Below are 46028 nucleotides of genomic sequence, written 5' to 3'. Positions count from 1 at the left end.
CTCACTTGTGCCGAAGATAGTTGGCTGGAAACGGCCTGTGAAAATAGGTAGATGCCGGCTTCTCGTAAAAAGGCCCTGTTCATCCTAGTGATGAGCAGGGCCTTTTTGTTTGTTATATCGCTGCAGGGGCCGAGTCTGCCCGGCCCGGTTGTGGAAGGCGGGCGGCTGCCTGCGGGAAAGTGGCGGGCCGCACATATGCGGCCCCTATACGAGAGGTGAAAGGCAAAAGAGCGGCATATGCCCGACCTTGCCAATGATAACCTACAGTTGACAGATGTGCCACGGTTATGGTACACTAACTCCTGTGCTCCGAAAGGACGCAGCCCGCTGCGCTTTTTCTGTGTAAGCATACCCATGAGTTAGCCGATGCTAACATTAAAGAAAGGACTACATCACAATGCCGCAAACTACCAACTCCATCACCCCCAACAAACTCACCGTGCCCGACCTTATCTCAGTCGGCGTTTTCACGGCTCTCTACTTCGTGCTCGTCACGGTCGTCACCTTCACCTGCGCACTGCTGCCGGGTGTGGGCAACATCGTACTGCCCGCGCTGGCGGCGCTCATCTCCGGCAGCGTGTATATGCTGCTGGCCGCCAAACTGCAAAAATTCGGCGGTATCACGATCATGGGCCTTGTCATGGGTCTGTTCTTCTTTGTGTCCGGCCACTTTGTGCTGTCCTTCGCCGCCAACATCGTCTGCGGCCTGCTGGCAGATCTCATCGCCGCCCGGGGCAAGTTCCGCAGTGAAAAGCTGTTGCTGGTCAGCTATGTCGTCTTCTCCTACGGTCTGACCGGGCCTATTTTGCCGCTCTGGTTCATGAAGGACGCCTACATTGCCAACCTGACCGCCCGCGGCAAGGATGCCGCCTACATCGATACACTGTTTGCGCCCATCAACAACGGCAGCTTCGTCGCGGCTATGGCGGCGATTTTGGTCTGCGCCGTGCTGGGCGGGCTGTTCGGCCAGCGCATGATGAAAAAGCACTTTGAGAAAGCGGGGATCGTCGCATGACGTTCCGTATGGATCCCCGCGCCAAGTTGTATCTGCTGCTGCTGGCAAACCTGTTGTTGCTCTTCCATGTAGGCACGGCGGCCGAGGCTGCGACCACCGCGCTGTGTCTGCTGCTATTTTTCCTCTCGGGCAAGATCGGGATGGGTTTGCGGCTGTCCGCGCTGTATTTTGGCCTGCTGGCCGTGGATATCTTCGTCGTGCCCCGGGCAGGGGAGGGCGTGCTTCTGAACCTGCTGTCGCTGGTTTCGGTCGGCGTGCGGATGATGCTGCCCTGCATTATCACCGGTGCGTATGCGTTCTCGACCACGACCATCGGCGAGCTGACCGCCGCCCTGCGCCGGATGCACGTGCCGGAGAGCGTCATCATCCCCTGTGCGGTGGTAGTGCGGTTTTTCCCCACCGTGGGCGAGGATTACCGTCAAATCCGTGCGGCTATGGCGCTGCGCGGCATCGCCGAGGGGCGCGGCGCCCTGCTGCTTCACCCGATGCAGTCGCTGGAATACATTCTGATGCCGCTATTGATGAACAGCAACAACGTGGCGCAGGATCTGTCCGCCGCTGCGCTGACCAAGGGGATCGGCCTGCCGGGGCGGCATACCTGCATGACTGAACTGCGGCTGACCGTGTGGGATTTCCTTTACCCGGCGCTCTGCACGCTGCCGCTGGTCTGGAAGGCGGTGACACTGCTGTGAAACCCATACTTTCATGTTCTAACGTTGATTTTACCTACCAGAGCAGCCCTGCACCCGCCCTGCGGGATGTGGCGCTGACCGTACAGCCCGGCGAATGCGTGCTGCTCTGCGGCCGCAGCGGCTGCGGCAAAACGACCTTCTCACGGCTGCTCAATGGCTTGGCCCCGGTGTTCTACCCCGGTGCGCTGGCCGGGCGGTGTACGGCGGCTGGTCTGGCCGCGGGCGAGGCCGCCATCGAGGACTACGTGCCCCAAGTGGGCAGCGTGTTCCAGAACCCTAAGACACAATATTTCAACGTGGACACCACCGCCGAGTTGGCCTTCCCCTGCGAAAACAGCGGCCTGCCGCCGGAAGCCATCCGTACCCGGGTGACCGAGACGGCCCGGAAGTTCCACATTGAGCCGCTGATGGGCCGCAGTGTGTTCAAGCTCTCGGGCGGAGAGAAGCAGCAGGTCGCGTTTGCAACGGCCTGTATGCTCAGCCCCAAACTGCTGGTTTTAGACGAGCCTACGAGCAATCTAGATGCCGCTGCCATCACACGTATGCACGACATGGTTGCCACGATGAAACAGTGCGGCGTCACCGTCGTGCTGGCCGAGCGCCGCCTGGCCTGGATCACCGACCTAGTGGATCGCTATTTTTACTTTGCGGACGGTGCGCTGACGGCCCAGTGGACTGCGGCGGAGTTTGCCGCCCTGCCCCCTGAACGCCTGACCGAATACGGCCTGCGCGGGCGGGCGCTGGACGACTGCCGGGCGGAAATCACCGCGAAACATCGCAGAGAATGCCTGGGCGCGCCGGTGCTGACGCTGAAAAATGTCACGCTGGGCTACGACAAGAAGAACCCACTGCGCACGCTGCCGAACCTCGCGTTCGGGGCGGGGGAAATCGTCGGCCTGATGGGCCGCAACGGCATCGGTAAAACGACGCTGGCCCGCACACTCTGCGGTTTGATGAAGCCGCTGGGTGGGCAAATCTGCTGGCATGGCCGCCCGGCCAACGAAAAACAACGCCTACACAACAGTTTTCTCGTCATGCAGGACGTGAACTATCAGCTGTTCAGCGACAGTGTGCGAGAGGAAATTCTCTTGGGTGCAGCCCACCCCGAGTGCTGCGACGAGGTCATGCAGGCGCTGGGGCTGGCGAGCCTGGCCGACCGCCACCCTATGAGCCTTTCCGGAGGGCAGAAACAGCGGGTCGTGGTGGCCGTCGCCATGTTGAGCGATAAACCGTTGATTTTGTTAGACGAGCCAACGAGCGGCCTGGACTGGGGCAGCATGCAGCAGGTAGGCCGCCTGATGCAGGTGTTAAAGGCCCAGGGCAAGACACTCCTCGTCATCACCCACGACGAGGAACTGGCTGCCGCGTGGTGCGATAGGGTTATCACGCTGTCGTAATATGGAAACGGGCAAAGCCCCTCAGGCCTAGCGGACTGGGTCAGCTCCCCAGGATGGGGAACCTTTTTGCGCGGGCTTCGCCCGCGAGTAAGCCTCCTCACATAGTAGGGAGGTGGCCGAGTATCTCACAGAAAGGAACTATCTATTATGGAATTTCATCAAACTGACTGGCTAGGCCGGTGGAATAATTTTGAAAGCTACCTGACCAGCACGGACCCCCATATGCAGGCCGCCTGGCGCGACGCCGAGGGCGTGGCCGCTGCGCTGCCGATGTTCAAAAACGGCGCAAAGGCGTTCTGGCAGATGGCCTGCGTGACCACCAGCATCGGCAACCCGCGCACCCTGGGTGGGTGGGAGATCACCCCCGCGGGCAGCGATAAGCTCTGCATCGAGTGGCTGGCCGACGACGGTGCCCCGCTGGGCCGCGCCATTTACCACCTGGACCGCGTGCTGGAACGAGGTCTGGAAGGCAAGGAAAACGCGCTTTTCATGGCCGAGAACGTCGCCGCAGATTGGCCGTTCCGTTGCCTGCTGGCTATGGAGCCGATGCCGCACCGCACCGCACGGCAGTCTGGTGGGCTGTTGAGCCACCTGCATTTCCAGTACGCCAGCGGCCCCGAGCACCTGTTCGACCCCGAAACAAACACCCTGCGCAGTCCCATATGGTACGCCACCATGTGTGACGCCGCTGGAACGCTGCTGGAGCAGTGCAACATCGTCCGCGCCCTGCACCGCCTGCCCCTGTGGGCAGAGCTGCCGGAGAAATAAAAAAATGCTATCCGATGGGAAAATCGGATAGCATTTTTTTATAAGTTAATGGTGCGGGAATTAGGCAAGCCCCTCAGGCCCCGCAAGCTTGGCCAGCTCCTCACTGCGTGAGGAGCCTTTTTGCGTGGGCTTTGCCCGTTACCCTTACTCCTCACTTTCCCCTTCGCTTGGGGTATCGTTCTGCACGGCATCCTTTACCCCGTCCAGTCCCTTCACGGTGATGTTCCGGTCAGTCTTGGCCTGGATGCTGTTAGCGCGGACAATCTCCTTCATGTCAATGCCGGTGGCTTCCTTCATCGTCTCCAATGTCTGGGCCATCAGCACTGGCACGTTGCCGGACACGCCCGACACACCTGACGCGTCGCCGCCAATGATGGATACCTTGTCGATGGCGGATAGGGGCTGGGCCACGTTCTTAGCGATTTCAGGCAGCACTTTGATCATCATCTCAGCCACGGCCGCGTCGTTGTACTGCTTGTAGGCTTCGGCTTTTTGCTTCATTGCTTCGGCTTCGGCAAGGCCCTTCTGGCGGATGGCCTCGGCCTCCGCGCGGCCTACCAGCGCAATGCCTTCAGCCTCCTGCTGTTTGGCAAACTTTGCGGCCTCGGCGGCACGCTCGGCCTCGTACTTCTGGGCTTCGGCCTGCTTCTGGCGGCGGTACAGCTCGGCATCGGCCTGCTTGCGGATCTCCGCATCCAGCTTGCGCTGCTGCACCTCGGCCTCCTGGGCGGCCAGGTCGACCATCTTTTTCTGCTTTGCAATTTCGGCGTCCGCCTCGGACTCCTTGACCTCCTTTGCACGCAAGTTTGTCTGGATCATACCGGCGGCGTCCGCGTCGGCAGCGGCCTTGTCGGCCTCGGCTTTCAGTTTGGACTTCGCCAGGTTCAGCTCGTTGTTGCGCTTGGCAATGGCGGTCTGGGCTTCGATTTCCTTTTCGTTGGCTGCCATGGCGGCGGCAGCCTTCGCGCAAGAGACGTCGCGCTCAGCTTCGGCCTTGGCGATGGACGCGCGCTTCTTGACCAGCTCCTCCTGCTCAACGCCGATGGCCTCGATGACGCCGTGGTTGTGGCCCTGGGCGTCGATGGCGTCCTTGACGTCCTGCACGTTGAAGGTCACGACTTCCAGGCCCATCTTGGCCAGGTCGGGCCGGGCGTTCTCGACGACGCTGATGGCCATCTGTTTGCGGTTGGTCAAAATCTGGTCAACGGTCATCTCGGAGACGATTTCGCGCAGGTTGCCTTGCAGCACGTCGTTAATCTTCTCGTTGATGTGGGCCTCATCCATGCCTAAGAAGTTGGAAATCGCCGCCTGCTGACGGGAGTTGATGTACTTTTTCACGTCGTCGTACCCGGCGTTGCGGACTTCCTCATCCGCGACAGTGGAGTTCTCGCTGTACACCTGCACGGTCACGACGCTGTCCAGCCAGAGGGAGACGCCCTCCTTGGTTTTGACACCGGTTTCCGGCGTTTTTACATCGATTTTGAGTAAGCGCATATTCAGCCGGTCCGCCCGCTGCACGATGGGCAGCACAAACACGCCGCGCCCGCAGACGACCTTGGGCCGCGACAGTCCGAGGCCTGTCACGACAATGGCCTGTGTCGGCGGGGCCTTTTTGTAGCAGAGAAAAAAGAACACAATGAGCGCCGCCACGGCAGCGGCAATAATGATTGCGGTCAACATATACCATATCCTCCTTTGTGGTTGGTGGCTTTATTATAGCCGCCGCTCGCGCCACAAAACAGGACGAAAACGGCAGAATAAGCACAGTATTTTGCTGCTGGAGGAGGATTTTGTTGAGTGAAGAAAGTACGGACGGGCATTGCTCGCCCGTGGTGAGGCGGGCAACTAGGGAAAACCTCCATTTTATCACGGAAACCCTAATAATTTCTTGTAATTGCTGTTTCTACAACATCCCCGCCGTCTCAAATGTGGTATACTATTAAAAAAGGAGTGACTTCCCATGAACAACACCCCCTTCACCATCGCGCAGATGCGCCCCATCCGCGACGGCATGACCGTCTCGCGCCCTGCCCATTTGGGCGCGGTGCCGGTGACTTGGTTCTCGCTGGGCGCGGGCACGACTATTACGCCAGAAAGCTACGACTGCACCACGCTCTATATCGCGGCCGAGGGCGCAGGCTGCTTTGTGCTGGGCGACGATGCACGCCCCACGCCGATATGCCCCGGTGAATTGCTCGTTCTGCCGCCAAAAACATTGTGCGGTGCAGCGGCGGACACCGGCATGATCTACACCGAAATCATTTTGAAAAAGGAGAATTTTACTATGAACAGCCTCATCAAAGCGGGCCATCCCACGGCCCTGAAAGACCTGATTTCCTACGAGGAAGGCAGCATTGCCAATCTGGACGTCGTCCACGCCGACAACATGAAGTTTGTGCTGATGGCCTTCGACGAAGGTACCGGCCTGACCCCGCACCGTGCCCCCGGCAACGCTATCTTGACCGCGCTGGAAGGCAAGGCCATCATCGGCTACGAGGGCCGGGACTACGAGCTGAACGCCGGCGAGAGTTTCCGCTTTGACAAGAACGGTCTGCACAGCGTCACGCCGCAGGGCAAGTTCAAGATGAGTCTGCTGCTGGTGCTGGAATAATATTTAACGATAAAGTCCGCTGCCCCGCAAAAACAAAACCCCTGCCGCCCATTGCATTTGTGGCGGACTGCTGGTATACTGGGAACATACAAGATATAAAATATGTATCCTGTATATAGACGCCATGTAAAAAATACATGGGAAGAGAGGGGCCGCATCCATGTACGTGGATTGGGAATACTACAAAATTTTTTATTATGTCGCCAAATATCAGAACTTTACCAGGGCGGCGCGGGTGCTGGGCAATAACCAGCCTAACATCACCCACACCATGAACAAACTCGAGGACCAGCTGCATTGCGTGCTGTTCATCCGTTCCAACCGGGGCGTGACGCTGACGCCGGAAGGGGAGACCCTTTACGCCCGCATCGCGTCGGCCGCCGTGCAGATCCAGGACGCTGAGGCCGAACTGAGCGCCAGCGCTACGCTGGAACACGGCGCTATCAGCATCAGCGCCACCGAGACCGCGCTGAACATCTGCTTGTCCGAGCGGCTGCAGGCGTTCCACGCGCAGTACCCCGGTATCCGGCTGCGACTGTCGAACCACTCGACGCCGCAGGCCATCCAGGCCGTGAAAAACGGCGAGGTAGATTTCGCCGTCGTGACCACCCCCGCCGAGCCGGGCGGCGAACTGAAAATGGTCGAGCTGATGCCCTTCAACGAAATCCTCGTCGGCGGGCAGACCTTTGCGCCGCTGGCGGGGCGGACACTCTCTTTGCGAGAGCTGACCGCCTACCCACTTATCATGCTGGGCAGCGAGAGTATGAGCCGCACGTTCTACCGCCAGTTTTTCTTGGAAAACCGCGCTGAACTCAAGCCGGATATCGAGGCCGCCACCACCGACCAGATGTTGACGCTGGTGCGCAGTGAGTTGGGCCTGGCCTTTGTGCCGGAGCCGATGGCCAGGGGCAACCTGGCCCGCGGGCGCATTGTGCAGCTTGACCTGCGGGAGCACATCCCCCCGCGGTCGGTCTGCCTGGTTTACGACCACCACCGCCCACTGAACACTGCCGCCCGTGAGTTCCGGCTGCGGCTGCTGAATACTGCCAAAAAATAGAATGCGCCCGCCCCAGTTCCACAGGGAACCGGGGCGGGCATATTTTGTATCACGTATCACAAAATCTTATGCACGGAGCATGCCTTGCAGGCTTTCCAGTGCGGCTATGCGGGCGCTAATGGCAAACACGCTGGCTGCGTGGGCCAGCTGTTCCGAACCAGCATCCACCGGGATGATGCGGGCCAGGATCGTGCTGTGATCCACCGCGTCGAACCGGACGCCAGCCTGGCGGCACAACTCGGCGGTGCGGTGGGCACAGCCGGGCATCGTGGACAAGGCTGCCACGGCGTCCTGGGCGTCGGTGGGGCGCGCTGCGCCGCTGTCACTCAACTCCTTGTTTAGCACGGTGCCAAAATGCCGCGCCGCACGCAGGCTCTCGCTTTTGCCCAGCAGGGGGTCCTCCTCAGCCATGTCCAGCTGCAAAGGTTCCCGCACAAAGCCGGTGTAGCGCCGGGCCATGCGGTTGTATTCTCGCTGCAATTCCTTTTTCGTCAAGTCCGTGTATTGCATATTCTCCACTCCTCTTGCATGGTATAGTATACGCAAGGAGCGGCAGTATGTAAAAAGTATTTTTTATATGCTTGTTATATAAAAATGATATGGCAGAGCCATTTTGTAGGGAGGGGTCTTGACCCCTCCGCGGGGCGTCGAGGACGCCGCCTCCTACAACAAAAATCTAAAACAAATCCAACTCCGCGTCCAGGTACACCGCTTCACGCACGGCAAGGTGGTACGCGGGCTTCGTCAGGTAGTGCAGCAAAAATTCCAGCACAACCGCGCTGCCCAAGCCCCGGCCCTCAATTTTAAAGTTCGTGAACCCCATCGGCAGGTAAGTGTCGCGGATATCCCCCACGCCGATAAACGCGGGGCTTGCCATCGCGCGGGAGAAGCGGTATCCCTCGCTCGCGTCGGGCGCGGTGCAGCGGTGTTCCGGGCCGGGCAGGCCGAGATTTTTGCGGCTGACGGCCTCGTAACAGGCTTTGCGGTCGGGGCAGGCGGGGCGGCAGCACTCGTTGCACAAAAATTCCACCTTGTCTCGCAGCGGCGCGGGCAGGACGGCCAGTTGTGCAAACGCCTTGTTCAGGCGAAAATCCGGCACAACATAGCGAAATTCCGGCCGTTCCAGCTCCCGGCGCAGCGCGGGAAAATCCGTCAGCACCTTGGTGGTGGACGACACAAGATACAGCTGCGGCCAGGTCTGCCGCAGGTAGTCCGCCAGTAGGTCCGAATGCACAATGACGCCGTTCGCCACGTTGCCGTCCTCGACCAACAGGCGGCAGAGCCGGTTGCACCGTGCGTCGGCCAGGTGCTCCGGCCCCAACAGAGAGTTGCTGAAAGTCAGCCGGGCCGAAATACCGTACGCCCGCAGTAGGGCCAGCACGCGGCGGGGCGGCACATCCCCGGCACCCACGCGTCCGCCGCCCCACAGACAGTTGGCCGGGGCACCGTAAATCGACGCTATATCGCACCAATCGTAAAAATATTCCGGGTGGGCGCGGGTTAGCGGCAAAAACCGGGCGTAGAGTTCGTAAAATTCAAACAAGCCCGGCAGGTGATAATGTACAATTTTTTTTGCTATGGTGTGCCCCTCCCCGCAAAGTTTCTACCCGCATTATACCACCCCGCACGGGAGCAGGGCAACGGCAAATTTACACCGCCCAAGACGGAAGGCGGCAAGATGAACGAAAACATTACTCTTTCCGGCGTGCCGCCCCCTGCAACAGCGCGATAACACAAAAACACCCCCAGTCGGGTACATGCATCACGCGTTCCCGACCGGGGGCTATTTCATTCTCTTATCTTACCGATTCCAAATATTATTTTCCAAATCTTTCAATCGGCTCTGGTACTCAGCCATCCGCTTGTCGGCCTTGCCGTCGCCGTCTGGAAAACTGATGAGGTAACCGTTCGGCGTGTCGTGAAAGCCAATTTCCCCGGTCAGGCCACAGATATCGGAAACCTTGAGCAGCGTGTGGAAATCATACTGCATGGCGCTGATGGAAAGTGTCTTGTTCATAGCCGACTCCTACCTTGTAAAATCATTTCTCTGATTATACCGCAGCCGGCGCAAAAATGCAAATGGACTTTTTACCAAATCAGCAGCCCGATGTGGTAGAATACGCAGCTGATGGCCAGCGAGAACGCCACATAATACCCGATGGACAGCACGATCCACTTGGCAGAGTGGTTCTCGCGGTAGATCGCGGCTACGGTCATGGTGCAGGGCACATTAAAGACGATGGCCATGATAAAGCCCAGCGCCCGCGCTTTGCTGATGACCTGCGGCAGCAGGATAGCCAGACTCTCGCTGACGCCGACGGACTTGGCGTTGAAGGCGGCGGCCGCCACATCGCTGTTGCTGTACAGCGCGTTGATGACACCCAGCAGTGATTCCTTCGTCAACATGGACGACAGGTATGCCATGAACATCTGCCATGTCATTCCAAAGAACTCCGTCACCGGCGAAATGACCGCGCCGATTTGCGTCAGCAGGCTGTCCCCGCCGCCCCAGGGGTAAGATAGCAGGTAGAACACGATGGACACGGCGTAGATGACCGTGAACGCGCGCCAGTGCGGGTACGTGAACCAGGGCCGTTTTGCCGGGGTGTTCTACGAGAAATATCACGTAAAACCGTTGGATTACCGTCGCCAGACACGATTGCAGACAAACGAAACATAAACGCAAAAATTCCCCGGCGCAATGCGTCGGGGGATGCATTATTTTATGCGGCAGGGGGGGGGTTACACGCGCACCAGCTCGTACTCTTTGCTGCCAATGCCCAGCTCGGCGGCGGTATCGATGGTGTGGGTACCGTGGCGGCTGTTGACGCGCTCCATAAAGTGGTCGCGGCCGGGGTCGTTGCTGTTCATGACTAGGTCCACGCAGGCACGGTCCAGCGCAACGGGATCCAGGCTGGACAAAATGCCCACGTCGTCCATGCAGGGGTCCTCGGCCACGGCGCAGCAGTCGCAGTCAACGGACAGGTTCTTCATCACGGCCACATAGGCAATCTTGCCCGCAAAGTGCTTGGCTACGGTGGAAGCGGCGTCGGCCATAGCCTCCAGGAAGGTATCCTGCGGGGCGCAGTTCTCCCACAGCACGTTCTGGTCGGTGACCTTGCCGCCGGAGTGGATGTAGGTCTTACCCGCGCTGGATGCGCAGCCGATGGACAGCTGCTTCAGCGCACCGCCGTAGCCGCCCATGGGGTGACCCTTAAAGTGGATAAGAACCAACATACTGTCGTAGTTTTCAATATTCTTGCCCAGGTAGTTGACCTTCAGCACCTTGCCGTTCTCGACCGGCCACTCCACGTCGGGGCCTTCGGCGTCCATGATGTCCACGTCAAAAAGGTCGCTCCAGTGGTGTTTTTTCATCAGCTCGATGTGCTTGGGGGTTTCGTTGCGAGCACCGCCGTAAGCGGTGTTGCACTCGACCACGGTGCCATGCACGGCGTCGATGACCGGCTTCATGAACTCAGGGTGCAGGTAGTTTTGGTTGCCGTCCTCGCCGCTGTGAACCTTGACGGCGACTTTGCCGGGTAGTTCCACGCCCAGCTGCTTATACATTTTCACGACCGCCTCCGGCGTGAGCTCGTTGGTAAAGTAAACGGTGGATTTAGACATGATAAGGTCCTCCTTTTAAAAATAGGAACGTGATTAAAAATCCCGCTGCCACCTCAACGGCAACTCCAATTCGCACCTTTCTAACAACGCTTTATCGCGCAAAATCTCCCGCGCGGGGCCGTCGGCGGCGAGCTGGCCGTGGTGCAGAAGCAGCACCCGGTCGCAGGTGTCGTAGATGAAATCCAGGTCGTGGGACGCAATCAGCTTCGCGCAGGGCAGCGCGTTCAAAATGCCGATGAGCGCCCGCCGGTTGCGGGGGTCCAGCGCCGCGGACGGCTCGTCCATCAGGATCAGCGCGGGGTCCAACGTCAGGATGCCCGCGATGGACGCGAGCTTCTTTTGACCGCCGGAAAGCCGGTACACCGGCCGATCGGCGCAGTGCTCCATGTGGACGGCGGCCAGCGCACGCCGGGTGCGGGCGGCGACTTCCTCGGGCGGATAGCCGTAATTCTCGGCGGCAAAGGCTACATCGGCCCGCACGGTGGGCATAAAAAGCTGGCTGTCGGAATCCTGGAAGATGTACCCGACTTTTCGGCGTATTTCCGCCAGATTTTTGCGTTCCATCGGCAGACCGCCAACGGTCAGTGCCCCCGCCTGTATCGGCAGGATGCCCACAAGGATTTTCAGCAGCGTGGATTTGCCCACACCGTTGCAGCCCACCAGCCCAACGCGCTCGCCCGGCGCGACGGCAAAGGTCAGCGCGTCCAGCACTTTCTCCCCGGGCAGCCCGCCCTCATACCGGAAGGAGAGGTCTTGCAATTCTAAAATTGGTGTCATGATGCTCTCCTTTCAAAAAAGTTGGCCGAGAAGTTCAAAAATGGGGATGACGCGGAAGAGGATGCAATACATAAGCGTTGCAACAAAGAAAACCGTGCCTGCGGCGCTGCCCTTCTGCGGTTGCCGGGTAGGGGCGGGGTCGTCGCGCCACCCATACCCCCTTAACATCATACTCTCATACACCAGCTGCGCCCGATCCACACTCCGCAATAGCAGCTGCCCCAGCAGTGAACCCCAGGCGCGGAAATGGATGCCCTTCTCCCCCGGTGCACGCAGGGCGTAGGCCGTCGAGATTCGGTTCCCCTCCTGCAGAAGCAGCACAATATAACGATAGGTCAACAAAATTGTCGTCACCAGCACCCGGGGGATATGCAGCTGGCGCAGCGCGGCGCAGACCCGCTCCATGCCGGTGGTGGCAATCAGCAGGTAGACCGCCAGAAAGCAGAGCACCCCCTTGACCACCAGCACCAGCAGCGTGACCGCCCCGCCGGACAGCACGACCGGCCCCAGGGTCAGCACCGGTGCACGGTCAAAAAACAGGTTGGCGATGCCCACCAGCACCAGCAGCGCCACGACAGCCCAACACTGCTGCAGCGTTTTAACAATCGATAGATCGTCGATTTCATACAGTAGTATCGGCCACAGCGCCATGCCCAGCAGCCCAGTCAAGGCGTATTTTTGGAACGATAGGGTCACACACAGATAGACTAAAACCGCCAGCAGTTTGGGCAGCGGCGGCAGCCGGGTCAGAGCCGTGCCGCGGGCGGCCAAATCGTCCAGCCGGTGGACATTTTTAATCGCGCGATGCAGACGATCCATGTCGCTGTGCCGCCTTTTTCAGGATTTTGCCCAGCACGACCACCGCCGCCAGCACGACGGCAGCGCCAATCAAACCGGCGGCCGAGGCCCCTGCGGCGCTTTCCGACCCGGTTAAATTGTAGTCAGGCAGCAGCGCGGTCAGGCTTTGGATGTGGGCAAAAAACGCCTGCACCGGGCCACCGGCGTCCAGTTCAGTGCTGCCGGTTATGCGCTGCAGCGACCATTCCAGCCCATCGGGGAAGGCCGACGCGAACAGCGACAGCACCCCCGCCGTCATCGCCGCCGCCACGGCCACAATGCCCAGCGTGCGGCGCAGCGTCAGCGGCTGCTTTGCCTCGTCGATAGTCTGGGTCTGCCACAGAAGTGCGGGCCGGGCCTGCTGCAAAAACACCAGCACCGCCGCTGTGATGGCCCCTTCCACCAGGCCAATCGCCAGGTGAATGGGCTGCATTGCCAGCAAAAACGCGGTGAAGGGCAGCTCGGTGATGCCACTTGCCAGCGTCTCCACCGAGACGGACAGCGCGCCCATTTGCAGGGTCAGCACGCAGCCTAAGAGCGACGCAACGACGATTTTGCGCTTGGAAATTCCGCGCTGCATCATCGCTTTCCAGAGCAGACCGCCCACAAAGCAGCCGTAGAACGCCATGTTCCAGACGTTCGCGCCCAGCGCCATCAGGCCGCCGTCGGCGAACAGCAGGCATTGGATGAGTAGCACGCCGATCATCGTCAAAAACGCCGCATACGGCCCCACAATGGCCGTCAGCAGCATACCGCCGCAGAGGTGGCCCGACGACCCGGTGCCGGGAATCGTGAAGTTTATCATCTGCGCCGCAAAAACGAACGCGCCCATGACGCCCATGGTGGGGATGATTTTATCCGTTGTGTCGCGGTTTTGCTCCAGCTTGTGTACGCTGTGCACGGTTGCGACCGCCGAGGCCGCATACATCACCCCGGCCACACCGGGGGAAAGCAACGCATCTGCCATGTGCATAATTCAATTCTCCATTTCTTTTGTATCAAGTTCCTTTAAAATCGTTCGGCAGGCATCCTGGTAGTTACAGCCCTGCTCGCGGCAGAGCTGGCGCACGCTCTCGTACTCGGGGTAGCAGCGGATGTGCACGGCGTCGCCCTTGGCGGGAACCTCGCACTCCTTGACCTGCACGCTGCCCAGGCTCGTCTGCACGGTGCGCAGGCGGCGTTTCAGCACGCAACGCTCCATTTTTACACGGCGGATGCCGATGGTGGTCGTCTCGGAAAAAATAATTTGCTCCATGGCGGCGGCGTCCTCCGGTAGGCAGAGCACCGCCAAAAGATACGCGGGGCGGTTCTTTTTCATGTAGACCGGCGTGTAGTACACGTCCCGAGCCCCTGCGGCCATCAGCCGCTCCATCACGTAACCCAGGGCCTCGCCGGTGCAGTCGTCGATGTTGGTTTCCAGTTTGCAGATGGTGTCCTGCGCGTCGCCGTCCGCAGCGCTGTGGGGGTGGATGAGCATGGCCCGCACAAAGCCGGGCAGCTCCTGCTCGCGCTTGCCTGCGCCCAGGCCGATCTTTTCCACGGTGAACGCGATGGGCAGCGTCTCGCTGGTGCGGATGGCCGCCGCAATGGCCGCGCCGGTGGGAGTCACGTACTCGCCCCGGGCGGTGGTGATGTGCAGGTTCAGGTGCTCGGCTGCCGCAATGTTGACGACGGCCGGCACCGGGATGGGCAGCACGCCGTGGGCGCAGCGGATGGTGCCGGTGCCCTCATAGAGGATCGGCAGGATGACTTCCTCAATGCCCAGGTTGTCCAGGCAGACGGCGGCAGCGGTGATATCCACGATGGAATCCACCGCGCCGACCTCGTGGAAATGCACGGTTTCTAGCGTTGCACCGTGGGCTTTTGCTTCGGCCCTGCCCAAAATCGTGAAGATGTGCTCGGCCAGCTCCCGCGCCCGGGGCGTCAAATCTGCACAGGAGAGGATATCGAGGATTTCCGCCAACCCGCGGTGCTCGTGATGATGATGGTGGTCGCCGCGGGCATGGTCATGGTCATGGTGATGTTCATGCATATGGCAATGTGCGTGGTCGTCGCCGTAGAGGTACGCCATGTCGTGGTCGTGGTTCTCGTGGGCGGCGTCCAACACCACGTCAAAATCGCAGGCGTCCAGCCCGGATTTTTTGACACGAGATATTTTGATGTCAAATCCGTCCAGCGGCAGGCTGGCCAGCGCCTTGCGCAGCACAGCCTCGTCCGCGCCCAAGTCCAGCAGGGCGGCGGTGAACATATCACCGCTCAGGCCAGAGTTGCACTCTAAATATAACGTTCGTTTGTTCATTTTTTACTCCTTCGCGCCCAGTGCCAGGCGGTTGATCTGGGTTGCCAAGTAGCCCGCGCCGTAGCCGTTATCAATGTTGACGGTGGCAATGCCGTTGGCGCAGGAGTTGATCATCGTCAGCAGGGCCGACACGCCGCCGAAGGACGCGCCGTACCCCACCGAGGTGGGCACCGCAATGACCGGGTTTTGCACCAGCCCGCCAATGACGCTGGCAAGTGCGCCCTCCATGCCCGCCACGGCCACAACGCAGTTGGCGGCCTGGATTGGCTCCAGGTTCGCCAGCAGGCGGTGCAGCCCGCTGACGCCGACGTCGTAGACGCGGGTGACTTTGCTGCCGAAGAACTCGGCGGTCTGGGCGGCTTCCTCGGCCACGGCAATGTCCGCCGTGCCTGCGGTGCAGACGGCAATATTGCCGTGTAACGGTTTATTGTGCTTTTCCAGTTTCAACAGGCGGCTGATGGGGTCATAGGTCGCGCCGGGGCAGGCGGCCTGCACCAGCGCGGCCTGGGCGGGTGTGGCGCGGGTGCCCAGCACTTCGCCTTCCTCAGCAGCCAGCCGTTGGAAGATACCGACGAGGTAGTCGTCAGCCTTGCCGCTGCAAAAAACGACCTCGGCAAAGCCGGACCGCAGCCGCCGGTGGGTGTCGAGCTTGGCGTAGCCCAGTTCCTCAAACGGCGCGCGGCGGAAGTATTGTTCCGCCTCCTCCACGCTCACCGCGCCGTCGCGAACCTGTTCCAGAATGTGTTTGGTGTCCATGGTTTGTCCTTTCGTGAGATTGGAGAGCAGGGTAGGGGATTGGCTTTTCGGACGCTCTCTTACTTTTTAACCCCCAACGTCTCGTTCATGCTCCCCATCCTATATCCCTGCAGATCCATCGTCACATAGGTAAAACCAAACTTTTTAAACGCTGTAACGATTTCTTCCCGGTGTTCCAGCAGCTTCTCAAACTCTGCGGGCAGCACCTCGATACGCGCCATTTTGCCGTGGATGCGCACCCGCAGCTGGTGGAACCCTAAATCCAAAAGCAGCTGCTCAGCCTTGTCCACCATGTCCAATTTTTCCTCGGTAATTTCCTCGCCGTAGACGAACCGCGACGACAGGCAGGCAAAGGACTGTTTGTCCCAGGTGGGCAGCCCCAGCTGGCGGGAGTAGTTGCGAATCTCTTGCTTCGTCAGGCCGACATGGCGCAAGGGACTGGTCACGTGCAGCTCGGCTACGGCCTGCAAGCCAGGGCGGTAGTCGCCATTGTCGTCCATGTTGGAACCCTCTGCCACATACAGAACACCGTTTTCCTTCGCTAACGCGATGATTTTTTCAAACAATTCATGCTTGCACAGGTAGCAGCGGTTCTTGGGATTGTGGGAGAAACCCTCGATTTGCAGTTCCTCAGACTCCACAATAAAGTGACGGATTCCTTCCTTTTTGCAGAACGCCGTTGCCTCGTCCAACTCCCGCTTGGGAAAAGAACAGCTCCGCGCGGTCACGGCAATAGCATTGTCGCCCAGCGTGTCGTGCGCTACCTTTAATAAGAATGTGGAATCCACACCGCTGGAAAAGGCCACCGCCACGCTGCCCAGCTCCCGCAGATACTGCCGGAGTGCTTCCAATTTGTCCATCTATGTTCAGCCTCGCTTTTCGACGATTTTCTATACACAAAGCATACCATTGAAGTGGGGTCTAATGTCAAGAGGAAACCGCAATTTTGTTTGGATTTTTCGCCCGGCTGTGGTATAATTTTGGAAAAAGGGGGCAGCGAAATGTACTTTGCCTACGGCACCAAAGAGACGGACTATTTAAGCCGCAAGGACAAGCGGCTAGCGGCGGCCATCGCGCAGATCGGGCCGATTGAGCGCGAGGTGGATACCGACCTGTTTGCGGCGGTCGTGCATCACATCATCGGGCAGCAGATTTCGATGAAAGCGCAGGCCACCATCTGGCAGCGGATGCGGGACGCCCTGGGCACCGTGGACGCCGAGCACCTGCTGGCGGCGGGGGTGCCGCAGCTGCAACAGCTGGGCATGACCTTCCGCAAGGCGGAATACATCACGGATTTTTCACAGAAAATCCACGACGGCACGTTTGATTTGCAGGCCGTTTGGCAGATGCCAGACGACGAGGCCATCCGGGCGCTGAGCAGCTTAAAGGGCATCGGCGTCTGGACGGCGGAGATGATTTTGCTGTTTTGTATGCAGCGGCCCGATGTGTTCAGCTACGACGATTTAGCGATACAGCGCGGTTTGCGGATGCTGTACCATCACCGAAAAATTGACCGCAAGCTTTTTGAAAAGTACCGTCGCCGGTTCAGCCCCTACGGCAGCGTCGCCAGCCTCTATCTCTGGGCCATCTCCGGCGGTGCCATCCCCGGGATGCGGGACTACGCGCTAAAAAAGCCAGCCAAATAAAAAAGAAGCGGGAGCAGCTTTGTGGGAAAGCTGCTCTCGCGTTTGGGTTATGATGGGTAACGGCAAGGCCGCGCAGACGAAGCAAAGCTACACCCCCCTATATTTCGCTAAATCCGTCTTTAGCGAAATTAGACGTTGTTCTCCCCCTTCACCCCTGCATCTGCGCCATCATCTTGTGCAGCAACGCGGTGTATTGCTTACGCTGGCTGCTGACGGCGGCAGGGGTCACGTGCTGGTAGGCGGCTACGCTGCTGTCCCGCAGGGGGTGCGCCAAGGGCGTGTCCGGCAGGACGCGCAGCCGCGCGGGGTGAGCGGGGTCAAACAGGAAATCAATGTACCCGCGCACAAAAATGTGGCTCCAAAGCAAGTCCTCCTGCTTTTCCAGCAGGGCGCAGTAGCGCTCTGGCGGGAAAGTCGGCTTCGCAGCGCAGAGTGGTCCCAGCACGTCGGTGGTGAAAAACAGCCGCGGGTAATCCTTAATATCCTTGCCCGCGAACAGCGCGATCACCCGCATGGCCTCGGTGGTGCGCTCCAGGCGCAGCTGTAAATCTTCTTGCCCGGGGTCGGCCATGTCGAAGGCCGGACCGTTGTCGCCGCCGTCCTCGTTCAGCGAGAAAGTGCGCCGGGCGCTGGTGGCGTTGCGGATGAGCCGTCGCAGCGCGTCCTCGTCCAGGCCCAGGCTGTCAGCCAGTTGCTTATAAAAGGGGGCTGGCAGGCGGCGGGCGTCCAGGCCCTGCTTGTCGCACAGATCCAGCACCCGCTTCCACAGTTTACCCTCCCGGGAGGAAAGCCCAATGTCGCCCTGGTCGCGGTTGGCCTGCTTGTTGACGTTCTCGTGCAGGGTGTTACTGTAAATCGCGTCAAAATACGCCAGAAACTCCTTGCCGGAGGTGGTGTCAAACTTGGCCACGGCGGTGCGCATGGCCTGGGTGAAGGTCAGGGTGTCCAGCTTGCCTCGCAGCTGGCTGCGGCGGGTGTAGCGGGCGTCCAGCATGGCTTCCTCGTCCTGGGCCAGGGCGCTGGCGTCGGTGTTTTGCAGGCGGTGCTCGATTTTCTGTAAGAAGTTTTTAAACTCAAACACCAACAGATACAGGCTCTGCCACTCGCGGTTGTGCTGCAGGCGCTCCTCTGGCGGGTACTGCCAGATGGCGTGCGTCTCAATTTCGCGGCGCAGGGCGGCCTGTCTGGGGGTGTCTTTTTGGTAGTCCGGCATGGCTCACACCTCCCGGTCGGGGTGCAGCATCAACTTGATAAAGGCGCGTTTATCGGCAATGTCCTCCCCCGCTGCCATGTCCACGATGCCGTCCAGCGTGAACAGCGTGCTGATATCGTACTGGCGGGCGGTTTTGACCCGGCCGTTCTCGCGGGTCAGCTCGCGGTAATAGATGCCGCAAACCTCCGTATCATCGAGGATTTTCTCAGCATACCGCAGCGCCGAGGCCAGCACCAGCGGGTAAGTTTTGGTGCCGAAGGTCGCGTCGGCGTAGTAGCAGGCGTCGTCCTGCATGGCGTCTGTCAGCGTCTCGAACAGGGTCAGCAGGGCGTCGCGCTGCTGGCTTTCCGGCGTAGTTACGTCAATAAGTGTGTGGGGCGTGCCCAGGGTGTCCAGCTCGCGGCGGAACGCATCGAGGTTGTCGCTGCGGAAGCTGTTTTTCTGGCGCACGGCCAGCACTGTGATCTCGTCGCCGGGACGGGCGGTGTCGGCGATGATGGGTGTGATGGGATAGCAGGACGGCGCAGTGTAGGTTTGTTGGTAGTTGGCCGCCTGCGCCGCGTAGGGTGCGATGGCAAAATTGCTGTCCAGCGGGATAGCGGTGATGTAGATACGTTTCATAGGATGCGTCCTTTCCTGCCGTGCGCGGCAACACTTTTTTGTATTATAGCAAATTTAGGCGGGGGATTCAATGAGAAAAGGGGCGCACCCTCCCGGTGTGCCCCTTCCCTATTGGGTTACTTGCCTAACGCGGCCAGATACGCGGCGTTCTGCGCGTCGATCTGCTTTTGGAACGCGGCCACGGCGGCGGCGTAAGCGGTCTCGCGCTTGTCAGCGGCGGCCTGTGCCTCGGCGGCGGTGGCGTAGCGGGTCTCGGGCGCGGAAGCCTTGGGGGCAACGGCGGCGATCGCACTGCTGCCGACATAGCCCTTCACACCCTTGGGGCCGACGACTGTGGTGGTCGTGTTGCCGCAGGTGTCGCAAACATAGACGTTGCCCTGGCGGGTCCAGTTGTGATAACCGCACTTCTGGCAGGTGGTGTACTCGATGCCCCAGGTGCCGTTGGCAATGGCCTCATCGATCTCCTTCTGCTGCTCGGTGCGGGTATCCACAGCCGGGGTGTTGTCCTCGGTGGACGCGGCGGGCGTCTCGGTCACGACCGGCTGCGGCGCGGGGATGGTGTCGCCATCCCCAAAGACGGCGTAGAGGTTCAGGTTGTTGCCCATCTCCTCGACGTGGATGTGCCAGAACAGCTCATCGTAGCTCAGGGCCGCGGGGGTGTAGATGCTGACCCCGCCGTCCGCCGTGACCCAGTAGGCCACCGCCTTGCCGTTCACGGTGCTGGGCACCTCGCTGACGCCGCCGTCAAACACTGCATCGGTCTTGACCGCTGTGTCGTTGGCGTAGTAGTGGACGTAGGCCGTATCGCCGGTGATGGCCATAAAGTACGCGCCGGTGGTGCGGTGGGTGCCGGTGCCGTCATCGATGTCCACGCTGGGGCAGAGCCAATCATCCAGCTGGTCATAGCTGAACTGCTCGCCGGGCATGACGTGCTTGCCGTTGCACTGCCAGTACTGGGCACCCTCCGGCAGGGCGGGTGCGGTGATGGTGCCGGTATCGTCCGGGGAGAGAGACATCGTGTCGTAGCCGTCGAAGGTGAGCTGGTAGGTGTACAGGTAGCTCAGCGGCTTGCTGGACTTGGCGAAAGCAGAGACCGGCACGCTGACGGCCAGCGCGGCGACACCGAGAGTAACGGCGATGATTTTGGGAAAATGCTTTTTCATGATAAAGTTCCTTTCTATGTAGAAAATTGATGGGCGAGCACGGCCCGCCCGCGGAAACATGAGGGGCGGCGGCCTGGGGAAATTGGGCTGCCAAAGGGCGCGGCGAGGAGGCTGTGCAGATGGATTAGGCCACATTGTCCTGGTGGTTGTAGTTTTCTACGTACTTGTTCACAGCGGCGCTGTACATATCGTCCATGGTGGCGTAACCTTCGTACACCCAGCCTCTCGTGCTGCTGCCAGACTTGTACTTCTTCAAACCGGAATCAAACCGCACTTCCGTAGTAGGCTTATCATAGTCGCGCAGACCACTTACGATGTTGCCGTCGGCGTCCTTGCTGACATTCTTGAAGGTGATGTACCAGAAGTAAGAATTGTCGGCGTCGTAAGTCTCATTCAGTTCGTTCGTGTAGTTCTGGTGGACAGTCACCTGGTAAGCCAGGACGATGCGGTCTTTGTCGTACCAGTTGCTGTTGACTTTCGGTGTCAGGATGTAGTTGCCCAGGTAGGTCATGCCTTTGAAGGTTTCGTTCTCGCTATAGGTGGCAGCGGCGTAAGCCTTCATCACATCCTCCGCCTGGTTCTGCAAGCTGACCAGCACGGAATCGGAGAGCGTGTCCGCACTCGTCACGTACTCGTTCAGCCCTTCCACCGTGAAGGTCTTTTCGGTCGCCTGGGGCATCGCGCCGTACTTGTCAATGCAGTCGCTGAAATCGTCGCGATTGCTGTGGACGGTCAGGGTCACGGTGTCGCCGTTGGACAAGCCGCTGTTCTCGTCCAGGGTGTAGTACAGGCCCTGCGCCTCGGCGGCGGTGGGCAGGCTGTTGACGGTAGCGCGGCCGTCGGGAGAGATGCCGCTGAACTCCACATCCACGCCATCGAAGGCGTCAAAGGTGTTCACGCTGGCCAGGCCGGATACGGTGTAGGTGATGTCCGTGTACTTGACCTTGACGCCGAAGGCCTCCTCGGCCTCGTCGGAGTTGTCGTCCCAGGTGTAGGTGACGACGTCGCCGTTGGACAGGTTCTTGGTCTTGTCGGCGCTGCCGGTGGCGCAGGTCTCGGCGAAAAGGTCAGCCTCGTAGCCGTCATACAGGCTGGCGGTCAGGCTGCTCAGGCCGAAGGTGTCGTCCTTGAGGTTTTTCATCTGCTTTTTGAAGCGGGTGGTGATCTGCTTGCCGTAGTCCTGCTCGAGCTTGTCGGTGTCGAAGTCGATGTTCAGCTTGCCGACGGTGTTGTAGCCGTCCGCCGAGAGGGTCATATACTTACTGACATCAATGGTCGGGGTGCGGTTGGCGAACGCCCAGCCACCCGCCGCAACGACCGCCACTGCGGCGATGGAAACGAGGACCTTAGCGGGATTGTGCTTTTTCATTTTCGTATTCTCCTTTGCATTATTGACTGTGCTGCCGCAGTAGGGGCAGAAAGTGATGCCGTTCTGGATTTCTTTACCGCAATGTGTGCAGATCATGGTGTTTTTCCTCCTGTTTTGTAGCTGACAAGTGGTTTTTGCCGTGGTATAATGTGGGTAAGTTTTGCGGGGTTTTGCTTGTTTTGTTTCCTTACACCTAAGCAATAGGGGTGGGGTTTGGGAAAGTTAAGGGGAATTTTAAAATTTTTTGGGATTTTTTTGGAAAAGTTTTAAAAGGCAAGGTTTATCGCTGCCCAACACCGGGCAAAACCCCTTCAGGTCTCCCCTCACCCATCCACATCCCCCGGAATGCTGCAGGCCGGGCATGCCCGGCCCCTACATCTATACAGGACTTTAACACTATGCAATAACGGCACACGCCCTCGGGAGGGATAAATCCCTCCCCTTCAACTCTACCCAGGAGGCCCCCTTCATGCACCCCCACACCGCTACATCTGCCATCCTCCGCCGTGGACTGACCATCCGCGACTTGCAATGTCCACCTGCGGATGCCGACACGGTCACGTCCATCACTATCGACGACACCATCCGTGCGGCCAAGGGCAACTTTGGGTTCGTCTACGCCGCTACCGGCGACCGCGAGCTTTACCGGGAATGTCTCTTGGCCGAAAGCTACGCAAAAACGCAATACGTCAGCTGCGCCATCCACCTGCGCCGCGCATTTGAGCTGCTGGCCTTCTACACGGTTGGCCGGGCGCTCTGCACCGTCACACCGGGTCTGACCATGCCCGAGGCCAAGGCCCACGCCAAGCAGTTTTACGAGAGCGACCCCCGCTGCTTCAACCCCAAATTGCAGCTCTCCCTCGTGCTGGCGGGGCTGGGGTACATCGACGTCGTCTTCAATGAGCGGTTCGCTTTCTCCGACAACCCTGCCTACCCCGGCTGCAAAAAGATGGTGGACATGCTCTTCTCGCTGTACAGCGACGCGTCGGGCATGGCCCACACCGGCAGGGATGGCGGCCACCGGGACTGCAGCTGGCTTCTGCGCCGATTCTACACGGCGGCGGGAATGCTGCTGCAAGTCGATGTGCCTGCGGCGGACTTTTTCCCCGCCATGGATAGATTTTTACACAGGTACGATGCTTCTGTTGCGCCGCTCGAGAACTACTATCCCCTCTCCGCCGCCGTCTGCCGTCAGATGGACGTCTGCGCGGCGGGCGACAGCCTGCTCTGCGTCACCGATGAAGCCGCGCCTACCTTTTATATAGCGAAGCACGTCACAGACGATCCGGCCGTCGGGCGGGATATCGGCTCGCTGCAATCGCTCTGGCGCGCGTCGGAGCAGACGCCCGAGAACGTCCTGATAGACGTTGGCCCGCTGGGCACGGGCGAGGATCGCTACCACCTGTTCCGCATCGTGGGGCGGCCCTACGCGCTTTCGGCCAAGGTGCTGGCGGGCCTGAACAGCACGCAGAAGCGTCAAATTATCAACGGCATCGTGGGCAGCATCTACACGCTACACCATTTTATGCCGCCGCTGCCCCACCGGGGGCTGCGCCCGGGCTGCTACTACGTCTGCCGCCAGGGAGCGAACTGCCGCGCTGTGCTGGCGCTGTTCTCGACGATAAAGGACAATACAGCGGAAAAAACGGTCTATGGTGAGCTGAACAGTCTTTTACAGAACGTGACCGACCGTATGTACATCGCGCCGGAGCTTTCGGGCGGCGCTCGGCCCGGGGAGCTGACCAAGGCGGACATCTACTCGCTGGGGCGGCTCATCGCCTTTGTCTACACCGGCGAGCCGCGCGCCGACCTGGACGATCTGCGCATCCCCTGCGCCATGGTGGAGCTGGTGCAAAAGCTGACCGACCCCGACCCCGCGCGGCGGCCGGACATCGACGCGGTGCGGGCGCGACTGGAAAACGGCGGCGGCCAGCGCCTTGTCTATGGTGCGGCGGCCTGCCAAGGCACCCGCCCCCGGCAGGAGGATGTGCTGTTGGCTAACGGCACACTGACCGCCCGGCCGGACTACACCCTGGCCGACACAGCCCCCTGCCCGGCTGCGTTCGCAGTGCTGGATGGCATCGGCGGCGGGTACGGCGGAGCCGAGGTCGCCCACGCGGCGGCCGAAGCGCTGGACCGCGCGGCTGCCCCCTACCTGCACATGGAACTAGCCGACTACACCCAGCCCCTGGCCGCGATTTTTGCCGATGCCGAGCGGGAGACGAAGCGGTTCATGGCCGAAAACGGCTACACCCGCAGCGGTGCATCGGCGGCGCTGGTCATTGCCGCGTCGCGGGCGGTCTACACCGCAAACCTCGGCGACAGCCGTGTCTATCGGTACACCCACGGCGCACTGACCCAGCTGACCTGCGACCATCGGTTTGCCCTGGGCGGGCGGCATGAGCTGTACCAGTATTTAGGAGCCTCGGACGAGGACACAGAAATTTCCCCTACCATCGGGAAAATTGACCGTGTGGCCGGGGAGCGGCTGCTGCTGTGTACCGATGGGGTCAGCGGGAAGTTGAGTGATGAGGAACTGGCTGCAATGCTCACCGCCCACCCCGATGCCGGGGATGCGGCGGGGGCGATAATAGCTGCTGTAAAGTCTGTTGCGACGGATAATGCGACGGTTTTGGTTGTGGACCTATAATAAGCTAACACCCCGCAGCGCAAAGGTAAACAGTCGTTTTCCCGAAGGTTGCGGGCCGGGCATACCCGGTCCCTACATGGCGGTGGCGTTTTACTGTTGCAATAACGGCACCCACCCCCGGGAGAGATAAATTTTTCCCCTACACATCAACGTTGAAAAAATGGATACAAACACTTTTAACAATCTCATCTCTCAAACATGGCCCGATCTCCACGCCGCCTCCACCCTCGGCGGCGGCACCTTCGGCACAGTGTACGCCTGCACCAAAACGGACGCCGTCACCGGCGTGACACAAAAAGAGGCTGTCAAGGTCGTCCGGGTCGATTTCACGCCCGAGGACCGTGCCAACGCCGAAGAGGAAGGCATCCCCTTCGCCGACTACTACCGTGCCGTCAAGGAAAAGCGCCTGCAGGAGATCCGCTGGATGGTCGCGCTGAAAAGCCCCCACATCGTCCACATCAACGGCTACACCGCTATCGAGGAACCCGATCTCTCGGCGCTGTACATTTTGATCCGCATGGACTGCCTGACCGCGCTGGACCAGCTGCGCCCCGCTCACCTGGACGACACCCCCGAGCAGGCCGCCGCCCTGGCCGAGAAGGTCGCGCTGGATATCTGCGACGCCCTGCGGGTCTGCCACCAGAACGGCGTGCTGCACCGGGATATCAAGCCTGCCAACATCCTGTGCTCCGACGCCGGGGATTTTTATCTGGGCGACTTCGGCATTTCCAAGGGCACCGCCCAGCAGGCCAGCATGACATCGTCCGGCACGCTGGAATATGCCCCGCGGGAGGTCATGACCGGGCAGTATGACCACCGCGCCGATCTGTATTCGCTGGGGCTCGTGCTCTACGCGCTGGTCAACCACTGGCGGGGGCCGTTTCTGCCCGCGTACCCTGCGCCCATCACACCGGGCGACCGCAACCAGGCCCAGTACGCCCGGATGAACGGTACACCCCTTCCCCCGCCCGACAACTGCCCCGCCGCGCTGTGGGCCGTCATTGCGCGGCTCTGCGCCTTTAAGCCGGAGGAGCGGTTTGACTCCGCCGAGGCCGTGCTTGCGGCCCTGCGCAACCCGGGGACGCCCGCACCTGCCCAACACCGGGCACACCCCAACCTGCCCCGCATCCGCCACCCGCGCCGCCTGGCCACTGTGGTATTGGCCGCCGCTGTGGCCGTGGGTGTTGGCGTTGGGCTGTACCGCCGGCAGCAGATGACCGCCCCGGATATCTCCCTGGGGGCCGAGCGGGACAGCACCGACGCCGCCCTGGCCCAGGCCAGCGACCTGTTGCAGGGCAACGAAAACTTCATGACCGCGCACAATCTGCAGTTTTGCAGCGACCGCACCGTCACGATACCGGGCGGCGCGCTCGTCTACCTGACCGACCCGGAGAAAATCGAGAGCGACTACCCCGGCTACACCACCGCCGACGACGCCGACGTCGAGGCCGGGGATTTGACGCTGACCTTTACCGACGTGACCGCCGAGGACAACGGCGACGGCACTGTGACCTACACGATCCAGCTGACCGAGCGGGCAGACATCACCCAGCGCCGCACGCAGGATGCGCCAATTTATGGCGTAGGTGCGCGGTTTGCAACGGTGCTGCCCTTCGATGCCGCCACTGGACAGGTGTTCCCCAGCCTGACCGAGGACTGGACGCCCCACCGCGCCTACACGGTGCAGATGACCGCCACCGTGGACGGCCATACCTACGAAATGCCCATCAACCGCGACACGACCTGGCAAATGGAGAGTGCCGACGGCGACGTGGCCGCCACAGAGCAGGTGGACGACCTGCCCGGTTACGGCATGCCGGGGCTGATTCTGCGCGCCGCCTACGTGAAGCACCAGACGATTATGATTAAGGCCCCGGCTGCATCGGATTTAGGGCTTTTGGTGTGTACCGCGCCCTATGACGGCTACACCGAGGGCGATTATGAAAACACGCCTCCGGTGCAGGCATTGGCGGACACCCCGGGCTTTGCGGGGTATGATAAGTATTGGTATTTTGATTTGAACGAATTGACAAAGGAATGATCCCAATGCTCCCTCTTTCCTCCCTCATCTCCCAAAAGTGGCTCGATATCCAAATCGACGCGCCGCTCGGCAGCGGGGCGTGCGGCACGGTGTACGCCTGCACCAAAAAAAGCGCGGTCACCGGCATTGAAAGCCGCGAGGCCGTCAAGGTCGTGCGGGTGGAGTTTTCCGCTGCCGCCCACCGCCAGGCCGAGGAGGAGGGCATCCCCTTCGACGAATACTATGCCCGCATCAAGGCGGAAAAATCGCGTGAGATCGAACTTCTTGTCAACCTCAAAAGCCCGCACATCGTGCACATCAACGAGTTCGACGCCGTGGAGGAACCCGACCACAGCGCGTTTTACCTGCTCATCCGCATGGATTTGCTGCAGGCGCTCACGGCCTTCCGGGTGGACCATCTGACCGACACGCCGGAGCAGGCCGGCGCCTACGCCCGCAAGGTCACGCTGGATATCTGCGACGCACTGCGCGTCTGCCACGAAAACGGCATCTGCCACCGGGATATCAAGCCCGCCAACATTCTGTGCGGCGCCACCGGGGACTTCTACCTCGGGGATTTCGGCGTGTCGCAGTACACCGCCGCGCCGGACGCTACGCTCACGTCGTCGGGCACCGCGCGATATGCCGCGCCCGAGCAGCTGACCGGTCAAGCTGACCCCCGCAGCGATTTGTATTCCCTCGGCCTTGTGCTTTACGAGCTGACCAACCACTGGCGCGGACCGTTTTTGCCCGCCTACCCGGCCAAACTCACCGCCGAGGACCGCTACAACGCCCAGTGCAAGCGGCTGGCCGGCGGTGCCCTGCCCCCGCCCGACAACTGCCCGCCCGCGCTGGCCGCCGTCATTTTGAAACTGTGCGCCCCGGACCCGGGTGACCGTTACCAGTCCGTGCAGGAGGTGCTGGACGCGCTCTCCCCCGCCGCCGCGCCTGCGACGATGCAAAAAAAGAAGCCCCGCCGCCTGTGGATAGGCGTGGGGCTTGTGGTGGCCGCTGTGGCCGTGGCGTGGCTGACGGCGCGGGTCGGTGGGTGGAAATACTACCCCAACCCTGGCACGGTGGTGGAGACGCGGGACACTACCGTTTGGGACTACGCCCGCAAGAACGGCATCACCGTCAGCGACGCCACGCACGTTGGTTTTAACGGTGGGGCGTATAATTACCCATGCCAGACAAGCGGTTTCTATGAGTATTTTGAACCCGACGGCGTCACCGATTGGGGCGCAACACGGCTCTCCGCCACCGTGACCGGCGCGAAAAAAAGCGACCCCGACGCCGACGACAATGTGACCTATACCGTCACCTGCGCCGCCCGCGCCCGGATGGATTACACCGTCGCCGAGGGGGTCGAGCCGTTTTTGCCCGGCCTGGACCTGCGCGTATTGGAACTGATGGACCTGCGCAGCGGGTACACCTTCCCGCTGGGCAATCTGAACGGCCCGCAGGAAACCACCCCGCGCAGCGTCGAGGTCAGCGGGGACTATACGTTCAGCTACCAGGGACAGACCTTCCCGGTGCAGGTCTCCCGCACCGAGCAGTGGGAGTACACCCTGCCCGACTACACCGTCCCCGGCGCATACCAGACGCAGGTGGTCGTGTACTACGCCTACACCGTCACGGTGCCGCAGACGTTGGACAGCCTGGCGCTCTACATCGACACAACGCCCTATACCGGGTACAGCCGCACGCTGGACACGCGCTCCAAAACGCTGGACCAGGAGGACAGCTTTGCCGGATTTGAGAATTACGAGTTCTTTGCTTTGGACGATGTGGTGTCGGATTTTGCTGACCTGCCCGGCACCGAGGCCCCCGACGCGGGCAGCTACTTGGAAAAGATGGGCGCACGGTTCACCACCGAGACGAGCTTCACCGTGCCTAACGGCGCGGTGGGCTATCCCACCGACCCCTACCACGACTACGACCCCTACCAGCAGGAGAACGTTCCCGAGGACGCCGCGTTCATCTTCGGTCCCGGGGACGCGGAGGTGAGCATCACCGGCGTGACCCGCAGCGACCCCGACGCCGACGGCAGCGTGACCTACACGGTCGCTTTTGACACCACGGCCACGCTGCGCTACGCCTTTACCAAGGCCTTGCTGGACGACGGCACCATCACCGAGCTGGGCATGGGCCGCTGCTTTGCGGGCTTTGGCCTGTTGGACGCCCAGACCGGCACAGTGTTCGCCCCGCAGCAGGGCGCGGGCAACTGGCCGTGGAGCGTTCCGTACCTGGGGTACAACAGCTACACGGTCGTCATGCGCCCACAGGCCGAGGCCGACAAAAAATACAGCGACGCCCCCAGCCCCACGCGGGAGGATCCCTGCCAGCAGGTGCGCCCGCTGACAAGCTACACGCTGGACGACGGCCGCACCTGCCGCCTTGGCTTTGCCGAGGTAGGCAGCTGGGATTTTGGCGAGACGACTGGCGGCCAGGGCAATGCCAACGGCAAGACCTGGGCCCTTTTCATCAACAAAAGCACGATGCACGGCGTTTTACAGATAAAAGTGGATGCCGGGTATGACGATTTGGTGCTGTATTATAACGCCCAGGGCTTTGATGAAAATGACGCGTTTGCGTATGACCTGTGGGCCGGTGACGGCGAGGATGGGCCGCTGTATCTGGATGAATTGGGGTATTTTAAGGGGATGCAGGGGATGCGGTTTTATCGCTTGGACGAGCTGGTTTCCCTGTTCGCCGAGAAGGCGTAGGGGGCGGCATCCCAGCCCCGGGGCAAAGCTCCTTCGGCCACCTCCCTGCTTACGGGAGGAGGCTTTCTCCCTGCACGACCTCGACTTTAAAAATGTTCAGCGTGTCGGCGTCGGGGCAGCTGAAAATTGCCTCACCAGGGTTTTGGCCCGGGATGCTGCCGCCGTAGCGCAGGATGTCGATGTACAAAAATGCGACGTGCATCGCCATGGGGCAGATCTCGCCGCGCTGGGTGTCGAAGTCCCAGCTGTCGCCCACCCGGTGGCCGCGGTGGCAGCCCACCGGGCCTTTGCGGTCGATGAGGGTGATTTTCACGCGCGGGCGGCTCATAGCACCACATCCTCCAGGCAGGTCTCCAGTGGGATGCCCTTATATTTGTCCTGGTTGTCGGCGTTTTGGGCCAGCATTTTGCTCACGGTCTGCATGGCGGCCTGAGCGGCGGTTTTCAGCGCGTCACCGCGCAGAATGTGCCCCATGAACACCGCCGAGAAGATATCACCGGTGCCGGGGAACCGCACGGGAAGTTCCTCGTAGGGCAGAATAAAGTGCTGGTCTGCTGCCGCGTCGTAGCCGACGACGCAGGCAATCGGCTTCCAGCCGCCGTCCACCAGCATCCGTGCACTGGTAATGAGCACCGACCCCGCACCCAGGGCGTGCAGCTTGTCGGTCAGGGCGTACAGTTCCTCCCGCGTGGTGCCGCCGCACTGGTAGGGCACGCCCGCCAGGTAGGCGGCCTCGGTGTAGTTTGGCACGATGTAGTCCGCCGTGGCAATCAGTTCCCGCATTAAGGCGACGGTTTCTTCGCCGACGCCGTTGTAGAGTTTGCCCTCGTCGCCCATGATGGGGTCTGTGAAAATCCGCGTTCCTTTGACTTTTTGCGCGCGGCAGAAGTCCCGCACCAGTTCGGTCTGCGGGCGGGAGACGATGAATCCGGTGGACACTGCGTCGAACTGAAAGCCCAGCGCGTCCCAGACTTGCAGGGTGTTTTTCATGTAGCTGGTGGTTTCGAGGATCTCAAACTTGCCGTAGTCCAGTGTGTTGCTGACCAGCGCGGTAGGCAGGCTGCAAACCTCGTACTGCATATGGGAGAGAATGGGGATCATAGCGCTGAGCGCGACCTTGCCGTACCCGGCCAAGTCGTTGATGAGAAGCAGTTTACTCATAGAGGAGACCATCCTTTGTTGTATATGTTGGCATGTGTAAGGAGCAACGTCCTCGACGCTCCGCAGAGAGATCAACCATCCTCCCTACAACTTTACAGATAAAAGGGTTACATGCCTGTATTGTAGCATGCTTTGCGGGCGGGGGCAACCTATGATATAATAATAAAAAATGCGAAACGAGGTTTCCTCCATGAAAATCCTACTCACTGGCTTTGATCCGTTCGACAGGGAGAAGGTCAACCCGGCGTTTGAGGCAGTGAAGCTGCTGCCAGACACGATTGCCGGGGCACAGATCGTCAAGCTCGAAGTCCCCACCCAGTTTGTCCGCGCGGGCGAGGTGCTGGAAGCCGCCATGGCGGAACATAAGCCCGATGTGGTTATCTGCGTCGGGCAGGCGGGCGGGCGCGCGGCCATCACGCCGGAGAAGGTCGCTATCAACCTAATGGATGGCCGCATCCCGGACAACGCCGGGTATCAGCCTGTGGATGTGCCCATCCGGGCCGATGGGCCAGCCGCCTACTTTGCCACGCTGCCGGTCAAAGCCATGGTGCAGCGGATGCAGGACGCGGGCATCCCCGCCGCCGTGTCCTACACTGCCGGCACCTATGTGTGCAATTCACTGATGTACATGCTGCTTTTCCTTATCGACCGGAAATTTCCCAGCGTGCGGGGCGGGTTCATTCATGTGCCCTACGCCATGGAGCAGGCCGTCAACAAGCCGCTTGGCACCCCCAGCATGGATTTACGACAAATCTCCCGCGGGCTGGAAAAGGCCGTGGAAGCCGTGGTAATATGCGGCCGCGACACCGCCGTGCCCATGGGCACGACTCATTGATCATGGCCGCACAAGGAGGTCAATCCCATGGATGTGTTCCTGCGAAAGGACGCTGACGCGATTATTTCTGCCAGTCTGCGGGCGGTTCTGCCGGATGAAGCGGTGCACCGGGCGCTGCAGACCTTCCAGCCACGGGGCGGGCGGGTCGTGTTGGTTGCGGCGGGCAAGGCCGCGTGGCAGATGGCACAGGCCGCGGTGGAAACACTGGGCCGGGTGGACGGCGGCGTGGTCATCACCAAGTACGGCCACGTCAAGGGCGCACTGCCCGGCGTGACCTGCTGCGAGGCGGGCCACCCGGTCCCCGACGCGAACGGCTTTGCCGCCACCGAACAAGCGCTGGCGGTGGTGCGTGGGCTGACGGCGGCGGACACCGTGCTGTTTTTGCTTTCAGGCGGCGGCAGTGCGCTGTTTGAGCAGCCGCTGCTCCCCTCCACGGAATTACAGGACATCACGAATCAGCTGCTGGCCTGCGGGGCAGATATCGTCGAGATGAACACAGTCCGCAAGCGGCTTTCGGGCGTGAAGGGTGGGCGGTTTGCCCAGGCGTGCGCCCCCGCGCAGGTGTTCAGCATCGTGCTGAGCGACATTCTCGGCGACCCGCTGGATATGATCGCCAGCGGCCCGGCTGCGCCAGATTCCTCCACCTGCGCCCAGGCGCTGGCCGTGGCGGAAAAGTACCATTTGACCCTCTCTACTCAGGCCCGGGCGCTGCTGGGCCGGGAGACGCCGAAGGAATTGACCAACGTTACAACGCAGATAACCGGCAGTGTGCGGCAGCTTTGCGCCGCCGCAGCCGACGCCTGCCGGGCGCTGGGGTACGAGCCGGTGCTGCTGACCGACCGGCTCTGCTGCGAGGCGCGGGAGGCGGGCAGTTTCCTCGGTGCGATTGCCCGCACCCACGCCGGGCAGGGGCGGCGGTTGGCCTTTATAGCGGGCGGCGAGACTGTGGTCCACCTGACCGGGCACGGCTTGGGCGGGCGCAATCAGGAGCTTGTCCTGGCGGCGGCCCCGGCGCTGGACGGCCTGCACGCGGCGGTGTTCGCGGTGGGCAGCGACGGCACCGACGGCCCCACCGATGCCGCAGGCGGCTATGTGGACGGCGGCACGCTGGCCGCGCTGACCGCCCACGGCCTGACCGTGTTTGACACGCTGCAAAAAAATGACGCCTACCACGCTTTGCAGGCGGCAGGCGGATTGATTCTTACAGGCCCCACTGGCACAAACGTCAACGACGTGGCCGTGGCGCTGGTGGCCGGGGATTAAAGCGCTTTTTCTTGTAGCCGCAGTCGCAGTACGGCCCGCCGGAGGCCGGCGTGTACTGCCGTACAAAGTTGGCCACACCATTGGCCTCGCTCATCGTGTAGTCCAGGCGGCACAGGGCGAGCGGGTTTGCAATGGGAATATATCCACAAGACCCCGACCCCGGGAGGCGGCTAAAGCTCCCGGGGCCGGGGTCTGTATGATTTGTGTGGGAATGGCTTAAGTTACATTACTTGCCCAGCGCAGCCAGGTAGGCGGCATTCTGCGCGTCGATCTGCTTTTGGAACGCGGCCACGGCGGCGGCGTAAGCGGCCTCGCGCTTGTCAGCGGCCGCCTGTGCCTCGGCGGCGGTGGCGTAGCGGGTCTCGGGGGCGGAAGCCTTGGGCGCAACAGCGGCGATCGCACCGCTGCCGACATAGCCCTTCACACCCTTGGGGCCGACGACGGTGGTCGTCTCGTTGCCGCAGGTGTCGCAGACGTAGACGTTGCCATGGCGGGTCCAGTTGTGATAACCGCACTTCTGGCAGGTGGTGTACTCGATGCCCCAGGTGCCGTTGGCGATGGCCTCGTCGATTTCCTTCTGCTGGGCCGTGCGGGTGTCAACGGCGGGGGTGTTGTCCTCGGAAGAAGCGGCAGGGGCAGCGGGCTTCACAGTGTCGGTCTTGGCATTGTCGCCCTTAGCGGTATCGTCGGCCTTGGTGTCGTCCGCTTTGGTAGTATCGTCGGTCTTGGTGTCATCGGGCTTGGTGGTGTCGCCGGCGCCGGGGCCGGTGAAATCCCAGCTGTCGTCGGTGGACGTCTGGCCGTCGCCGGTAACGGTGACGGTGGCCTTGTCGATCTCGCCGCCGATGAAGCTGCGATCCATCAGGGTGACGGTGCAGGTACCGGGCATCATGGCTTCATAGGTGACGGTGGTCATGCGGCCGGTGGTCTCGGTGCTGACATATTTCAGCACACCCTCGGTGTCGGCCATGTTGGGGCCGTGCTCGATGTACTCGCTGCTCAGCAGCCAATCCATGTAGCCGGAGTAGCTGAACGACCAGGTCTGGCCCACGCTGATGGTGGCGTCCGAGATGGAGTAGACCTGATCCGCGAAAGCGCCGGTGGCCATAGCGCAGGTCATGGTGAGGGCCGCGCCCATGGCGGCGGTGGTTTTCAGTAACGCAGAGTGTTTCATAATAAAATCCCCTTTTTACGTTTTTTTGTATGTAAAGCGGGTGGACATCCGATCGGCTGCTGTCCGCCCGCCCATACACGGTCGTTGTCTGTATCGACTGTACCCAGTATAGCAGGCGGCCCGCATTTTTTGGGGGAATGTGTATGAAACGTCGTCGAATGCGTATGAACGACCCATCCCCGCCCCATTACGCAGTGTAATGGGGCGGGGATGGGGGAAATTATGCGGTGCGGGAATCGTCAATCACGTACTCTTTATATTCGCGAAGACCATCAATAAGTAATGGGGACGTTTGGGGCTTTCTTTCCAAGCTGAAATCACCCGACACCGTCATAACAGTATAGGTGATTTCCTCACTCTGCACGCCGTCGGTGTAGGCCGTGCGGCTAATGACGTTGCCGTCTGCATCGTAAGCGTATACATAGTCCGTGACAGTTTCGTCCGTCGACGCACTGCTCGGCTCAATAAGATGCGGTGTTCCGTCGGCATCCATAGTGTAGGAGTAGACTCCCTGCTCCACAGAGCGCACATCACGGTATTGCGTCAACAGACCGTTTGCAAAAACGCTGGTGTCATACACCCACACCTCTTGTCCGCAAATATCTCCGTTCGAGGAATACCAGTTATACAGGAATGGTCTGTCCTTATAATAGATTGTCTCATCGGTTCTGTAATCCGTATCATGTACGAATTTCTGGAGCGTACCGTCTGGCCCATAGGTACTGGTATCACAGTTCCGCTCACCATACTCCAGATAATTGTACACTTCCGTATAACCGGCGTCTGTGTAAGTGTATGTTTTCGTTTCGACTGTATCGCCAACATTTCGGGTCGCACTGGTCACACGCCCTTGGGCATCGTAGATATATACCCAGTCATACGTCCGGTCATAGGAATTGTCATTATAGCCGTTGTACTCATAGTGTACCACATTTCCGTGGTCATCGTAGGTATAGCTCTCTGTGTATAGCTGGTCAGCGCCATTATAAACCACGCGGGTCACCAAGTTTCCTGCCTCATCGTAGGTATTAGCGTAGGTCAGCTCATAATCGCCGTCATACGTGATATTTCGGTGTTCGTCGTAGGTTTTGTACCCATCAGAGTAGTCAATCAGTACACCATCAGCGTTGTACTTGAATACAGTTGCCCCGTCAATTTTGGTTGGCAGCGAAACTATCTTTGTCGCGGCGGGTGTCTCCGCATCCGGGGTGTTCCCTGCTTCGTCGGTCGTAGCGGTCTCGGTCAGCCGGGCTTCGGCTTCGGTCGTGTCCGCGCCGAGGCTGGCGGCGGCGGTCAGGTCGGCTTGCGCGGCGTCGGTGTCGCCCATGTCCATATAGAGGTCCGCGCGGGTCAGATAGACGTCGGCGTTTTCGGTGCCGATTTCATCGATGATGTAGGTCAAGTCCGATGTGGCGGCGGCGCTGTCACCCAACTGCACATATGCCTGTGCACGGCCCCAGTAGGCGGGTTCGCTGCGGTCGTCCACCCGGATAGCGCGGCTGAACATCGTGACAGCCTGGGTGTATTCGCAGTCCGTCAGGTATTTTTCACCCATAGATAAGGCCCATTTCATTCGCGGCCCGGGGGCGAAGATGAGGAAGAGCATACCGAGGGCCAATAGGATGAGGATAACCGCGATGATAGCCAGCGGGTTGATTTTGCGGTGTTGCGGGTGGTCGGGCATGGGGAACAGCTCCTTTTAGGGGATTTTAATTTTAGGTTGAGCTTTCGGTATGTAGGGGCGGATTCCATACCCGCTCGCGGAGGGGTCAACGCTCTATGAAAATGGGGCTGCACCGTAGGGGCGGGGCTCTGCTCCGCCCGCGGCGTAAGGGTGAGTGGCCGTTTGCCCGACAGTTGCGGGCCGGGCATGCCCGGCCCCTACGGGGCAGCGGTGTTTTAATGCGGCGATAACGGAACGGTTGCTGCCATCAATCCGCCATGACATACTCCTTATACTTGTAATCCGCTTCGGTCACGGTGTCGAAACTGTAATCCTTCGGCACTTTGGCGACGGTGTAGGTGATTTCCTCGGTCAATACACCGTCGGTGTAGGCCGTGCGGGCGATGATGTTGCCGTCGTCGTCATAGGTGTAGGTGTAGTTCGTCACCGTTTCCTCGGCATCGGTGTGGCTGGATTCATGTGCTATCTCGTTGCCGCCCATATCGTAGGTATGGCTCTCATAGCCGCTTGCCAGCTGAGTCACATCGCTAAACTTGGTCAGCTGGACGTGCTCGTAATCATGGGTGTAATACTCCCAATCCCAAACTTTCTGCGCGGTGATGCTGCCGTCTGTGGCGTAGTAGCTCGTCAGCGCCGGCTTGCCCAGGAAGTAGCTCGTCTCCTCGGTCTTGTACTCATCGACGCCCTCGTACTGGGTGTACACTTCCTCCTTGCGCAGCACACCCTCCGGCGAGTAGGTGCGGTAGGTGTGGGTGCGGCTGCCGTAGACCCAATAGTCGCTTTCCTCGGTGTAGTCCTCGTCGGTATACGTGTAGGTATAGGTGGCCGCCACGTCGCCCATTAAATAGCCGGTCTTGCTGGTTATGCGGCCCTGGTCGTCATAGGTGTACGTCCAGTCGGTGACGTTACCGGATTCCAGCGGCTTGTCGGTGTCGTAGTGGGTCACGTTGCCGTGGTCGTCGTAGGTGTAGCTCTCGGTGTAGAACAAGTCTGGGTTGTAGGCCTGGCGGGTCAGCAGGTTGCCGCCCGCGTCGTAGGTGTTGGTGTAGGTCTGGCCCAGGCTGCTGTCCGACGTGATGTTGCCGTGCTCGTCATAGGTGTAGGTGCGGGTGTAACCGTTGTAGGCGTAGGTTTCGGTGTAGTCGGTCAGCGCGCCGTCGGCGTTGTATTGCAGGGTGGTCGTGCCGCCGGTCAGCTGGTCGTAATTCACGATTTGCGTCGGCAGCGAGACGGTAATGCGGGTCAGGGCTTCCAGCCGGGAGGCCTGTGTGCTCGTATCCGCGCCCAAGCTGGCGGCGGCATCAAGGTCAGCCCGGGCGGCGTCGGTGTCGCCCATGTCCATATAGAGGTCGGCGCGGGTCAGGTAGACGTCGGCGTTTTCGGTGCTGATTTCATCGATGATGTAGGTCAAGTCCGACGTAGCGGCGGCGCTGTCGCCCAACTGCACATACGCCTGTGCGCGGCCCCAATAGGCGGGTTCGCTGCGGTCGTCCACCCGGATGGCGCGGCTGAACATCGTGACAGCCTGGGTGTATTCGCAGTCCGTCAGGTATTTTTCACCCATCGTCAGCGCCCATTTCATCCGCGGCACGGGGGCGAAGATGAGGAAGAGCATACCGAGGGCCAGCAGGATGAGGATTATGGCGATGATGGCAAGCGGGTTGATTTTGCGTTTTTGGGGTTGGGTGGGCATGGGGGAACAGCTCCTTTTGGGGGATTTATAAGATAAATGGGTGATTACGAGATGGTGGCGGGCCGGGCATGCCCGGCCCCTACAACTCTACGATGGTTCAATCGGACAATAACAGATTATTCGTAGAGAATCTCGCCAGTGGGCGTGAAGAAGTCGTTGGTCGGTTCGGCGATGTGGTTGTCCATGTACCCATAGACGCACTGGGCGCTGTCCATGGTAAGGCGGCCATCCACCGTGCGGGTGTAGGTGATTTGGTAGCCCACATCATCCTGTGTAACGGTAAAGTAAGAAGGCTGCCCATTCTCATTGAACTCTATATAGGCAACCGAGTCGTAGACATAGGCGCTCAATGTATCAGGAGTGCCATCCTCTTTCAATGTTAAGTTAGTGACCTCCAGCTGAAATGGCGTCCCCACCGTCGTGGCGACCTGCGCGGCATCAAAGTCTGCGGTGGCTTTGCCGTCCGCATAATCAATGCTGATGTCGTAATCCTTGGTGAAATCATCGTAGATGCCCAGCGTGATATGGGTCAGGCGGCCATCCTCGTCGTAGAGGAAGTCGCCATTCGTGCCACCCACACCCGTGGTGAAGCGGAACTCCCTTGGGTGCTCGATTTTTTCCTCTTCGGGGGCTGCGGTGCTCTCCGGGGTCGGTTCGGGGGTGAGGGCGGCAAGGGTTTCCTCGGCGGCGGTCGTGTCTGCGCCAAGGCTGGCGGCAGTGTCGAGGTCGGCCTGGGCGGCGTCGGTGTTGCCCTGCATCGTGTAAGCCTCGGCACGCTGGATATACACATCCGCATCGTCGGTGGTCAGTTCGTCAATGACAAACGTCAAATCCTCGATCGCGGCGGCGGGCTGGTTCAGTTGGATATACGCCTCGGCGCGGCCAAGATAGGCGGGTTCACTGCGGGCATCCACCCGGATAGCGCGGCTGAACATGGTAACGGCCTGGGTATAGTCGCATTCGGTCAGGTATTTTTCACCCATAGATAAGGCCCATTTCATCCGCGGCCCGGGGGCAAAGATGAGGAAGAGCATACCAGCCGCCAATACAAGCAGGATGACAGCGACGATAGCCAATGGGTTGATTTTGCGTTTTGGGGGTTGAGTGGGCATGGGGAAACAGCTCCTTTTGGGGGAATTTATACGATAAATGGGTGGTTGGGGGATGGCTGCGGGCCGGGCACTGCGGGGCTGCAAAGCAAACTGGCGGCAGTCATTATGTTATCGTCAGGCGCAGTTGGGCGTTGCCCATTTTGATGATGCTGCCGTCAGTCAGGGGACACTCGGTCGTGATTTTTTCGCCGTTGACCTTTGTTCCGTTGGAGCTGCTCCGGTTCACAAGCACCACATCTCCGCCGCGCAGGCAGAGGTCGCACTGGTGGCGCGAGATCGAGGGGTCATAGTCCAGCACGATGCGGCACAGCCCCGGGTCGCGCCCGAGGGAAACCGTACCGTCCAGCGGGAAGGTGACTGTGTGGGCCAGGTCGGCCAGGTCGGTCAGGGTCACGGTCAGCGGGGCGGCGTCCCCGCCAAAAATTGCCGCGGTGCCGCCAAACATAGTCGCCTCGGCCATCATGGTGGCGGGTGCGTCCGACGCGGCGGGCTGCACCGGCAGCGGCGCGGCGGGGGCAGGCTTTTTGCGGCGCAATGCCATAAACGCGGCGGCCAAGGCGGCCAACAGACCCGCGCCGCCCAGGGCAAAAGGCAGGACACCGGGTTTGTCTTCATCTGGGGCGGTGGGTTGGACTAGGGGGCCCGGCTCGTCAGTTGGGGCGGTGTCAGCAGTGCCCTGCGGCGGGATGGGGGCATCCCGCCCTACCTCGGAGGTGGTATTGTCCGCCGCCGCAAACGGCATGGTCAGCGTCAGCGTCACGGTGTTGGCCCCGCCGTCGGAAAGCTGCATCGCCCGATCAGAGCCATCGCAAAGGGCCGCGGGCAGTGGTACATCCACCCGCACGCCGCGGTCCCAGGCACGGATGCCGTTGACGATGGCGGCCACGTCCTGTGTCTCGCTCAGTGCGTAGGTGTCGCCGTCGGTCAGGCGGGCCAGGGCGAACAGCTCCTGCAGCTGCGCCCGGGCGGCGTCGGTGCCGTCGTCCGCGCCGATGATGTACAGCGGGAACCCGGCCTTGCGGATGAGGTCGGCCAGTTCCTGCCGGGTGTAGCCGTACTGTTCTTCCTCGGCACCGGTGGTGATGAGCACGACCCGCGTCAGAGCGGGGCTGTTTTGCTGCACCAGGCTGTCCAACACGCGGTAAACGCAGTCGGTCAGCTGGGCGGTGTGGTCGTTGTAGGTCAGACCATCCACCACGGTTTTCAGCTGCAAATAGTCCGTCTCACCGTCACAAAGCGGCGTGACCTCGGTCCCGAGGGTGTCCAGCGTGAACGTCTCGCCGTTCAGGCGCGTGCCGGCCAGGCCGTTTAAAATATCGTGGATGGCATCCCGCTGGCTCTCCGGGATGGCGGCAGAGTTGTCCAGCAGAATGACGGTGTGGGCCGGGGTGTCCAGCCCGGACAGCGGCGTGGCCTTGGCGGGCGTGACCGGCGTGTTGCCCACCATGCAGGTGTAGGCGGCGTCAGCGCTGCCGCTGCGCAGGTACAAAACGGCGTCCTGGCCCTGCACGGTGCCATAGACCCCCGCCCCGCCTGCGGCCAGCGCGGGCAGGCCAAACACCCAGGCAGCCGCCACAGCCGCCGCCAGGGTCAGGAATTTGTGTTGCATCCTATGCCTCCTCCGCCAGTTGGCGCAATGTGCGGGCGGCGGCACGCAGGTCGTCGGTCACGGCCTGCTGGCGGCGCAAAAACTGCACGGCAGCGTCACTCTGCCAGGCCAGGTGCAGCGCGGCGGCAGCCTCGTCCAATGGGGCGGCAGCCTGGCGCTCCAAGGTGTCTGCCAGGGCGGCCAGCTGTTCGGCAGTGCGCATGTTTTTCGTTGTATCGTTCATATTCAAGTTCCCTTACAGAATAAATTCCGTGGGCAGGGCGGGGGTCTCGTCCCCGGCTGCCGCGCCCAATGTGTCCAGCAGGTCCGCCAGCTGGCAGGTCTGGGCAGTGAACTGGCGGCGGAAATTCTCCGCCGCAGCGCCACTCCAATAGGCCCCTGTGCCCCCGGCAATGCGCTCCAGTTCGGCCGCGTCGCGGCGCAGAGCGCGCAGAGTTTCGTTGTAATCTGCCATCGTTGCCCTCCTCACAGCCGGATGCTCTCGACCGCGCGGGTCACGGCGGTCTCGCAGACATCGTAGGTGGTCTGGATTTCGTCCAGGCGGTCCAGCAGGGCGTCCAGGCGGTCCAGCAGCTCGGTCAGCGCATCGGCGCGGGGTGCGTCCAGCGCGGGGGCCAGCTCGGCGGCGGTGCGCTGCATCGCGGCCAAACGGTCGCTGAGGGCGGCGATGTCCTCGCCCAAGCGGCGGGTGTTTACCTTCATATTTGCTGCCATTCCTCTGCCCTCCTTATGCGTCGCGGAACCGCGCCATGACCGTCTCGCCCAGCATCGGCGTCAGGGCCGGGGCGGGATCCGGGGCGGGCGGCTCCATGCCGGGCCGGGCCGGGGCAAAGGCCCCCAGGGTACGCAGTTCGTCGGCAGCGGCGCGCTGTTCGGCCTGCTCATACAATGCGGCGATCTCCTCCGCCGCATCTGCCAGGCGGCGCAGGGCAGCGGTATCGCTTTCCAGCCTGTCGGCCAGGGTGCGGGCAGCGGGCGGCAGGTCGGCGCAGACGCTTTCCACTGCACGGGCGGCAGCGGTGCAGCTGTCGGCCATCGTGCGCAGGGCCCCGGTATGTACGGTAAATTTGCTCATACGTGATTTCCTTTCCTGCATCCCAGTATAGCGCAAGCGGGCCGCGCGTGCAGCCCAACCGGGATGAATGGTCGGTGAACCTGCGTGAATGGCAGGTCGTGTAGTATGGTGTGGGTGCGGCGCCTGCGGGTCGATGCAAGCCCCGACCCGTAAACGCAGGGGCCAAGGGGTTACAACAAAATCAACACCGCGCCCTCCCCTACTCCGTTTTCGGGCAGGGTGCCGCAGGGGTCAAGCCGCGCCGCGCGGGCGGGGTCGTAGAGGGAAAGCGGCGCGTCCCCGGGGGCGGGGGCGTGCGTCTCGGCGCAGATAGCCTCGGCCACGGCGCGGGTCACGGCAGCCACCGGGGCCGTCTCGTCCAGGGCAAAATCGTAGTGCTGCCCGGTGCCGGGCAGGCGGATCTCTACATTCAGCATGGCGCGTCCTCCCCGGTCAGGGCGGCAGCCAGCGAGGCGCGGATGTCCGGACCGTCGGGGGCGGTGGTCACGCTGTCGGGCGTCTGGCGGCGTACCTTGCAGCCGCAGCCGGTGTCCAGCCATTGCCAGCGGGCCAGCCGCGTGCAGTCGGGGGCGAACAGCTCCACCAGCGCGGCGGTGGCGGCGTCCTCCCGGCAGGGGGTGCCGTCGGCATCCAGCGGCGGCAGGTCTGCGGGCGGGATGAACTCGGGGTACAGCGTCCCCTCCCCCGCACCGTTCAGCGGCGGCAGGGCGGCCAGCAGCGCAGCGGTGTCCAGGGCTTGCAGCGTGTAGCGGGCCGCGCTCTCGCGCCGCAGCAGCACGCCGCCTACCCTATTATAATAGAGCACCGCGTCAACGGCCCCGCCCGGTGTGCGCAGAAAGACCAGTGCGGCGCGGTCGGCGGATTTCACGGTGTCCAGCAGCGGGGCCAGCGGCGCAGCGGGGGTAAGGCCGTTTTCGCCGCGCACGGCAAGGCCGGCGTCCAGCAGCCGCACGGCGACGAGCGGCCAGTTTTCCGCCGGTTCACCCATCGGCCAGAACAACGGCGCGGGACGGTCGTCCAGCAGCGAGAGCAGAAACCATAGCTCAGCCCCCGTAGGGTGATAGGAACGTTCCATCGCTGTATTTTCGTCATGCGTCATACTCCCGCACCTCCTTTTTGTAGCTGCGGGAGAGCGGCACAGCCACATCCTCGCGCAGATAGACTAAATTTTGGCTTAACGCTACGCGCTGGATATTGTCGGCGTTCACCACAAAGCTGCGGTGGACGCGGCGGAACTCTGGCGGTAAAGTTTCCAGCAGCTTTTCCAGCGTGCCGGTGAAAGTCAGTTCCTCGCCCGCCATCCGCAGGCAGAGCCGCCGCTCCCGGGCCTCAAAATACAAAATTTTGCGGTAGGGTACGCGGATGCGCTCGTCGCGGCTTTTCACGACGAAGCAGTCCGCCCCCTCGTGCTGGGCGGCCAGCAGCCGGTCGAAGATCTCCCCCGCAGCGCGGCGGCATTCCTCGGCCGTGACCGGGCGCAAAATCAGCGAATCCGGCGCAAGCTCGGGCTTCAGGTAGACGAGCGGCGAGGTCGTGGCCGCCGCCATGACGAGCAAAAACGCCTCGCGCCCGGCTGTGCGCACAGCAGCCAGGTAAGCCAGCCCTGCAGGGTCGGTCACATCCCAGCAGATGGCGTCGGCCCTCTCGGCCAGCAGGGCCGCGCGGGCGGCGGCGGGGTCTGCATAAAAACGGCAGTCCAGTTCCTCATTGCTGCGGCGGGATAGGAGCTGGCGCAGCTGGGTCTCCAGCAGTTGGCACTCGGCTTTTCCGCTCAAGTAGACAACGACGCGGATCATAATAGGTTCACCCTTTCGCCTGTGGAATCAGGATTTTTTGACAGCCATGTCCGGCTGCGGGCGGCACAAGGCCGACGCCCGGTTTCTCCGGCGCGGCCAACTCACGGTAAGGCAGCGGCGCAAAGTCCCACAGCGTTTGCTGGGCCGCACCGCCGCCCAGCCAGACGCCGGTGCAGTGCCGGGCAAAGGCGCGGTACGCCTCGCTGTCGGGTGCATCGGCGGGGTCAAGCGCTGCCGCAAACACAATGTGGTTGCCCGCGCCGCGGCTGATAAGGTTCACTAGCACAGCCTGGCAGTAGCGGCCCGCTGGCGTTTGCAGCCGCAGCAGATTGGTCAAATCCGGCAGCACGACGAGCCACAGCGGCTCTTGGCGCATCGCGGCCCAGCGGGCGTCGGGGTCGCCGGGCAACGTTTTTTGCAGCTGACTGCGGCGGCCAAATTCGGGGCCGATGGTCGTTGCCAGCATCGTTTGTACGGCGTCCACACCGGCGGCATACTCCGTGCCCAGGGCGTCGGCTTCGGCGTGCAGACTGTCACTTTGCGACGACAGTACGAAAATTCTTGCCTTTTGTGCAGCGGCAGAGCGCATGAGGATTTTTAGTGCGTTCTCCCGGCCCGAACCCGCGCGGCCCGCAGCGGCAAAGCAGAAGGTAGTCTGCAAATCGACACCCCAGAGCGCCGCCGTTTCGAGGTCGTACCCAAAGGGCAGGCACACCCCCGCCGTCTGTATGGCGGCGTAGTCCTCGTGGGCGGTCAGGTCGCGCCAGGTGGGCGCGGCGGGGATGCCCGGCACACGGCGGGCGGGTCTGCCGGGCCAGGCGGTGCGCAGGGCTTCGGATTCCCGCCGCAGCGCATCGGCGCGGGCGTAATCGTCGGGGGCGTCGACGGCCAGGGCGGTCTGGAACTCCACCACGCGGCCGCCCAGCACAGTCAGGCCGCGGCCGGGGGCCGCCTCGGTGGGCAGGCCCTGGGGCATACGGCAGCGCAGGGTCTCGCCATAGCGGGCGCGGTCTGGCAGTTCCAACACCAGCACGGTGCGCAGAGCATCGGCCAGCCGGGCCGGTATGTCCTGCATCCCGAACCCGCTGCCGGTAACAAACAGGTAGATGCCGCAGGCCGCACCCTCCCGCGCCAGGCGCAGCAGAGCGTCATCGTAGGCGCAGGCCGTCCGCTCGCGGAAAGCGGCTATGTCCTCCACCACCAGCAGCACGGCGGGGCAACCGCGAACGTCGTGGGCGGCCACGTACTGGGTGTAATTACCGCCCTGCAAGCGGGTCTGGCGCTCGGTCAACAGGCCGTCCAGCAGCGCGAAGAGCCGCCCGACGCGGGACAGATCCGTGGCGTCCAGCACCGCGCCCACCTGGGGGCAGGCCGCGAAGGCCGCTGTGCGGCGGGATGTGCAATCCAGCGCGTAAATATTGAGGGCGTCTGGCGTGTACCGCCGCGCGAGGGCGTGGAGCAGTGTCTCGACAAAAGTGCTTTTGCCGCTGCCCGGTGCGCCCACCAGCGCGTGGTGGCCGCCCGCCGTAAAGTTGACGACCAGCGGCAGCTGACACTGGTTTTCGGGGTCGTCGATGCGGCCCACAATGGCAGAAAGCTCCCACCGCGCAGGCTGTTCTGGCCATTGCGGGGCGGCAGGCAGCACCAGCCGGGCGGGCAGCGGCGGCAGCCAGAGCGGCGGCAATGCAGGCAGGTGCAGACGCTCAGCCTCGGTGCGCAGATAGTCCACCGTGGCGGAAAGCTGGGTGGCCGCGCCGGGAGCGGGGGCCGCCTTTGTGGCGGACTGCACCGGGCGGCCTGTCGTGTCAATGCGCTTGGCCAGCGGGGCGGTCTGCGCGGCGGGCGCACCACTCCACCCGGACTGGAACAAGGTAAACACCTCGTCGCTGCCCACCTGCAGATACCCGCGCCCGGCCCCGGTCAGGGCCGCCGCGTCGGGGCGATGGAGCACCTCCATACTGTTCTGTTTGTCCTGCACACGCAGACATAGGCGGAAGCGGGTGTTGCTCAAAATATTTTCGTCCACATTGCCTGCAGGGCGCTGGGTGGCTAAGATCAAATGTACGCCCAGGCTGCGGCCCACCTGCGCCACGCTGATGAGTTTGCGCATAAACTCAGGCTGCTCGCGCTTGAGCTCGGCAAACTCGTCCACAATGATAAAGAGGTGCGGCACTGGTGTCTCGGCCTCGCCGTTTTTGCAGAGCGGCGTATATTGGTTGATACTGTTGACGCTGCACCGTTCAAAAATCCGCTGCCGTCGGCGTATCTCGCTCTCGATGGCCGCCATGGCACGGCGCACCAGCGCCCCGGACAGGTTGGAGACCGCCCCCTGCACATGGGGCAGCCCGGCGAAGAGATTTGCCATGCCGCCGCCCTTGTAGTCGATGAGGAAGAAGGCGGCATCCGCAGGGCTGAAGGCCACGGCCAGCGAGAGAATGTAGGTTTGCAGCGTCTCGGATTTGCCGCTACCGGTCGTGCCGGCCACCAGGCCGTGGGGGCCGTGGGCCTGTTCGTGTGCGTCCAAAGCGCACAGACCATCCGCTGCCACGCCGATGGGCACGGACAGCGTCTCCCAGGGGCGGGCTGCCTGCCAGCGGTCGGCGGCGCGGAGTTCGGCGGGGCTGTGCACGCCGTAGAGCGCAAAAAAGTCAACGCGCTCGGGCAGGGCCTGCGCGGCGGGGGCATCGCTGACGACAGTGCGGGCCAGGCGGCGCACAGCGGCGTCCAGCTGGGCCGGGTCGGCGGCATCCAGCGCGGTCAGCGGCGTAGTGATGCCGTGGACACGCAGCACGCCCGCGCCGGAGGTGGTCTGTTCGAGAATGCAGCCGCAGGCGTTGGGCAGTTCGGCAGCGGTGTCGGCCAAAAATACCGCTGTAACGCCGGAATCTGCGGCAGGGGCTAAGAGTGCGGCGGCGAGGGATTCCCCCGCCAGCAGGGCAGTCTCCTCGACAAAAACGACATAGTGGGGGCGGTCCGGCACGCGCAGGGCGGCGGCCAGTGCAGCGCAGACGGTGCGGGCTTCCTCTCGCCCGCAGGCGGCCAGGCGCAGGCCATTTTCGGCGCGGACATGGGGCAGCCAGCGGCAGAAATCCCCTCGGTCGGCGGCATCGGCCCGCAGCAGAAAGGCGAATTTTACATCCGTATAGCAGCACTGCACAGCCAGCTGGGCCGCCAGGCTTTGCAGCATGGTCCAAGCCCCGGCGCGGTTTGGGCCGCCCACCAGGCCCACCAGCGGCTCCCGCGCAAGGTCGAGGGCGACGGGCACATTATGCAGCACAGCGTATTTTTTCTGCAGTTCGTATAGCTCGGCGGGGGCGTCGGCGGGCAGGGCCAGTGCGGCCCCGGAGGGCACGTCCCCCAGCCCGGCGCGGCAGGTCAAAAAGTC

44 protein-coding genes are annotated in these 46028 nt (G+C 61.7%); 13 read left to right on the top strand and 31 right to left on the bottom strand.

All coding sequences use genetic code 11. The features are described from left to right. Positions 1–397: 397 nt before the first annotated feature. The 4 genes from ACZO0A_RS09205 to ACZO0A_RS09190 all read left to right on the top strand — a co-directional run bounded on the left by ACZO0A_RS09205 (position 398) and on the right by ACZO0A_RS09190 (position 3872). Positions 398–1015, top strand: a complete 618-nt coding sequence (locus ACZO0A_RS09205; protein WP_302376327.1) for an MptD family putative ECF transporter S component — start codon at positions 398–400, stop codon at positions 1013–1015. After that, complete coding sequence (locus ACZO0A_RS09200) at positions 1012–1707, top strand: energy-coupling factor transporter transmembrane component T family protein (protein ID WP_302376328.1); 696 nt, start codon at positions 1012–1014, stop codon at positions 1705–1707. Before ACZO0A_RS09205 ends, ACZO0A_RS09200 begins: the two co-directional genes overlap by 4 nt. Beyond that, a complete protein-coding gene (locus tag ACZO0A_RS09195; RefSeq protein ID WP_302376329.1) occupies positions 1704–3104 on the top strand; it encodes an ABC transporter ATP-binding protein in 1401 nt (466 codons plus the stop codon). The genes ACZO0A_RS09200 and ACZO0A_RS09195 overlap by 4 nt, the downstream gene beginning before the upstream one ends. 147 nt (positions 3105–3251) lie before the next feature. After that, a complete protein-coding gene (locus tag ACZO0A_RS09190) occupies positions 3252–3872 on the top strand; it encodes a hypothetical protein (RefSeq protein WP_291210036.1) in 621 nt (206 codons plus the stop codon). A gap of 144 nt (positions 3873–4016) precedes the next feature. Here ACZO0A_RS09190 and ACZO0A_RS09185 read toward each other — a convergent pair whose 3' ends face one another. Beyond that, entirely contained in the window at positions 4017–5552 is a 1536-nt protein-coding gene (locus tag ACZO0A_RS09185; protein ID WP_294719751.1) for a flotillin family protein, read from the bottom strand. A 280-nt stretch (positions 5553–5832) separates the two neighbouring features. On the opposite strand from ACZO0A_RS09185, the gene ACZO0A_RS09180 reads away from it, so the two are divergent. Together ACZO0A_RS09180 and ACZO0A_RS09175 are read left to right on the top strand one after the other, a co-directional pair. Beyond that, entirely contained in the window at positions 5833–6483 is a 651-nt protein-coding gene (locus ACZO0A_RS09180) for a cupin domain-containing protein (protein ID WP_291231783.1), read from the top strand. Positions 6484–6643: 160 nt separating this feature from the next. After that, complete coding sequence (locus tag ACZO0A_RS09175; protein WP_302376333.1) at positions 6644–7540, top strand: LysR family transcriptional regulator; 897 nt, start codon at positions 6644–6646, stop codon at positions 7538–7540. 66 nt (positions 7541–7606) lie between these two features. Here ACZO0A_RS09175 and ACZO0A_RS09170 read toward each other — a convergent pair whose 3' ends face one another. The 4 genes from ACZO0A_RS09170 to ACZO0A_RS09155 form a co-directional block, all read right to left on the bottom strand. Further along, complete coding sequence (locus ACZO0A_RS09170) at positions 7607–8050, bottom strand: hypothetical protein (RefSeq protein WP_291210028.1); 444 nt, start codon at positions 8048–8050, stop codon at positions 7607–7609. Between the two features lie 166 nt (positions 8051–8216). After that, the gene (locus ACZO0A_RS09165; protein WP_302376408.1) at positions 8217–9119 is read right to left on the bottom strand and encodes a hypothetical protein; all 903 of its coding nucleotides are present in this window, start codon (positions 9117–9119) and stop codon (positions 8217–8219) included. A gap of 222 nt (positions 9120–9341) precedes the next feature. Next, positions 9342–9557, bottom strand: a complete 216-nt coding sequence (locus ACZO0A_RS09160) for a hypothetical protein (protein ID WP_291210024.1) — start codon at positions 9555–9557, stop codon at positions 9342–9344. 71 nt (positions 9558–9628) lie between these two features. Next, on the bottom strand, positions 9629–10084 hold the full coding sequence (locus ACZO0A_RS09155; RefSeq protein ID WP_302376335.1) for a nucleoside recognition domain-containing protein: 456 nt from the start codon (positions 10082–10084) through the stop codon (positions 9629–9631). Between the two features lie 7 nt (positions 10085–10091). On the opposite strand from ACZO0A_RS09155, the gene ACZO0A_RS09150 reads away from it, so the two are divergent. After that, entirely contained in the window at positions 10092–10220 is a 129-nt protein-coding gene (locus ACZO0A_RS09150) for a hypothetical protein (RefSeq protein ID WP_302376336.1), read from the top strand. Between the two features lie 62 nt (positions 10221–10282). On the opposite strand, the gene ACZO0A_RS09145 is transcribed toward ACZO0A_RS09150, so the two are convergent. Genes ACZO0A_RS09145 through larE form a run of 7 tightly spaced genes read right to left on the bottom strand, consistent with a single transcriptional unit; the run spans position 10283 to position 16693 of the window. Next, the gene (locus tag ACZO0A_RS09145) at positions 10283–11164 is read right to left on the bottom strand and encodes a DUF362 domain-containing protein (protein WP_302376337.1); all 882 of its coding nucleotides are present in this window, start codon (positions 11162–11164) and stop codon (positions 10283–10285) included. Between the two features lie 33 nt (positions 11165–11197). Further along, entirely contained in the window at positions 11198–11941 is a 744-nt protein-coding gene (locus ACZO0A_RS09140) for an energy-coupling factor ABC transporter ATP-binding protein (RefSeq protein WP_302376339.1), read from the bottom strand. Positions 11942–11953: 12 nt separating this feature from the next. Beyond that, the gene (gene cbiQ / locus ACZO0A_RS09135) at positions 11954–12760 is read right to left on the bottom strand and encodes a cobalt ECF transporter T component CbiQ (protein ID WP_302376340.1); all 807 of its coding nucleotides are present in this window, start codon (positions 12758–12760) and stop codon (positions 11954–11956) included. Then, positions 12735–13751 (bottom strand): energy-coupling factor ABC transporter permease, encoded by a 1017-nt coding sequence (locus tag ACZO0A_RS09130; RefSeq protein ID WP_302376342.1) that lies wholly within the window; start codon positions 13749–13751, stop codon positions 12735–12737. The genes cbiQ and ACZO0A_RS09130 overlap by 26 nt, the downstream gene beginning before the upstream one ends. 3 nt (positions 13752–13754) lie before the next feature. After that, the gene (gene larC / locus ACZO0A_RS09125; RefSeq protein ID WP_486846238.1) at positions 13755–15077 is read right to left on the bottom strand and encodes a nickel pincer cofactor biosynthesis protein LarC; all 1323 of its coding nucleotides are present in this window, start codon (positions 15075–15077) and stop codon (positions 13755–13757) included. Positions 15078–15080: 3 nt separating this feature from the next. After that, a complete protein-coding gene (gene larB, locus ACZO0A_RS09120; RefSeq protein ID WP_291231791.1) occupies positions 15081–15833 on the bottom strand; it encodes a nickel pincer cofactor biosynthesis protein LarB in 753 nt (250 codons plus the stop codon). A 59-nt stretch (positions 15834–15892) separates the two neighbouring features. Then, positions 15893–16693: an ATP-dependent sacrificial sulfur transferase LarE gene (gene larE, locus ACZO0A_RS09115; RefSeq protein ID WP_291231792.1), complete on the bottom strand. Its 801-nt coding sequence runs from the start codon at positions 16691–16693 to the stop codon at positions 15893–15895. 141 nt (positions 16694–16834) lie between these two features. On the opposite strand from larE, the gene ACZO0A_RS09110 reads away from it, so the two are divergent. Continuing rightward, positions 16835–17479, top strand: a complete 645-nt coding sequence (locus ACZO0A_RS09110) for a DNA-3-methyladenine glycosylase family protein (protein ID WP_486846236.1) — start codon at positions 16835–16837, stop codon at positions 17477–17479. A 148-nt stretch (positions 17480–17627) separates the two neighbouring features. Here the strand turns inward: ACZO0A_RS09110 and ACZO0A_RS09105 are convergent, their stop codons facing one another. From ACZO0A_RS09105 to ACZO0A_RS09090, 4 genes are all read right to left on the bottom strand, one after another. After that, positions 17628–18692 (bottom strand): hypothetical protein, encoded by a 1065-nt coding sequence (locus ACZO0A_RS09105; protein ID WP_291210005.1) that lies wholly within the window; start codon positions 18690–18692, stop codon positions 17628–17630. Between the two features lie 3 nt (positions 18693–18695). After that, entirely contained in the window at positions 18696–19313 is a 618-nt protein-coding gene (locus ACZO0A_RS09100; protein ID WP_337808344.1) for a TM1812 family CRISPR-associated protein, read from the bottom strand. Positions 19314–19429: 116 nt separating this feature from the next. Beyond that, positions 19430–20476 carry a hypothetical protein gene (locus ACZO0A_RS09095; protein WP_291231796.1) on the bottom strand — a complete coding sequence of 349 codons (1047 nt, stop codon included), beginning with the start codon at positions 20474–20476 and terminating at the stop codon, positions 19430–19432. 124 nt (positions 20477–20600) lie between these two features. Then, positions 20601–21941 carry a zinc ribbon domain-containing protein gene (locus ACZO0A_RS09090; protein ID WP_291231797.1) on the bottom strand — a complete coding sequence of 447 codons (1341 nt, stop codon included), beginning with the start codon at positions 21939–21941 and terminating at the stop codon, positions 20601–20603. 373 nt (positions 21942–22314) lie between these two features. Between ACZO0A_RS09090 and ACZO0A_RS09085 the strand changes: the two genes are divergently transcribed. The 3 genes from ACZO0A_RS09085 (at position 22315) to ACZO0A_RS09075 (ending at position 29241) form a co-directional block, all read left to right on the top strand. Continuing rightward, positions 22315–24495 (top strand): protein phosphatase 2C domain-containing protein, encoded by a 2181-nt coding sequence (locus ACZO0A_RS09085; RefSeq protein ID WP_486846233.1) that lies wholly within the window; start codon positions 22315–22317, stop codon positions 24493–24495. Between the two features lie 160 nt (positions 24496–24655). Next, complete coding sequence (locus tag ACZO0A_RS09080) at positions 24656–26536, top strand: serine/threonine-protein kinase (protein ID WP_302376357.1); 1881 nt, start codon at positions 24656–24658, stop codon at positions 26534–26536. Between the two features lie 5 nt (positions 26537–26541). Next, positions 26542–29241: a serine/threonine-protein kinase gene (locus ACZO0A_RS09075; RefSeq protein ID WP_302376359.1), complete on the top strand. Its 2700-nt coding sequence runs from the start codon at positions 26542–26544 to the stop codon at positions 29239–29241. A 49-nt stretch (positions 29242–29290) separates the two neighbouring features. Here ACZO0A_RS09075 and ACZO0A_RS09070 read toward each other — a convergent pair whose 3' ends face one another. Beyond that, positions 29291–29569: a TIGR04076 family protein gene (locus ACZO0A_RS09070; protein ID WP_291212877.1), complete on the bottom strand. Its 279-nt coding sequence runs from the start codon at positions 29567–29569 to the stop codon at positions 29291–29293. Further along, entirely contained in the window at positions 29566–30402 is an 837-nt protein-coding gene (locus ACZO0A_RS09065) for a pyridoxamine kinase (protein ID WP_302376361.1), read from the bottom strand. The genes ACZO0A_RS09070 and ACZO0A_RS09065 overlap by 4 nt, the downstream gene beginning before the upstream one ends. 190 nt (positions 30403–30592) lie before the next feature. Between ACZO0A_RS09065 and pcp the strand changes: the two genes are divergently transcribed. Next, the gene (gene pcp / locus ACZO0A_RS09060) at positions 30593–31237 is read left to right on the top strand and encodes a pyroglutamyl-peptidase I (protein WP_302376363.1); all 645 of its coding nucleotides are present in this window, start codon (positions 30593–30595) and stop codon (positions 31235–31237) included. Between the two features lie 27 nt (positions 31238–31264). Further along, on the top strand, positions 31265–32500 hold the full coding sequence (locus ACZO0A_RS09055) for a glycerate kinase type-2 family protein (protein WP_302376365.1): 1236 nt from the start codon (positions 31265–31267) through the stop codon (positions 32498–32500). A 226-nt stretch (positions 32501–32726) separates the two neighbouring features. Here the strand turns inward: ACZO0A_RS09055 and ACZO0A_RS09050 are convergent, their stop codons facing one another. From ACZO0A_RS09050 to ACZO0A_RS08990, 13 genes are all read right to left on the bottom strand, one after another. Then, complete coding sequence (locus tag ACZO0A_RS09050) at positions 32727–33674, bottom strand: hypothetical protein (protein WP_302376367.1); 948 nt, start codon at positions 33672–33674, stop codon at positions 32727–32729. Positions 33675–33894: 220 nt separating this feature from the next. Continuing rightward, positions 33895–35358: a hypothetical protein gene (locus tag ACZO0A_RS09045; RefSeq protein ID WP_302376369.1), complete on the bottom strand. Its 1464-nt coding sequence runs from the start codon at positions 35356–35358 to the stop codon at positions 33895–33897. Positions 35359–35605: 247 nt separating this feature from the next. Beyond that, positions 35606–37051, bottom strand: coding sequence for a hypothetical protein (locus tag ACZO0A_RS09040; RefSeq protein WP_302376371.1), 1446 nt, complete (start codon positions 37049–37051; stop codon positions 35606–35608). A 116-nt stretch (positions 37052–37167) separates the two neighbouring features. Then, positions 37168–38163 carry a tetratricopeptide repeat protein gene (locus ACZO0A_RS09035; RefSeq protein WP_302376372.1) on the bottom strand — a complete coding sequence of 332 codons (996 nt, stop codon included), beginning with the start codon at positions 38161–38163 and terminating at the stop codon, positions 37168–37170. A gap of 103 nt (positions 38164–38266) precedes the next feature. Then, a complete protein-coding gene (locus ACZO0A_RS09030; RefSeq protein ID WP_302376373.1) occupies positions 38267–39772 on the bottom strand; it encodes an FHA domain-containing protein in 1506 nt (501 codons plus the stop codon). 1 nt (position 39773) lies between these two features. Next, positions 39774–39995, bottom strand: a complete 222-nt coding sequence (locus ACZO0A_RS09025) for a hypothetical protein (protein WP_291231809.1) — start codon at positions 39993–39995, stop codon at positions 39774–39776. Between the two features lie 12 nt (positions 39996–40007). Further along, on the bottom strand, positions 40008–40226 hold the full coding sequence (locus ACZO0A_RS09020) for a hypothetical protein (RefSeq protein WP_302376374.1): 219 nt from the start codon (positions 40224–40226) through the stop codon (positions 40008–40010). Between the two features lie 11 nt (positions 40227–40237). Then, complete coding sequence (locus ACZO0A_RS09015) at positions 40238–40486, bottom strand: hypothetical protein (RefSeq protein ID WP_302492844.1); 249 nt, start codon at positions 40484–40486, stop codon at positions 40238–40240. Positions 40487–40499: 13 nt separating this feature from the next. After that, on the bottom strand, positions 40500–40847 hold the full coding sequence (locus ACZO0A_RS09010) for a hypothetical protein (protein ID WP_302376376.1): 348 nt from the start codon (positions 40845–40847) through the stop codon (positions 40500–40502). 170 nt (positions 40848–41017) lie between these two features. Next, entirely contained in the window at positions 41018–41263 is a 246-nt protein-coding gene (locus tag ACZO0A_RS09005) for an EsaB/YukD family protein (RefSeq protein WP_294780352.1), read from the bottom strand. Further along, the gene (locus tag ACZO0A_RS09000) at positions 41257–41946 is read right to left on the bottom strand and encodes a hypothetical protein (RefSeq protein ID WP_302376380.1); all 690 of its coding nucleotides are present in this window, start codon (positions 41944–41946) and stop codon (positions 41257–41259) included. Before ACZO0A_RS09000 ends, ACZO0A_RS09005 begins: the two co-directional genes overlap by 7 nt. After that, the gene (locus tag ACZO0A_RS08995) at positions 41936–42643 is read right to left on the bottom strand and encodes a LytR/AlgR family response regulator transcription factor (RefSeq protein WP_417344998.1); all 708 of its coding nucleotides are present in this window, start codon (positions 42641–42643) and stop codon (positions 41936–41938) included. The genes ACZO0A_RS09000 and ACZO0A_RS08995 overlap by 11 nt, the downstream gene beginning before the upstream one ends. Before the next feature lie 7 nt (positions 42644–42650). After that, positions 42651–46028 (bottom strand): FtsK/SpoIIIE domain-containing protein (locus ACZO0A_RS08990; RefSeq protein WP_486846229.1); only part of this gene is annotated, 3378 nt, incomplete at its 5' end.

This window comes from Gemmiger sp. (assembly GCF_057431175.1).
The sequence above is the reverse complement of the archived record's forward strand: the minus strand, read 5'-3'. Positions and strand labels throughout refer to the sequence as shown.

Excerpts from the sequence above, each read along its gene's own strand:
- ACZO0A_RS09020 (WP_302376374.1), bottom strand. The coding sequence starts at position 40,226 with ATGGCAGATTACAACGAAACTCTGCGCGCTCTGCGCCGCGACGCGGCC.
- ACZO0A_RS09170 (WP_291210028.1), bottom strand. The coding sequence starts at position 8,050 with ATGCAATACACGGACTTGACGAAAAAGGAATTGCAGCGAGAATACAAC.
- ACZO0A_RS09080 (WP_302376357.1), top strand. The coding sequence starts at position 24,656 with ATGGATACAAACACTTTTAACAATCTCATCTCTCAAACATGGCCCGAT.
- ACZO0A_RS09145 (WP_302376337.1), bottom strand. The coding sequence starts at position 11,164 with ATGTCTAAATCCACCGTTTACTTTACCAACGAGCTCACGCCGGAGGCG.
- ACZO0A_RS09000 (WP_302376380.1), bottom strand. The coding sequence starts at position 41,946 with ATGACGCATGACGAAAATACAGCGATGGAACGTTCCTATCACCCTACG.
- ACZO0A_RS09090 (WP_291231797.1), bottom strand. The coding sequence starts at position 21,941 with ATGATCTGCACACATTGCGGTAAAGAAATCCAGAACGGCATCACTTTC.
- larB (WP_291231791.1), bottom strand. The coding sequence starts at position 15,833 with ATGGACACCAAACACATTCTGGAACAGGTTCGCGACGGCGCGGTGAGC.
- ACZO0A_RS09025 (WP_291231809.1), bottom strand. The coding sequence starts at position 39,995 with ATGAACGATACAACGAAAAACATGCGCACTGCCGAACAGCTGGCCGCC.
- ACZO0A_RS09070 (WP_291212877.1), bottom strand. The coding sequence starts at position 29,569 with ATGAGCCGCCCGCGCGTGAAAATCACCCTCATCGACCGCAAAGGCCCG.
- ACZO0A_RS09140 (WP_302376339.1), bottom strand. The coding sequence starts at position 11,941 with ATGACACCAATTTTAGAATTGCAAGACCTCTCCTTCCGGTATGAGGGC.
- ACZO0A_RS09050 (WP_302376367.1), bottom strand. The coding sequence starts at position 33,674 with ATGAAACACTCTGCGTTACTGAAAACCACCGCCGCCATGGGCGCGGCC.
- ACZO0A_RS08995 (WP_417344998.1), bottom strand. The coding sequence starts at position 42,643 with ATGATCCGCGTCGTTGTCTACTTGAGCGGAAAAGCCGAGTGCCAACTG.
- ACZO0A_RS09095 (WP_291231796.1), bottom strand. The coding sequence starts at position 20,476 with ATGAAAAAGCATTTTCCCAAAATCATCGCCGTTACTCTCGGTGTCGCC.
- ACZO0A_RS09040 (WP_302376371.1), bottom strand. The coding sequence starts at position 37,051 with ATGCCCACCCAACCCCAAAAACGCAAAATCAACCCGCTTGCCATCATC.
- ACZO0A_RS09190 (WP_291210036.1), top strand. The coding sequence starts at position 3,252 with ATGGAATTTCATCAAACTGACTGGCTAGGCCGGTGGAATAATTTTGAA.
- ACZO0A_RS09100 (WP_337808344.1), bottom strand. The coding sequence starts at position 19,313 with ATGAAACGTATCTACATCACCGCTATCCCGCTGGACAGCAATTTTGCC.
- ACZO0A_RS09035 (WP_302376372.1), bottom strand. The coding sequence starts at position 38,163 with ATGCCCACTCAACCCCCAAAACGCAAAATCAACCCATTGGCTATCGTC.
- ACZO0A_RS09150 (WP_302376336.1), top strand. The coding sequence starts at position 10,092 with ATGACCGTGAACGCGCGCCAGTGCGGGTACGTGAACCAGGGCCGTTTT.
- ACZO0A_RS09030 (WP_302376373.1), bottom strand. The coding sequence starts at position 39,772 with ATGCAACACAAATTCCTGACCCTGGCGGCGGCTGTGGCGGCTGCCTGG.
- ACZO0A_RS09130 (WP_302376342.1), bottom strand. The coding sequence starts at position 13,751 with ATGCACATGGCAGATGCGTTGCTTTCCCCCGGTGTGGCCGGGGTGATG.
- ACZO0A_RS09085 (WP_486846233.1), top strand. The coding sequence starts at position 22,315 with ATGCACCCCCACACCGCTACATCTGCCATCCTCCGCCGTGGACTGACC.
- ACZO0A_RS09200 (WP_302376328.1), top strand. The coding sequence starts at position 1,012 with ATGACGTTCCGTATGGATCCCCGCGCCAAGTTGTATCTGCTGCTGCTG.
- ACZO0A_RS09175 (WP_302376333.1), top strand. The coding sequence starts at position 6,644 with ATGTACGTGGATTGGGAATACTACAAAATTTTTTATTATGTCGCCAAA.
- ACZO0A_RS09010 (WP_302376376.1), bottom strand. The coding sequence starts at position 40,847 with ATGAGCAAATTTACCGTACATACCGGGGCCCTGCGCACGATGGCCGAC.
- ACZO0A_RS09105 (WP_291210005.1), bottom strand. The coding sequence starts at position 18,692 with ATGCCGGACTACCAAAAAGACACCCCCAGACAGGCCGCCCTGCGCCGC.
- larC (WP_486846238.1), bottom strand. The coding sequence starts at position 15,077 with ATGAACAAACGAACGTTATATTTAGAGTGCAACTCTGGCCTGAGCGGT.
- ACZO0A_RS09075 (WP_302376359.1), top strand. The coding sequence starts at position 26,542 with ATGCTCCCTCTTTCCTCCCTCATCTCCCAAAAGTGGCTCGATATCCAA.
- ACZO0A_RS09180 (WP_291231783.1), top strand. The coding sequence starts at position 5,833 with ATGAACAACACCCCCTTCACCATCGCGCAGATGCGCCCCATCCGCGAC.
- pcp (WP_302376363.1), top strand. The coding sequence starts at position 30,593 with ATGAAAATCCTACTCACTGGCTTTGATCCGTTCGACAGGGAGAAGGTC.
- ACZO0A_RS09185 (WP_294719751.1), bottom strand. The coding sequence starts at position 5,552 with ATGTTGACCGCAATCATTATTGCCGCTGCCGTGGCGGCGCTCATTGTG.
- larE (WP_291231792.1), bottom strand. The coding sequence starts at position 16,693 with ATGGACAAATTGGAAGCACTCCGGCAGTATCTGCGGGAGCTGGGCAGC.
- cbiQ (WP_302376340.1), bottom strand. The coding sequence starts at position 12,760 with ATGGATCGTCTGCATCGCGCGATTAAAAATGTCCACCGGCTGGACGAT.
- ACZO0A_RS09045 (WP_302376369.1), bottom strand. The coding sequence starts at position 35,358 with ATGCCCGACCACCCGCAACACCGCAAAATCAACCCGCTGGCTATCATC.
- ACZO0A_RS09055 (WP_302376365.1), top strand. The coding sequence starts at position 31,265 with ATGGATGTGTTCCTGCGAAAGGACGCTGACGCGATTATTTCTGCCAGT.
- ACZO0A_RS09065 (WP_302376361.1), bottom strand. The coding sequence starts at position 30,402 with ATGAGTAAACTGCTTCTCATCAACGACTTGGCCGGGTACGGCAAGGTC.
- ACZO0A_RS09205 (WP_302376327.1), top strand. The coding sequence starts at position 398 with ATGCCGCAAACTACCAACTCCATCACCCCCAACAAACTCACCGTGCCC.
- ACZO0A_RS09005 (WP_294780352.1), bottom strand. The coding sequence starts at position 41,263 with ATGCTGAATGTAGAGATCCGCCTGCCCGGCACCGGGCAGCACTACGAT.
- ACZO0A_RS09160 (WP_291210024.1), bottom strand. The coding sequence starts at position 9,557 with ATGAACAAGACACTTTCCATCAGCGCCATGCAGTATGATTTCCACACG.
- ACZO0A_RS09015 (WP_302492844.1), bottom strand. The coding sequence starts at position 40,486 with ATGGCAGCAAATATGAAGGTAAACACCCGCCGCTTGGGCGAGGACATC.
- ACZO0A_RS09110 (WP_486846236.1), top strand. The coding sequence starts at position 16,835 with ATGTACTTTGCCTACGGCACCAAAGAGACGGACTATTTAAGCCGCAAG.